The sequence below is a fragment of the Vibrio maerlii genome, from assembly GCF_003415655.1.
GTDB lineage: Bacteria > Pseudomonadota > Gammaproteobacteria > Enterobacterales > Vibrionaceae > Vibrio > Vibrio maerlii.
Genome location: NZ_QRHC01000009.1, coordinates 115344 through 173014, shown reverse-complemented (window position 1 = coordinate 173014; position 57671 = coordinate 115344). Strand labels below are relative to the sequence as shown.

Below are 57671 nucleotides of genomic sequence, written 5' to 3'. Positions count from 1 at the left end.
GCTGAGCTATTTGTGGTTAGTGTGCGTTATTGGGTTAATGTGAGTTGGAGAGCATAAGGCAGTGATTCATCACGGTGGAAAACTTTTAGAAGCGATCGGTGTTTATGGTGGGAGCAAGGAGGAGTGGGTCGATGTTTCCACGGGTGTGAGCCCTTATACCTATCCGGTCACCTCAATACCATTAGAAGCGTGGAATCGACTTCCAGAGGATAATGACGGTCTAGAGATAGCCGCGCAGTCCTATTACAACTCTCGAATCACTCCCGTAGCGATTGCGGGATCTCAGGCGGCGATAATGCTATTGCCACTTATCGTCACCGAACACCTTGGTCGTTGTGGGACTATTTGCCTTCCTTCCGTTGGCTACAAAGAACACCAACATGCTTGGCAGAAATTAAGACATAACAATCAAATGTGGGATCTTGATTTCTATGATGACATCCCTTCTGATGAGCAAGTTAAGCGCGCAGACGTCATTTTGATCATCAACCCAAATAATCCAACCGGATACTTCATCGATCAGCAAACGATGCACCGTCTTCAGCAACAACTTCACGCCAAGGGTGGAAGGTTGATCGTTGATGAAGCTTTCATGGATTGCACACCAGAAAAGTCGATTCTTCCAACATTTAATACTCAGTCGAAGCTCGATGAAAACCTGATCGTTCTTCGCTCAGTTGGAAAGTTCTTTGGCTTGGCGGGGGCTAGGGTCGGATTTGTTTTTGCAGTATCACCTATTTTGCAAAAGTTACGCGAAGAAATCGGTCCGTGGACAGTAACGGGGCCTGCTCGTTGGGTAGTCAATCAAGCTCTACAGGATGGCACTTGGCAACAGCAAACACGACAGCAGCTTAAAACAGATATCACAAGGTTAGAATCCCTGATCTCTAATGCTTGGCGTTGTCACTATACTTCGGGAAACTTGTTCGTGACAGCCTACCTAAATAACGCGGAAATTACTCATCAGACAATGTGTAAAAACCAAGTCTTAGCCCGGCTATGTGACGAAAACAATGCGATTCGTTTTGGGTTACCGAAGCAAGATTGGCAGTGGGATAGGTTAGAGCAAGTGTTGAAGTATGTGTTTGCTGATTTGCATTTTGACCCTAACTCGAGTTCTTATCAAAGTAATCGTTCATCAAGCCTTTCATGAGATTCATATTAGTCCGACATGGGCAAACATACTGGAATATCGAGCATCGATTACATGGTTGGTTGGATAGTGACATTACTCCAAGTAGTCGTGACCTTGCCTTAAACCTGTCGCTGGAAGAGTACTTTATTGACTCTCAAGGTGTGGTTTTGTTTTCTAGCGACTTAATTCGAGCTAAACGAACGGCTGAACTAATAGCAAAAACACACCAGCTCCCGATGGAATGTGACCAGAGACTACGCGAACGTAGGTTTGGCCTATTACAAGGTGAGGTCATCAATGAGAAAGTAAACCAGCACAGTGAATGGCTTGCTTACTCAAACAGGTATAACCTCCCATTGAGTGGAAAGTCTTTTGGTGAGGAACCAGAGATAGAGTTCGTTGATCGTATACTTTCGTTTCTAAGTGATAGTTTAAGCAATGGAAGTCAAACTATTGTTATAGTTTCTCATGGCGAGTGGATTAGAACTTTCGTGAATCTATGCGAGAAACGCGCGAGTTGGGAATTTGGGGCGGGTATTCCAAATAATATGGAGCCATTGATCGTGGATTGCAGTGAGGAAGACATCGCTACCTTGTTAAAAAAACACGAGCTTCAAAGACAGAGAGCTAGGGCTTGCACGTAATGTCGAACAATCCTAGCTCTCTAATGGTTAAGGGAGCGCATCTTAATGACTTAAATGTGCACCGTGATCAGAACCGTGTTCGACATAATGCTCATAACGAGTACGTAGCGATACCGTCATCCAGCCGTATCCTAGACCGATTGCACAGTAAACCAATTCAGTAATCGTCGCGTTAACGTAGTTTGCCCCTCCAACGTAAGACATAAATCCAAAGAAGGTACCTGCACCCACAAACAACGCAGGGACGAAATCAAATGGGGGTAAACGTTCTAGGCAAATGCAACCAATAACAACCACAAAGATGGCAAGCGGTGTTGCGACGAAGCCCATTGGGCTGAATAATCCAGCGAACTCCATGATTGCAATAGAAGCAACAATACCCGCAATATAACCGCAGAACGTTTTCTTGGCTCCTTCGGGGGTGCATCCAGCCATGAAATACATTGCCCATGCAATGAATGCGATCCAACCAAATCCAACATTGCCCTCTACTGGCATCGCGGGTGCCAAAATTTGGTCCAATATTTGGACCGTGAACGCTAAGAAAGCGACCATAATTGGGATTACGATAAACTGTGAAAATTTCATAATATCATCCTTAACTCATTGAGCTTTTCTCCGAGTGATAGAGATCGAGTGCTTGTGGTGGTGTATAGCCTTGATGGACTACGCTGTTAATCGCTTTTAGCATGGCAACCGGGCAATCGGATTGGAATACGTTCCTGCCCATATCCACACCGGCAGCGCCTGATTGAATGGCGTTATAGGCAAGTGTGAGAGCATCTAGTTCGGGCACTTTCTTCCCGCCAGCTACCACGATTGGAACAGGGCAAGCAGCCACAACCTTCTCAAAGTCTTCGCAGTAATAGGTCTTAACAATGTGTGCACCCAGTTCAGCAAGAACACGAGTCGCGAGCATGAAGTAACGGTTTGTTCGTTCCATTTCTTTACCAACCGCTGTGACGCCAAGAGTAGGGATGCCATATCTTTCCCCAGCATCTATTGCTTTCACTAAGTTATGTAAACTGGAACATTCACCATTTGCACCAACGAATACTTGAACCGCCAAGCATGAAGCATTGATGCGAATCGCATCGTCGATATCTACACCAACAAACTCATTACTTATGTCATCTTTTAAGATTGTGCTACCAGCACTGGATCTGAGAATGACAGGCTTATTGTGATTAGGTTGAATACAACTTCTGATCGCTCCGCGCGTGGCCATGAGAGCGTCGGCATGAGGAGCAAGTGGTTCGATGGCTAAGTCTAAGCGTTCTAAACCGGCTGTCGCCCCCATGATGTACCCGTGATCAAACGCAAGCATCACGGTTTTCCCAGACTCTGGACGAAATATTCGACTCAAGCGATCTTTCATACCCCAATCTACATTCTCCATACCTTTAACGTGAAAGGTTTGATTACGAGCAGGGCTATCTAAGCCATAGTCTTTGGCAATTTGATTGCCATCTTTGTCTGCCATGTTGCTCTCCTTAATGAATATGGTGAACGGCTTCGTTAAATGAAGAGAACAGAAGCGCCATGCTGGTTGCTCCTGGGTCCACGTGCCCAACGGCTCGTTCACCCATGTTCTTCGCTCTACCACGTGTTGGAATCATTTGCTTAGTTGACTCAGCACCGGATTGAGCCGCATCGGCGGCATGTTCGAACATATCTTCTAGCTCGACACCGTGTTCGGCGTCCCACTGCATGGTATTGGCAGCAGGAATCAGTGCATCAAGCATGGTTTTTTCCCCTTGGTGTGCACCGCTGAACTGAATGACGCGTTCAACACCTGCTCTTATCGCATCTGCCGCTTCATAAACGGAAAGCTCGTTACTTTGAATGGCAGATCCCATTCCCATGAACAAGTTGCCAATGAGCATTCCAGCAGAGCCGCCGTCTTGGCACATAATTGACCAACCAATATCTTGGATCTGTTTGCTTAGCTTTTCTGGTGACAAGGTTTCTTTAGGGGCATGAGATAGGGACTCTTCGATGCAGTGGCAAACACGAAGCATTGTTGTACCATGGTCTCCATCGCCAGTTTTGCTATCGAGTTCGTTTAAGTGGGGAACTTGGTTTTGAATATTATTCGCGGCAGTTTCTAACATGTCGAATAACATAGTTTGATTTAAGACTGTCATTTTCCTCTCCTTTAAGCATGTCAAAGCCTGCACGTACTTTCGATAAGTACATGAATGAGGATGGTCTGAGATAATCGGTTAAGTGCTACGCTAAAGAGCAGCACTTAACCGTTGAATGACGCTATTGTTGAGTCCAGTAAGGGGTATTACATGGTTTATCCCAGTATTGAAGCGTTTCTTGATCGAACTTACCAATACACATCTGGAATCCAGCCATCTCTTGAACCGTGAGGACTTCTTCAACTTTAGAACGTGCCACTTTAGCTTGCTTGTCCTGTAAATTGTGGTGACATGCGCGGGCAACGATGAACATTTCCATTAGCGTAGTTGCCCCAGAGCCGTTGATCATAAGCATGAGCTCATCACCCATTTTCACATCAACCGCTTTGCATAATTGCTCAAGCATGATATTTGCTGTGTCGTCCGCAGACTGAATCTTCATGCGACCACCACCGCCTTCGCCGTGTTGGCCCATACCGATTTCCATTTCATCTCCAGCTAGGTCGCCGATCTCCATACCCGATTGAGGATGAGTGGCATTACTCATTGCTACCGCTAGTGTTGCTAAGGTTTGATTAAACTTCTCACCAACGCGGTAGACTTCTTCTAGTGGTAAACCCGCTTCTGCTGCTGCACCTGCAATTTTGTAAACAGGTACACAACCTGCAAGACCACGTTTGTCTTTTATATCAGTGTTTAGACCGGCACTGATGTCCTCGTGAGTCAGCAACATTTTTACTTTAATGCCTTCTCGTTCAGCCATTTCCATTGCCATGTTGGCCGCCATTACATCACCTTCATGATTTAGCACAACAAGTAATACTCCTGCAGGGCAGTCCGCCATTTTTAAAGCTTCAAGCACTTTAGGCGCACCAGGGGCGGCAAAAATATCGCCCACAACAGAGTAATCCAGCATGCCTTCACCAACGTAGCCACTTAGCGCAGGTTCATGTCCAGCACCGCCAAGCGTCACAATCGCAACTTTGTTCGGGTCTTTAGGTATTGCTCGTGCTACGATTTTTTCTGAAACCACTTTGATCTTTTGTGGAAAGGTCATTGCATAACCTTGGAGAAGTTCAGTGGTGATGTTTTCCGCGTTATTGATAAATTTCTTCATGATATAACTCTCTATATATTGTTATTTTTCAGATATTTAATGAGCAGAATGGCAGCTAGTCTATGTATTCCATTAGCTCGACAGGGGCTTCATCTTCCAGTACAAAAGCAACCTTTAACGAATCATTTGGGTAGAAAGGTTCTAATAGGACCGTTTTTCCTTTCATTGCTTCATCAAGGTTGTCGACCTCATAAGCAACATGTGCCGTGTTCTTAAGCTCTTCCGGCATTGGACTGTCCTCTAAGAAACGCAACCATTCGATATGATTTTCGCTTTCCTTAAAGTCGGTGACATAAAGCCCGATTGCTTCGTTAAAAGTTTCACCTGGATGTTGATTGGGGGTAGGGATCCCGACGTGACTGAACTTCTTCATTTTGTGCTCCTTGCATTCAATGATGATCGTTTACGTCTCTATATTAGATAAGATTTTCAGTTGGAAAGTGATATGAGTCACAAAGTGAATTAGACCTAAAAGTGTATATATTTCAATTATTTATATAAAAATCATCACTAGTTGTGTGGCAAGTGCAACAAATACAGAATGTTGTCTTTTGCTAGCAAGTGCAACAGCTTTGTCTTTGTCACAGCCACTTTTCATTTAAAGAGTGAGCAAGTGCAACAAGCTATGCCTTTGAGAATCATGATGGAACTGAGCAAGTGCAACACGTGAGTCGGCTCACACTATTGGTCAAAAACCACGTCTTTCGACACTAATTCGAAGATTTTATCGACTTGTTCGACCATTAGTTCTGGATGATGGTGAAATATAAAGCGTTTGCAACCTTGAGGGTCTAGCCCTAACGTTCTTAGCTCTGCAATCAGATCTTTATACTCGATCTCATAGGCTTGCTGGTGGTGCTTTTTACGATAAGAGGCAAGGCGTTGAGCTAATTGAGGCTCATAACCGTAGGGGCCCGCATTTCTATTGAGTTCGCGAGATACCGTTGAGCGATGAATAGCTAATTCATTAGCAATTTGAGTTTGAGACTTACCGCTTTTTTTAAGCGCCCAGATTTTGACTCGTTGTTCAGGGGATAGCTGCTTATACATAACGCCTCCTGATCACCTCGATATTATTAGAGGTTCATATTAAAACAATCATCAAATAATGAACGTTAATTTAATCCCAATATCAGGAAATAGCATCACCAGGCTAGGTTAGATTTTGCGGAAAATAGAATTAAAAAAGCCTCAATATCAAATCGTGATATTGAGGCTTTTATCATCGGTTTGTCAGCGCAATTTACTTAGCTGAACGAACCTTAATAGCGTCCGCAAGCATATCTAGCATTTGAGCAGTGTGCTCCCAGCTTAGACATGGATCGGTAATCGATTGACCGTATTTCAGGTTATCTAGGTCATCCATTGGCTGGTTACCTTCTTCGATGAAGCTTTCTGCCATGATACCGGCTACATAGTGACTACCAGATTTAATCTGATCACAAATGTCTTGAGCAACGTCTAGTTGTTTACGGTGTTGCTTTTGGCAGTTTGCGTGGCTGAAATCAACCACTAGGCGTTGTGGAAGATCAAACTCAGCAAGTTGATCGCACGCGGCTTTTACTGACTCAGCATCAAAGTTCGGGCCCTTATCACCACCACGCAGAATCACGTGACCGTATGGGTTGCCGCTAGTGCGGTATACCGTCATGCGACCATTTTTATCTGGAGAGTAGAAGTAGTGAGAAGCTTTTGCCGCACGGATTGCGTCAATAGCAATCTTGATGTTGCCGTTGGTACCGTTCTTGAAACCAACAGGGCAAGAGAGCGCAGATGCCATTTCACGGTGAATCTGTGATTCTGTCGTACGAGCACCGATTGCGCCCCAAGTGATAAGGTCAGCGATGTATTGACCTGTGATCATATCTAGGAATTCAGTCGCTGTTGCTAGACCAAGCTTATTGATATCTAGTAGAAGCTTACGCGCTTTGTTCAGACCCGCTTCAAGTGCGTATGAACCGTCTAAGTTAGGGTCAGTAATCAGACCTTTCCAACCTACAACAGTACGTGGCTTTTCAAAGTAGGTGCGCATAACGATGAATAGTTCATCTTTGTATTGCTCTTGAATAGCAGCAAGGCGAGTTGCGTAATCGATAGCCGCTTCCGTGTCATGAACAGAACATGGACCAACGATCACCAATAGGCGTTGGTCTTCACCTGTCAGAATGTTTTCAATTTGACGGCGAGAGTTGGCAATCCTTTCTGCAACGTCTTCTGTAATGGGATGAGATTGTCCCAACTCAGCAGGTGTTGGCATTGGACCCAATGCTTGAGTTCTTAGTTCGTCTGTTTTTAATGGCATGATGTCGCCTGTTATTTCGTTGCGAAGCGGTAAAGATAGCGGAAATGACTAGAGGAATAAACCGTTACCTGCGTTTCAACCACATTTGTTTTCAATATTCTTTCGCTTTTGTTCGTTTTAAGGAGAGTCTTGAGAAATTGTAGAAACTAACGTCACCCTGTCACTCTCCGTTGGCATCTGATAAGAAGGGATTGTTTCTAATCGCGTTTTTTGTTGAAGACTTTGACAAACTAAAGACGATAATCTTAACTGGTCAGACATGTTATGGAGGATTAAATGGATTTATTTAAAGCAAATATCTACTTGTCATTATTTGGCTTTTTTAAGGTGCCCTTGATTTGGTTGTGTCGCCCTAGACTCGTTACGCTCAATGATGAAATGGTGGAAGTTAAAATCCCTCTTCGAAGGCGCACTAAGAACCACCTCAACAGTATGTACTTTGGTACGCTAGCGGTAGGGGCGGATGTAGCGGGTGGCTTCTTGGCAATGGACAAAGCCAAGCAGAGAGGGGAAAAAATTTCACTGGCTTTTAAAGGCGTGTCTGCCGAGTTTTTGAGAAGGCCAGAAGCGGATGTCATCTTTACGTGTCTGGACGGACCGTTAATCGACAATATGTTGGATGAAACGATCGCAACGGGAGAGCGAATTAATAAAGACGTCACCATTGTCGCTACCTGTCCATCGACCGATGGTGACACGCCAATGGCAACTTTCTCTTTAACACTTTCCGTGAAAGTTAAACGTTAGGCATCCTCAATCTGTTCAATATCCATCTGCTCGATGTCGACGATTTTTGAACGGTTAAGAACTATTTTCCAGCGGTAGTATATTGGACTGCCGTCTTGGTTATCTTCTTTGATAATTAGGTTGAGAAGGTGACGCTTCTCAACAGACTCTCTACTAACTTGCCCTTCTTTGAGGGTGTATACCTTGTTTGAACCTTTGTCCATTAGTCGTGTTAATGATCGTAAACTTATCTGCAGAGATTCACGCGTTTCGTCATAACCACTCATAAACAGTGATGTTGTCATACTGGTGTGTGCTTTGTAGTGCAACACCGCTTCTTCACGTTGCACGACACGCTTCTTACGAATCGACTTAATACGGTCAGGGAGTTTTGAGAGGCTGGTGTAATCGAGCCATTCGAGCTTATTACCCACTGCTTTCTTGGTGGTCGGGTCAATATAACGCTTACGCCATTTTGGTTTGCCCTTACGAATCCAACGCCAAAGGATGTCACGTAGATCATCCTTAAATACCTCACGTAATGCATAAATGAATGACATCGCAATGATGAAAGATGCGGTGATCTCCCCAAGGTAGTCACGTGCCCAGATAACACTGGTAGTGACAAAGACCATAACTAAACCGGTCGCAATACCTTTGACAGCACGCTGAATGTTACTACCCATCGACAAGGTTTTTTCTTTCAGAACGATAGGATGCTCGATCAAACGGCGTAATAAGCGCATCTTATTACTCATGCGAGTCACATCTTCGCGAACCTTACGCGAGTTATAGCGATGTAATTTTCGGTGAGCGCGTTCCTTTTCACACAAGGTGATAAGGCGTTCTTTGATGGTGGAGTATTCTTTGCCACGTGGTAGATGAGCCACCAGCGATAAGAATTTTTGTTCGGTATACCAAGATAGGTAGTTATCGATATTGACGTAATAGCGTTTGAGGCTTTCATCAAACGGTATAGTTCGTCTCAATCGCTTTAGGATGTCTAGAGCAAGCTCGATAACCTCATCGACCTCGTCAGAGGTAATGTCTTCAGCTTTTTCTTTATTTAGTGTACTTACCGCCTTATCGAGCGCGATAACGTATTGATAGGCAAACAAACTCAAACTAACACGATACTGAGTAGATGAGAGACGCCCACGTTGAGCTAGTCGGCTGTGCACCAAGGGTAGTAGGGTTTTATCACTAAAATATGAACGTTTTTGTGTGATGGAGTTGTAGTAAAAGTCCGTTTCAGAAACCGTGTCCGAGGTGAGGTTGAGTTCTCCTGGAATAAAAAGGTAAACGTCTAGGTCTAACTTTTTCGATTTTTTCATGGCATGGGTGATTTTCAGGGTAATAGCGTCTTGCTTATCAACGGTGATCACTCATGTCTCCTTGATGTTTTGCTGATTATTTTCATTATCTTGCGACTTTCACGCGAAAGGATAACAGAGATCACGTATAATCTCCGTAAATTTATATTAGAGAAATGAATGATGATTAAACTTGGTCAATTTAACCAGTTACCGATTGTAAAGAAGGCAGACTTTGGCCTTTTCTTAGATGCGGATGATTACGGCACGGTATTGCTGCCTTCTCGCTACGTACCGGAAAACAGTGAAATTGGACAATCTCTTAACGTCTTTTTGTACCTAGATTCAGATAACCAACTGGCGGCGACGACCACTAAGCCAATCGCATCTGTCGGTGAGTGGGGTTTGATGACCGTAGAGGGTGTGAACAGTACTGGTGTGTTTGTAAATTGGGGTATTAAAGAGAAAGACTTGCTTATTCCTTTTAGTGAGCAGCGTGCTCGTTTCAACGAAGGTCAAACGATCCTTGTGTACGTATACACAGATAAAGCGTCTGGTCGTATTGTTGGTACTACTAAGTTCAATAAATGGTTGGATAAAACTCCAGCAAACTATAAGCGCAATCAGTCGGTAGAGCTCATCATCGCAGAGCGCAGTGACTTAGGCTACAAAGCAATCATTAATGGCGAGCACTGGGGGATGATCTTCCCATCAGATGTATTCGGTAAACTGTTTGTCGGTAAGCGCCTAACAGGCTATATCAAAGAAATTCGAGAAGATGGCAAGATCAACCTGTCTCTTCAGAAGATTGGTGTAGCGAAAATGGATGACCTTAGCCAAAAGATACTTGATTTGTTAGAGAAGAAAGGTGGTTTTCTACCACTGAACGATAAGTCTTCACCAGAAGCTATTTTCTCGGCTTTCCGTACGAGTAAGGGAACGTTCAAGAAAACCATTGGTGGCTTATACAAAGCTGGCAAAATTACTATCGAGAAAGAAGGCATTCGCCTAAACGGCTAGTTTCTTAAATTGATAGAGTGTCCTCGACAAAAAGAGCCCAGAACCGTTCCTGTTCTGGGCCTAGGGGAAATGGCTCCGAAGAGCCCGCGCTAACTGGTTTCAGCAAGCTGAATAAGGTTGTCTAAACTACATTTAATACTAGCTTAAGATCGCAATTTCGCCAGTTTCAAACAATAAGAGCACCAACTAAGTGGTGCTCTTTTTATAACTGCATGTAATTTCAATAATAACTTTCAGTAAGGTCAACGCGTAAATCCTAGAACAAGTTCTTATCTCTCACTAGTTCTCGTGGTAGGCCATTTTTAATGCGATTGCCGACCCATTTACCAAGACCGATAGCAGATTGGTTATAGGTGACTATAATTTCACCTTTACCGCTTTGACCCTCTGGGCGCACATCTCTACCCATAAACCATTCTCGAGCATCTTCGATAGAGAGCTCTACACGCGCTGCGTCGTGCAGCGATGGTTCAAATAGTGACATCGCGACCTGATGTTGCCAGCGGTAGCCTTTTTTATGCATCTCTGCAATTTTGATCCCCATGCGCGAAAAGCGTAATTCGCCGATCATAGGCTCGAGCGCGTTAGGGAAAAGCCATACGTCGTTGTCACGAATCCAAATAGAACTACTTTGTGGTAGTGTGATATTCAAAGTATCTGAGAGGTGTTTCTCGACGTCTAGAGTCTGCTTTTTCGATGCTTTTACAAATGGGAACTTACCCAGTTTTTTCTTAACCTCAGGCGGAGCAACGCTTGCTGTCTTGCGAAGTCGAGCAACAAAGAAACCTTCACAATCGTAAGACTGTGGGAAAATATGCAAGAAACCATCTGGCGTTAATGACTTATCTGCGCCTTCGAATAAGTTTGCGAGTGACTCAAACTCAACCGCGTCTCCGAATATGTCTTTCAGGTGGTGACAAACTTGCTGGTTTTCTTCTTCGCTCAAAGTACAGGTTGAGTAAACCAGAGTACCGCCAGGCTTCAGTGCATGGAATGCACTCTCAATGAGTTCTTTTTGTGTTTGTGCTATCTCCAAGACCGAAGCTTTGCTCCAGTTCTTCATTGCGTCCGCATCCTTACGCACTGTGCCTTCGCCAGAGCAAGGTGCGTCCAGAAGAACCGCATCGAATTGCTCTGGTAGCCAAGGACCAAATACACGACCGTCAAAATTGCTCAGTGCGGCATTGCGAATGCCACAGCGCTCAATATTAGCGTGAAGTACTTTAACACGGCTCGCAGCGTACTCGTTGGCAACAAGAATACCTTGATTGTTCATCAGAGCCGCAATTTGTGTGGTCTTGGAACCTGGTGCCGCTGCGGTATCAAGTACAGCTTCATAATCAGAGTTATCTTCAAACAATGCAGAAACTGGCATCATCGAACTCGCCTCTTGGATGTAGAACAGACCAGACATATGCTCGGCAGTGTTTCCAAGAGGTACTTCAGATTCGTCTGCAATAATCCAGAACCCTTCAGCACACCAAGGCACTTGTTCTAACTCCCAGCCTTTTCCTTTCGCGATCTCACAGAATACCTCAACTGATACTTTAAGCGTATTGACGCGGATACTTTTGCGCAAAGGGCGCTGACAGGAAGCAATAAAGTCATCCATTAAAAGGTGACTTGGCAGTATCTTTTCAATCTCGCTAAGGAATTCTTCTGGGAGGTATACGTTACTGTGCAAAGGGATTACTCGGATTAGGAATTTGCTGGGAAGTGTAAAGCAAAAACAAGAGGGTAAAAAGAGAAAGAGCAGCGAAAATGCTGCTCTTTGTTGAGTTATTTGATTTTTCGTCAACAGACTCTAGGGTTTTGGAATTGCGGTGCGCCACTGACTCCAACTAGGGTCGGCTTCTTTGTGCAGAATAAAGGTCGTTCCCGCCGTAGCAATGTCTTGTAAGGTAGCATCTTCGGGTGTCGCAAAAGTTATACCTCCCTTAAGTATGCTATCGACAGTACCTGCTTTAATGTTTGCTCCGGTAAGGCCTATAGAGACATCAACCCCAGACACGTTCCAGAAAACGGTATTACTTCTAACTAAGTAGGCGTAATCGGGATGAACTCGAATACGAGTAATGACGCGATCAGCGAGTTTGCCCAGTTCCACTGACTCTACTTTACCGACTTCGATTTCTCGATAGAGTATCGGGGTACCGACACCAACGGATCCTTTCGAGACACTTTGCAAGACAAACTCTGTACCATTGCGCTCTGTCGGTTGGCTCGCGAGATTGAACTTATATGAAGGTGTAGTGCCTTTTGGCTCTACGCGAATGTACTGGCTTAGAATAGAATCGAGGTTTTTAAATCCTGATAAGCCAAGCTCTGGTTCAACCAACCAAAATACCGATTTATCCAGCAAAATATTGTTTACGTACTCTGGAAGAATACGGACGGTTAGCATGGCACGTTGGTTACGAAAATCTGGCACCACTACACTGACTTCACCTACTTTAACACCTTGGTAGCGAATCTCAGTGCCTGGTTTGATCGCATTGTTAGACATTGTGATGATGGTGGCTTCTTTGCCGTATTTACGAGCGGTTTGGTAGTTCTCGTAAAGCTTCCACTTATTGCCTAACATGTTTTCAACGCCCGGTAGGTTGTCAAAGGCGATACCACCTTGGATTAAGGTTTTTATTGGCGCGGCTTTCACCGACACGCCGGCTAGAGAGGCATCAACTTCCACACCAGAGCGATTCCAGAAAACCGTTTGGTTGGTCAGAAGGTAAGCGTACTTTTGATTGATTTTCGCTTTTATGATGACGCCACCATCAACCAAAGAAAAGTCCTCAATGCTACCCACTTCTAAATTTCGATAGAGTAGTGGACTACCAATAGAGATAGAAGGAAGCTCTGTAGAATAGATCTGAACACGTTTAAACCCAGCGCGGTTGGTTTTTGCAAGTTCAGCTAGGGACTTATTCGCAAACAAGGTGTATTCATCTTGTAACTTTTCAGAGCCCTCACTCATAAAGCTAATTGACCCGGACAGTAGTTGTTTCGCTGGAGGAACAGTGACACTCAGCCCCGACTCTGTAAGTGATGCAGTTGCACTGCCGGTGACGTAAAATCGTGTGTTAGATTTAACTAGATGCAGGTATTGGTTTTCTATAAGAACTTGGAGAATGACCTGTTCACCTTCTAGTTCAACTTCCGTAATGCTACCGACGTTAATGCCCCGATAGAGTACCGGTGTCTCAGGAACCATGCCAAAGGCGTTGTCAGAAACAAGTCTAATCACTGTTGCATGACCACCTTGTTGGCTATATTGATCTTTACGAATCGCGGTGAACTCACGTGCTGCTTCGCCTCCACCGGGCACCAAGGTTAAGAAGTTGCCGGTGAGGAGGTTAGATATGTTTTCAACACCCGCAAGAGAGACTTTCGCTTCTTCCAATACAAACTCGCTGCCCTGAGTAAGCATGTCGCTGAATACCGGCTGAATGGCTGCAGAGGCAATTATCTGCTCTCTATCTTCACTTAAAACAATATTTGTCACCTGACCGATTTCTAGGCCACGGAACATAATTGGGGCACCATTGTCACTGACTTTGTGGCCGTCTGGAAGCTCAATACGTACCGAAATACCACGACCAGCAGTCTTGAGATCGGGGTAAAGCTTGAATGTCTTTCCTTCTTCTAGCTGGATACCGTCTTCCGGTGAATCGACAGCAATAGCACCTCCAAGCACAGCAGATAAGCTCTCTAAGCGTATATCAACGCCTTCAAAACCAACATGCGCGCCAATACCGCTGACATTCCAAAAACGACTTTTATTATTGATGATGTGACGATATTCATCTTGAATCGAAGCTTTGATGATAACGGAATCTGAAGAGTCTGAGAGCTTATAGTTGTACACTTCTCCAATTGGAATCTTTTTATAAAAAATGGTTGAACCAATTGAGATTGAGCCTAGGTCTTTAGACACTAGTTCAATGTTCAAACCTTCTTTTGGTGTTAGATCAGCAGGGCTAGCATCCAACGCGTAGTATTTTAATTTCGGTTTTGCAGATTCAAAATCATCGTCAGGTAAAATTGCAATGTAGTTACCTGATACAAGCGCATCTAACCCCGAAATACCAGATAGGCTCGCTGTCGGTTTTACCAACCAAAAGCGGGTGTGTTCACCGAGTAGTTTAGCTGCTTCAGGGTAGATGTCCGCGCTTACGTAGATGTTAGACAGGTCTTCGGAGAGATTGATATCACGCACCATACCAACTTCCAAGCCTTGGTAGCGAATGGTCGTACGACCAGCAATCAGACCAGCCGCATCTGAAAAGTATATCTGAATCCGTTGTCCAGATTCATTCATTGTTTTTACAACCAGCCAACCAGCTAAAACGATGGTCAGTAACGGTAATATCCATAAAGGTGATATACCGATATCGCGCTTAACCTTGGGTGAGTGTGCCTGTTTATCCATGAAACGTTAACTCTTATCTAATCAGATGATGAATGCGATTGAACTGCTTGGGCAGAGTGCCTAGATTGCGCGGACGCTGCTGTGTTTGCCTTTTCTGGTTCTTTGTCATTAAGGTTGTCCCAAATGAGCCTGGGATCAAAACTGTCTGCTGCAAGCATAGTGAGTACAACTACAATGCCGAAGAAGACGGCACCATAACCCGGTGTAAAATCGAGTATTTGACCGCGGTCGAGCAGGGTCATCATTATCGAGATTACAAACAAATCCATTACAGACCATTTTCCTACCCACTTAACGACGTAGTAAATAATCATGCGTTGTTTGTGGTACACGCGTCGCTTAAATTGAATGGCTAGTAGTAAGTACATGAGTCCGAGAATCTTTGCTACGGGAACCACGATACTAGCAACGAAGATAATAATGGCGATACCCAGCATATCGCTGACCACCAAAGAAGCGACTCCAGAAAAAATCGTATCTTCCAACCTTTGACCATTGGTAATAAGCACTGAAATTGGGATAACGTTCGCGGGAATGATACACACGGATGAGGCGATCAAGTATGCCCACGTTTTCTGAATTGAATTTTTCTTACGGCGAGATAGCTTGGCCTCACAGCGCACACATTTTTCACCCTCAGGCTGTGACAAATGGCAATGACCACAGTGTACTTCGTAACTTTTAAACTTCGTGGTTTTTGCAGGCTGCCACAGATCCCAATAGCGACGCGCGCTGAAGCGAGCAATGAGAATAAGTGAGAAAATTTGTAGTGCGACAATACCAATTAGCCCGACGTTCATATAGATGTCGGCATAGTCTTGAAGCTTGAAGCAAGAAACCCCCAAACTCACCAAAAACACGTCTAGCATCATCCAGTGCTTTAAATACTGAATAGACTGAACGGTAAATCGGAATGTTTTGAGCCAACGAAATCGTTGACTGAGGTGGATTAAAATCACGCCTAAGCTGACAAGTAAAGGAGCAATAGAGCTACAAAATAAAATCAGTAGCCCCAACCAAACAAAACCTTCGCTTATTAGGGTAAAAGTACCAGAAGGTAGAGTGGCGGGTATCATCACACCAAACAAGCGAATAGTAATAAAAGGGAAAAAGTGAGACGGAACAAAAAGCAGTAGGCAAGTAATCGCCAATGCTAAATTGCCGCCAAGAGAGGGCGTTCCACCTTTATAGAGCTGTAGGTTACAGCGAGGGCAAAACGCGCTTTGACCCTTGGGAAGTTTATGGGGTTCGATGGCAAGGTCGCAACCCTGACAAAGACGCACCGCTTTGGGTGCGCTTTGCGGTATAGACAGGGCAGACTGACTTGAACACATAAGTTATGTCACCCTGTCACTTAAATTAGGCTGTCGATTGAATATTTCCATATAAAGTTTGGTATAAACCATCTTGTTCTACGAGTTCTACATGGGTGCCGCTTTGCGATACCTGACCATCTTCCAGTACATATATAAGGTCTGCTTGTTTTACCGCTGATAGTCTATGAGCGACGATAAGTGTGGTTCTGCCGTTCAAGAACTTATTCAGTGCTAAGTGGAGTGCAGCCTCGGTTGATGTATCCAGTGCCGATGTCGCTTCATCTAATATGACAAACTTAGGATCGCTTAACACCATACGAGCTATAGCCAGACGCTGGCGTTGACCCCCTGAAAGTCGAATGCCGTTACGGCCCACCTGAGTCTCTAATCCCTCGGTAAGCTGCTTGATGACATCTTGCAACTGTGCAACTTCGAGCGCATTCCATAATTGCTCATCGTTGTAATCTGTACCAAGTGTCAGATTATGCCTCAATGTGTCATTAAAGAGTATAGGTTGCTGTAATACAACAGCTATTTCATTGCGGATTATTTCAAAACCTATCTCTTCAGTGTCATAACCATTAAATTTTATCGTGCCCGAGTTGGGGCGATAAACACCAATCAACAATTGGATTAAGGTTGATTTACCACCACCGCTGGCTCCCACTAATGCGACCTTTTTACCAGCAGGTATGTGAACATTAAGTCGATTGAGCACTTGTACTTCCTCGTTGTAGGAAAAATCTACGTTCTCAATATTGATGTCGACTTCATGCTCTTGGCTGAATGGATTCACATTGCTTTGTGGTCGTTGTTCTTCCTCTAATGCTAGTAGGTCATTGATACGATTAAGGGCAGCTTTGGCGCTGTACCATGAGAATTGAATGCTAAGCAGTTCTTGAACTGGGGTTAACATAAACCACATGGTGTTCTTGAAGTACCGAGCTTCTACGTCGGCCTTTCAAAAGACACCGACAAACTGATCACAGAACTGAAAGCTGATGGTGTTGAAGGCATTATTGTCGATCTACGTAATAACGGTGGTGGTGCACTGACGGAAGCTACCTCGTTATCTGGATTGTTTATCGAGAGCGGACCAGTCGTTCAAGTTCGTGATAGTTACGGTCGAGTGAATGTCAACGCAGACACCGACGGTAAGATCAGCTACGAAGGCCCAGTGACAGTATTGATCAATCGATACAGTGCATCCGCATCTGAGATCTTTGCAGCAGCCTTGCAAGATTACGGCCGTGCTATTGTGTTGGGCGAGAACTCATTCGGTAAAGGTACTGTGCAACAACACCGTTCACTGAACCATATCTATGATTTATTCGATAAAGAGCTTGGCTATGTTCAGTACACCATTCAAAAATTCTATCGAATCGATGGTGGTAGTACTCAGCATAAAGGTGTTGTTCCAGATATTGCTTATCCAACGGCAGTGAACCCTGAAGAAACAGGTGAAAGTGTGGAAGATAACGCATTACCTTGGGATAGTATCGACAAAGCGAAGTACGAAGTGCTTGGTGATCCTTCGGATCTAGTGCAATTGCTGACCAAGCAACACCTAGAGCGTATTGCTAAAGACCAAGAGTTTGGTTTCATTCAAGAAGATATCGAAGAGTACAATGCCAACAAAGACAAGAATACTTTGTCCTTGAACGAGAAAATTCGTAAGAAAGAAGCTGATGAGGCTGATTCGAAGCGACTTGCTCGTGTGAACCAACGTCAAAAAACGTTAGGTGAAAAAGCATTTGAGACGCTAGACGACATTCCGAAAGATTATGAAGCTCCAGATGCTTATCTCGATGAATCGGTAGCAATTATGGTCGATATACTAAACAAATAGTATGTTCTACAACCTTAAACCAAAAAGTGAGCGTAATGCTCACTTTTTTTATGCGAAATAATTACGTGATTTAGATCAAATTTTTCGCATCTTCGTACAAGTGTGCCTACGCTTAAAGAAACAGAGGGGGCCGCTATGAGAAGAATTATACTAATAATTGGATTACTGTTTTCTTGCGTTGCTGTTGCGCAAGCTACTGCACAGCAAGAAAAGAACGAAGCTGATTTAACCCAGTTCGATAATCCATTTTTACTTGGGGATTGGTACCTGCTTAATCCAAACCCAGAGAGCTCAGAAGAAAACTTTAGAGCGATCAAACTAACGCTGAGTAGTAATTACGAATTTCAAATTGATATTCAAAAGCGAGATTACTCGATAGAGCACTGGGTTGGTTTTTATGCGGCAAGCGATGACCAAATTATACTCGGTCTCCATTCAAACTCACCTCAAGTCTACGAATACGACGGTAACCATAATCGATTAAGACTTAATGGTGTCGTGTTTACTAAGTCATTGCCCAACGCAATTGCTGGCATTTGGTCCAGTAAGCTCTTGAGTGGTTCAAACCTACTTGCGAGTAGCGTCAGCAAGCTCGACTTGATTCTCCAACCTGATTTTGTCTTCTTGTTCCGAGCTTCATCCGATAAAGGTTCTGAATCGGTTCATCGCGGTGTCTACTACCTTGAAGGAGATCAATTGGTGCTTCTGTATGAGGATGGAGAGCAAGACACACGTTATACTTTAGACCAAGATAAGTTAACGCTTAAAGGCGAAGATATGTACGCGGAACTTGCGAGAGTTCGTTGACCCTAATTCGCGTGTGGCGATAAATCTAGCAGTTAAACGAGGCATAGTCATATATGCCTCGTTTTTTTTGTAAATCACTTGTTTTATTTTGTTTGTAGACGTAAAACACTTCTATTAGTAATAAATGGCATTTGCCCGATAAGGATTCATAATGGCAACTCAACCTCTCGCGAAATACCGCAAAGATTACCAATCTCCAACTCATCTAATCTCGGACATCGACCTGACTTTTGATCTACATGATAACGCAACGATCGTAACTGCTGTGTCAAAAGTTAATCAGGCAGGTGACAGCGATGAGCTTTGGTTAGATGGAGAAGGGCTAAAGTTGGTATCAGTGTCTGTTAATGACACAGCTTGGTCTGAATACGCTGAAGAAGAAGGTGGTCTTAGACTTCAATCACTGCCTGAAAGCTTTGAACTGGTTATCGTTACAGAGATTGACCCAGAAGGAAATACCGCATTAGAAGGTCTGTATAAGTCAGGTGGAGCGTTCTGCACACAGTGTGAGGCTGAAGGTTTCCGCCGCATCACTTACTACATGGACCGTCCTGATGTTTTAGCCAAGTTTACGACGACCGTTATTGCAGATGAAAAAGTGTATCCGTTTCTACTAAGTAATGGTAATCGCATTGAAGAAGGCAAGGCTGATGATGGCCGTCACTGGGTGAAGTGGCAAGATCCGCATCCGAAACCGGCCTATCTATTTGCTCTTGTCGCAGGTGATTTCGATGTCCTTCGCGACAGCTATAAAACACAATCGGGTCGTGATGTTGCTCTGGAAATATTTGTAGATAAAGGCAATCTTGACCGTGCCCCTCATGCAATGACGTCACTCATCAACTCAATGAAGTGGGATGAAGAGCGTTTCGGTTTGGAGTATGACCTAGATATTTACATGATAGTCGCGGTTGATTTCTTCAACATGGGAGCCATGGAGAACAAAGGTCTCAACATCTTTAACTCTAAGTTTGTTCTAGCGAATGACCAAACAGCGACGGATACGGATTACCTGGGTATTGAAGCAGTAATTGGTCACGAGTATTTCCATAACTGGACTGGTAACAGAGTGACCTGTCGAGATTGGTTTCAATTGAGCTTGAAAGAAGGTTTAACGGTTTTCCGTGATCAAGAGTTCTCTTCTGATCTTGGTTCTCGAGCGGTTAATCGTATCAACAACGTTCGCATCATTCGTGGCCCTCAGTTTGCAGAAGATGCTAGCCCAATGTCTCATCCGATTCGCCCTGATAAAGTTATCGAGATGAATAACTTCTACACTCTGACTGTTTACGAAAAAGGCAGCGAAGTGATTCGTATGATGCATACATTGCTTGGTGAAGAAGGCTTCCAAGCAGGCATGAAACTTTACTTTGAACGTCATGATGGAACGGCGGCAACGTGTGAAAACTTCGTCTCAGCTATGGAAGACGCTTCTGGCGTTGACCTGACTCAGTTCCGCCTTTGGTACAGCCAATCAGGCACGCCTGAATTGACAGTGACAAGTGAATACCATGAAGCAACGAAACAATTCAGCTTAACGATTAAACAAGTGACACCTGCGACACAAGAGCAAAGCGAGAAACAACCGCTACACATTCCTTTTGATATTGAACTTTATGATTCAAAAGGAGGGGTTGTCGGTCTGACATCAAATGGTGAGCCTGTTGCAAATGTACTTAATGTTACTGACGCTGAGCAGACTTTTGTGTTTGATGATGTTGCTGAGAAACCAGTACCTTCACTGTTAAGAGAATTTTCAGCGCCCGTTAAACTGCATTACGATTACAGTGATGAAGAGCTGGTATTCTTGATGACGCATGCGCGCAACGACTTTGCGCGTTGGGATGCAGGTCAAATGCTTCTTGCTAAATACATTCGTGACAATGTCACTAAAGTCCAAAGTGGTGAGAATGTTTCGCTTAGTGAGCAAGTGATTGACGCATTCCGTGGTGCTTTGCTTGACTCTTCTTTAGAGCCAGCATTCATTGCGGAGATGCTCTCGCTTCCAAGCCACAACGAAGTGTCTGGTTGGTACGACATTGTTGATGTAGACGCTGTAGCTAAAGTACTTGGTGGTATTAAGTCAATCTTGGCATCAGAGCTAGAAGATGAATTGAGTGCAACCTACCATTCATTAAAACAAGTTGAATACAAAATTGATCATGATTCGATAGGTCGCCGCGCTCTGCGCAATACGTGTCTGGGATTCCTAGCGAAAACTGAGCAGGGCAATGAACTGGTCAAAGCTCAGTACCAACATGCAAACAACATGACTGATACTATTGCTGCAATGTCGGCAGCTAACCAATCTCAGCTAGCATGTCGTGAAGATCTAATGGCAGATTACAGTGATAAGTGGAAACATGATGGTTTGGTCATGGATAAGTGGTTTAACCTTCAAGGCTCTAACCCGGCTGATAATGCACTTGAAGTGATCAAAGAGAGTATGAATCACCCAGCATTTAGCCTTAAAAATCCAAACCGAACTCGTAATCTGATTGGCTCATTCCTCAACCAGAACCCTGTTAACTTTCATAATCGCTCGGGAGAGGGATATAAGTTTGCTGGCGAGATCCTCCAGACGCTGAATGACTCAAACCCACAAGTGGCATCTCGTCTGATTGATCCTTTATTGAAGTTGGCCAAGTACGACGATCAAAGAAAGTCGTTGATCAAAGCAGAGCTTGAAGCACTTCAAGGCTTGGATAACTTGGCAAAAGATCTATTTGAAAAGGTGTCAAAAGCTCTCGAAGCATAGTCGTTATAACAAGATAACTCGCAGCGCCTAAATATGGCGCTGCTCTTTTATTAGATTCATTCGATGACAACTTTTTTCACCGTTAAACATGAAATGCCATGAACCATTATCACTTTTCTCTAAACATAAGTTATCAAGCATATATTGCTCACTATTCGGGAGCAGCGAGTAACGTGCTAGTGACGACCGATCAAGGTCTCCGGTTGCAATTGCCTGCTTCAAGATTTCGACCTTTTTTAACACAAATGGGTGTAAAGGGGCGCTTTCGCCTAATAACTGACCAAAATAATAAGTTTATTAGGTTAGAAGCTCTATAAGTTTCACCAAATCTAGTGACTTAACCCAGTTATAACGAATGAAATAGGTACCTTAGTCACACTCTTAAACATTTCACCTCCAACCTTTCATATTATTGTTAACCATGTGGCAATAAAGCTTTTACAATAGATACATAGCCAAAGAGCTTCCGCCAAAGTGCGGGTCCCCCACAATAATTAGAAATTCTTGGAGTGTGCGTATGACCGTACGTGAACCTGTTGTCCCGGTTCTTCTTGAAAAAGTGTATCAACTGATTCAAGACAAACTCGACTCTGCTCAACAACCGCTAGTGACTCAACTCGCTCAACATCTTTTTAGCAATATCTCACAAGATGATTTGGTTCATCGAAACGAATCTGACCTTTATGGTGCTGTCATTAGCTTGTGGCAACACATTTCTGAAAAGCAAGCGGGCGAAGTTTCAGCGCGTGTTTTCAATCCGACGGTAAGCCGACAAGGTTGGCAATCAACGCATTCAATAGTTGAGATTGTCGTGCCTGATAGTCCCTTCCTTGTTGATTCGGTCAAGATGTCTCTTAACCGCTTAGGTTTAGCGTCTCACTTAATGATTCATGGCCCAACCCAGATACAACGTGATAAAAAAAATAACGTTGTTGGTGTAAACAATGGCGAGGGTGACTTCATTTCACTTTTCCATATTGAGGTTGACCGCCTAGCGAATAAAGAAGACATGCAAGAGCTTAAGGCTGAACTACTCGACATTATGAATGATGTTGGCATGGTAGTAGAAGGCTGGCAGCCAATGGCAAACAAGCTTCAACAAGTCATCGCTGATGTTGAAAAGAACAAGAAACATATTGCTGTTGAAGGTGACCGTTTCGATGAGAGCGTTGAGTTTTTAAAGTGGCTCGGTGAACACAATTTTACCTTCATGGGCTACAAGGAATTTGACCTAGAATCCAATAGCGGTGAGACAACACTAAAACCAACGAGTGAATCAGGTCTGGGTTTATTCGCGGACGACTCTCGTGTGCGTTCAGTCAAACTGTCTGACTTCTCTGATTCAGCGCGTCTTGAAGCGAAAAAACCGTTTTTGTTGATATTAACCAAGGGGAACAAAGCCTCACGGATCCACCGTCCTGCTTACATCGATTACATCGGTATTAAAAAGTTTGATAAGAATGGAAAAGTCGTTGGCGAGCATCGCTTCACTGGTTTGTACACTTCGGCGGTATATAACCAAAGCGTTTCAAGTATCCCTCTGATTCGTAACAAAGTGAATCGTATCTTGGAAGCGAGTGGTTATCGTCAAGGTTCGTACTCATACAAAGCGCTTCATAATATCTTAGAAAATTACCCTCGAGATGAATTACTTCAAGCTCGTGAAGAAGAGCTCCTAGAAGTCGGGCTTGGTGTTGTGCAGATGCAGGACCGAGATTTGCTTCGCCTATTTGTTCGAAGAGACCCATTCGGCCGTTTCTTTAGTTGCATGGTTTACGTCACTAAGGATCGTTATAACACAGAACTTCGTCGCCAAACTCAGCGCTTACTTATGCAGTACTTTGGTTGTAAACAGGAAGTCGAGTTCACGACTTTCTTCTCAGAAAGCCCGCTTGCAAGAACACACTATATTGTCCGTGTTGATAACAATAATATGGACGTCGATGTAAAAACAATTGAGCAGAACTTAATGGAAGCATCTTCATCTTGGGACGATCGTTTATCTGATGTGATCATTGCAAACTTCGGTGAGAGTAAAGGTTTACCTTTATCGAAAGAGTACATGAGTGCATTCCCACGTTCTTATAAAGAAGACACGATGCCAAGTTCTGCAGTTGCAGATATCGAAAGATTACAAAAGTTAGATGATGACAATAAACTCGGCATGTTGTTTTATCGTCCGCAAGAAGAACAAGCCGACTCAAAAGCTGTTCGACTTAAACTCTATCATGCGAATGAACCGATTCATTTATCCGATGTTATGCCAATGCTTGAAAACCTCGGGCTACGAGTGATTGGTGAGTCACCTTATGAAGTGCGTAAGGTGAACGGGCAGACAAACTGGATCCTTGATTTTTCAATGCTGCACAAGAGTGAGCAAACGGTAGATCTTCGCGAAGCTCGTGATCGATTCCAACAGGCGTTTGCAGCAATTTGGAATGGCGACCTAGAGAGCGATGGATTCAACCGATTGGTATTGGGTGCAGGGCTAACTGGACGAGAAATTTCAATTCTACGTGCTTACGCAAGATACATGCGCCAGGTCGGCTTCCCATTTAGTCAACAATACATCGAAGAAACACTTAACCATTATCCGGAGATCGCAAAGAATCTTGTTGATCTGTTTGTTAAGCGATTCGATCCTAAATACAAAGGCGGCAAGAAGGGTCAAGAAGAGTTGACACAAGCGATCATTGATAAGTTGGATAATGTTGAAAGCTTGGATGATGATCGTATTATTCGCCGATACGTTGAGATGATCTCTGCAACGCTTCGTACCAACTATTTCCAACTTGATGCCAACAAGCAAAATAAACCTTGGTTAGCACTGAAGCTGCGTCCAAGTGACATCCCAGAGATTCCTGCACCTGTACCAGCGTTTGAAATCTTTGTATATGCACCGGATATTGAAGGTGTCCATCTACGTGGTGGTAAAGTTGCTCGTGGTGGTTTGCGCTGGTCAGATCGACAAGAAGATTTCCGCACTGAAATCCTCGGTCTAGTGAAAGCGCAGCAAGTTAAAAACACCGTGATTGTACCCGTTGGTGCAAAAGGTGGTTTCGTTTGTAAGAAGCAGCACCTAATGACCACTCGTGATGAGATCTTTGCTGAAGGTCAGCGTTGTTACAAGCGTTTTATCCGTGCACTACTGGACGTATCAGATAACATAATCGAAGGAGATGTGGTTCCACCTAAGAGCGTGGTTCGACACGATGAAGATGACCCATACTTGGTTGTTGCTGCGGATAAGGGTACGGCGACCTTCTCAGATTTAGCGAATTCAGTATCTGAAGAATACAATTTCTGGCTAGGTGATGCCTTTGCATCGGGTGGTTCTAATGGTTATGACCACAAAGCAATGGGAATCACAGCGAAAGGTGGCTGGGAATCAGTAAAACGTCATTTCCGTGAGATGGGTATCAACTGTCAAACCACCGATTTCACCGCTATCGGTGTGGGTGATATGGCGGGTGATGTATTCGGTAACGGTATGTTGCTGTCTAAGCATATCCGCCTGCAAGCCGCATTTAACCACTTACATATCTTCATCGATCCAAATCCTGATTCTTCGACGAGTTGGGTTGAGCGTGATCGTTTATTCAAGCTGCCACGCTCGAGCTGGGAAGATTATGATTCGAAACTAATTTCAAAAGGCGGTGGCATTTTCTCTCGCCGCGCTAAGTCGATCTCTTTGACTCCAGAGATCCAAAAAATGATCGGCACGAAGAAAGCATCAATGGCACCTAATGAGTTGATCAAAGCGCTTCTACAAATGCAAGTGGATCTTCTTTGGAATGGCGGTATCGGTACTTACGTTAAATCGTCCCAAGAAACCCACGCTGAAGTAGGCGACCGAGCTAACGACGTACTGCGAATCGATGGTAAAGATCTAAACGCCAAGGTCGTTGGTGAGGGCGGTAACCTAGGTATGACTCAACTGGGTCGTATCGAATACGCTCTGAAAGGTGGTCGTGTTAATACGGACTTTGTTGACAACGTGGGTGGGGTTGACTGCTCGGATAATGAAGTCAATATCAAGATCTTCCTAAACACTTTGGTGGCAAATGGTGATCTCACCATCAAGCAGCGCAACCAAATTCTAGAGTCTATGGAAGATGAAGTGGGTGACATTGTGCTTGATGATGCTTACTGTCAATCGGAATCTATCTCGGTTACTGAGCAACAGGGTACTGCTGTCGTTAAAGAGCAAGTGCGCTTTATTCATACCATGGAAAAAGCAGGGCACTTGGATCGCGCATTAGAATATATTCCAGATGACGAAACCTTGTTCGAGCGCGAAAAACAAGGCTTTGCTCTCACTCGCCCTGAGCTGTCTGTTCTGGTTGCTTACGGAAAAATGGTACTCAAAGAAGAGTTGGTACAGCCTGAAATTGCGAATGACCCATATCATGCTCAACAACTATTCAATTACTTCCCAACCGAGTTACGCCGTAACTATAGCCAGTACTTCGATAACCATCCACTACGTGCAGAAATCATCTCTACTGCACTAGCAAATCAGATGGTGAATGAAATGGGCTGCAACTTTGTTACACGTTTACAAGAAGAGACGGGTGCTAGTGTGGTAGATATCGCCAATGCCTATGCGGCTTCACGTGAGATCTTCCGTTTAGCAGATATTTTCGACTCAATCCGCAAGCTCGATAATATTGCATCAACTCAAGCGCAATATGACATGCTGACCTTTGTACGTCGTGCATTGCGTCGTTTATCTCGTTGGTTGCTTCGTAATCGCAGTAGCAAGATGAGCGTACAGGAGCTGGTGGATCTTTACCAATCTGATGTAGACATCATCATTCAAGGTTTGGATTCAATGCTGGTGGCAGAAGAAGTCTCCGAGCATGACGATCAAGCAATGGCTTGGATTGAGCAGGGCATTGACAAAGATGTTGCGCACTACGTGTCACGTTTATCTAGTCTATATTCAGCACTGGATATATCTACAGTGGCGCGTGAGAAAGGGAAAACTGTCGAACAAGCCGCTACTTTGTACTTCAATCTTGGTGATCGTCTATCACTTCACTGGTTCCTATCGCAGATTAACAACCAGAGTGTTGATAACAATTGGCAAGCTTTGGCTCGAGCTGCGTTTAGAGAAGATCTCGATTGGCAACAACGTCAGCTGACCGGTCAGGTTCTTAGCTGTGGATGTTCGGGTGAATCCTTGGACGTAATGAGGGCACTTGAAGAGTGGATTGAGAATAATCAAACCTCACTTCACCGTTGGGAAAGTATTCTTAATGAGTTCAAAGTTGGTAATGTGCATGAATTTGCAAAATTTTCAGTAGCTTTGCGAGAATTGATGCTTTTAAATTTGAATTGTTCTGCAAATGAGTAAATAATACAGCCCCGTTTATACGGGGCTTTTTTCTATCGGAGGCACAATGCTTTACCGTCTTGCCAGAGCTGGCATTTTCCAACTTGATCCTGAAAAAGCGCATGATGTTGCAATGAGCAACTTCAAGCGATTCACAGGCACACCACTTGATCTGTTTTATCGTCAACAACTTCCTCACCGTCCAGTAGAGTGCATGGGTTTAACATTTAAAAACCCAGTCGGTCTTGCTGCGGGCCTAGACAAAAACGGCGAGTGCATTGAAGCATTTGGCGCGATGGGCTTCGGTTTTGTAGAGGTGGGTACCGTTACACCACGACCACAACCAGGTAATGACAAACCACGTTTATTCCGTCTCGTTGAAGCGGAAGGCATTATTAACCGTATGGGTTTCAATAACCTAGGTGTTGATAATCTGGTTGAAAACGTGAAGAAAGCGAAGTTCGATGGCATTCTGGGTATCAATATTGGTAAGAACAAAGATACTCCTATCGAGAAGGGCGCTGAAGATTACCTAATCTGTATGGAGAAGGTTTACGAGCATGCCGGGTACATCGCGGTAAACATCTCTTCTCCAAACACACCTGGGCTTCGTTCACTTCAGTATGGTGAAGCACTGGATGAACTACTATCCGAGCTTAAAGCTAAACAAGCAGAACTAGAAAAAGTTCACGGCAAGTACGTACCGCTAGCACTTAAGATTGCACCAGATCTAAGTGATGATGAAATTGCTCAGATTTGTGAGTCTCTCCTTAAAAACAAGATCGATGGCGTGATTGCAACTAACACGACGCTTGATCGTTTAATTGTTGAAGGAATGAAGCACGCTGACGAAGCGGGGGGACTAAGTGGTCGTCCAGTACAATCTCGTAGCACTGAAGTTGTTCGTCGTCTAAGTGAAGAACTGAAAGGTGAGATCCCGATCATTGGTGTTGGTGGTATCGACTCTTATGTTTCAGCAAAAGAGAAATTGATGGCAGGCGCATCTTTGGTTCAAGTTTACTCTGGTTTTATTTATAAAGGTCCAGCTCTGGTTAAAGATATCGTAAAGAATCTTTAATTTAGAAAAGTGACAGGCTAGTTTTATAAGAAGAGGGGGAATTGTTTTCCCCTTTTTTTTTGTCTCTCCGTTTGTAGAATTAAGCTATTACAACAACCCAGGTAATTAAGCGTTTTACCTAACATGCTGAATTTACAAAAATTAGAGAGATGGAACGATGCTTAAACCCAGTGATACATGGAAATGGTATTTTGATGAGACCACTGAGTCTCTGATGCTGGACCTAGGGAATGACATGGTTTTCAAAACCAATATTCCTCATAAAATGCTTGTAGATTGTGCTAAGCGTGACAGCGACTTCTGCGTAGATGATGCAAGCTCTTATCAAACGTTTAAAGAAACGATTAGCTTCCTGGGTTTATCTGAGCCTCGTCAAGCTGAACTAGCTCTATACTGCGTTGCGGCTAAGCGCTTCCACAAGCCAGTGCAACCAAAAAGCTGGTTCTTTGATGCTCAGGGGCAAGAGTACAAGCCAGAAGAGGGCGATATCGTTCGTTTAGTCAATCAACATAGCCTCGGTTATTTCATCGTTCTGGAGGCAGGGGAGTCAGCGAGCTTATGTACTTACGTTGATTTGGATGAATTCCATTTATCTGGCTCGAAAAGTTTAGCGTTTGGTGACTCCATCAAAGTTATGCATGACCGCCTCGCATGTGCAAATCATATTCTTCAATCACAACCGATAGCTCTTGTCGGTTAGATTTCTTTCATTTCGTTCCTTCTTTTACAGCGGCCTGATGGCCGCTTTTTTTTGTTCTTAACTCACCAGCTACGGAGCAATGAGAAAGCTGCTGGTGACAAAATGCTCAATTTAGTTCGTTCTTTATCTTGATAAGTCAACGAACAGCCCTCGACTAAAGTCACATATTTTACCTATCACTAAAATTTTTCTTCGCAATTTGTGACAAGAGAATTTCCTATATCTAACCCAAACAAGCCAACAATTACCCCTTAAAGTCTTATTTGTAGGTTAATTACAGCCACAATAGCAAATTGGTATATACCAATTTTGCTTTGAATATGTATTCACTAACGGATTTTGAGTTGGAAAGTGAAACGTTAAAAACCAAAGAAAGGAAGCTGAGTTGTTGTTTTTGTAGGCGAATAGATAAATAAAGGGGGATTGGGTGAGCTTAGCTATCAATATCTGTAACGAAGTGCGCTATAATCGACTTCATTTTTTGATAACGATTAAGAGCTTATGAACCAGTATTTAGCGGTAACCTCAAATGGATTGGAAAACCTTCTAGTAGAGGAACTGAAACAGCTAGGGATCGATAACCCAAAACCTGTACAGGCTGGGGTTAAATTTAAAGCGACTAACGAACAAATCTATCGAGCTTGTTTATGGAGCCGATTAGCTTCTCGTTTCGTGCGTGTTCTATCTGAATTTACTTGTAATGATGATATGGACCTTTACCTAGCGACGACCGCTGTAAACTGGGTTAATCACTTCCATAGCTCTAAAAAGTTTGTGGTGGATTTCAAAGGTACAAACCGTGAAATCCGCAATAGTCAGTACGGTGCAATGAAAGTAAAAGATGGCATCGTAGACAGCTTCACCAAAAAAGACCTACCACGACCGTCGATCAGTAAAGATCATGCAGATCTTCGCATCCACGTACGCCTTCATAGAGATAAAGCCATTCTCGGTATCGATATGGTTGGCGGTGGTCTCCATCAGCGTGGCTATCGCCCTGCATCCGGTAAAGCACCACTGCGCGAAACCTTAGCTGCAGCCATTATTTTACGTTGTGGCTGGGATGCCTCTAAACCTCTGCTAGACCCAATGTGTGGTTCAGGTACCTTATTGATTGAAGCCGCGATGATGGCAGCAAATATGGCACCTGGTGTAAACCGCCAATCTTGGGGTTTTGAATCGTTAGAGGATTTTGACGCTGAACTTTGGGCAGAAATTAAGTCAGAAGCAGCTGTTCAAGCACGCCGTGGTGTGAAGAAGGTAACGGCTAAGTTCTATGGCTTTGACAACGATAAATATGTCTTAAAGACCGCTCGTGAAAACGCTCGTCGTGCCGGGGTAGAGTCGCTAATTCAATTTGAAATGGGTGATGCTGCTCAGATTAAGAGGCCAAAAGAGTTTGAAGAGGGTGTGATCGTCTCGAACCCGCCTTATGGTGAGCGTCTAGGTACTCATCCTGGTCTTATTGCATTGTATACCGCGTTTGGCGCGCAATTAAAAGCCGAGTTCCCTGGTTGTAAAGCGTCTATCTTCTCTAGTTCAGATGAGCTATTGAGCTGTTTACGCATGCGAGCAGACAAGCAGTACAAGTTAAACAATGGTGCGTTACCTTGTCACCAAAAGAACTACTCGATTTCTGAAATGGCTCGTGACAATGTCACTCAATCTGGCGGTCATGATGAACAAAACCTTGTTGCACCAGATTTCTCGAACCGTTTAAAGAAAAACATCGGTAAGATTGGTAAGTGGGCGAAGAAAGAAAACCTCGATAGTTACCGCATCTACGACGCAGACCTACCAGAATACAATGTAGCGATTGATGTTTACCTGGATCATATTGTTATTCAGGAATACGCAGCACCGAAGAACATTCCTGAAGAAACAGCGCGTCGTCGTCTGACGGATATCATTCGTGCAACGATTCAAGTTACAGGTACTGAAGCAAACAAAGTCGTTCTTAAGGTACGTGAGAAGCAAAAAGGGCGTTCTCAATACCAAAAGCTAAGCCAGCAATCAGAAACTATGCGCGTGCATGAGTACGGTGTTGAACTTATTGTGAACCTGCACGATTACCTGGATACCGGATTATTCTTGGATCATAAACTGACACGACGTCGTTTAGGTGAACTCGCTGCTGGTAAAGATTTCCTAAACTTGTTCGCTTATACAGGTTCGGGCTCGGTGCATGCTGCATGTGGTGGCGCAAAATCGACAACGACTGTGGATATGTCCAATACATATTTAGAGTGGGCAAAAGAGAACATGAAGCTCAATGGGCAAGTTGGTCGTCAGCATCAGTTTGTTCAAGCAGATTGTCTTCAATGGCTAGAGAAAGAAACCAACCAATTTGATCTTATTTTCATTGATCCACCTACGTTCTCAAACTCCAAGCGTATGGAACAAAGCTTTGATGTTCAGCGTGACCACATTCAATTGATGACAAACCTTAAACGTCTATTACGTGAGGGTGGAACGATTGTTTTCTCAAACAATAAACGTCAGTTTAAGATGGACATGGATGCGCTTGCTGAGCTTGGACTAGATGCGAAAAACATCTCTAAGCAAACATTGCCGTTAGATTTCTCTCGTAATAAACACATTCATAACTGCTGGTTAGTGACTCACAAGAACTAACTTTGACATATTTGCTACAAGGATAAATAGGGTGATTACACTCTACAGTACGGAAGGATGCCATTTGTGCGAGCAAGCCTACGAGCTGCTCGTACAATCAGGTATCCAAGATAAAACGGCGGTAACAGACATTGCGTTTGATGACGAGCTATTTTCTCGTTACGGTGTCACAATACCAGTCGTATCTACTGGCAACTCAGAGCTGGGTTGGCCGTTTGATTTACAAGAATTACAACAATGGTTGAAGAAAAATGGCATTACTTACCATTCATAACGGTCAACTAGCCTTTGGTGACCATCCATTACTCGATAAGGCAGATTTTGCTCTACAAGAAAACGAACGTGTTTGTCTCGTAGGTCGCAATGGTGCCGGTAAGTCGACGCTAATGAAAGTTTTAGCCTGTGACATCATTATGGATGATGGCAAGATACAGATTACACAAGATGTGGTCGTGTCACGCCTAGAACAAGATCCACCACGTAATCAAGAAGGGACAGTGTTTGATTATGTCTCAGGTGGTCTTGCCGAAACCGGTGAACAACTGAAGATCTATCATGATCTCCTAGATCTGATTGCGGTAGACCCATCAGAGTCAAACATTAACAAGTTAGCTCGTGTTCAAGAAAGCTTAGAGCACTCAGGTGCTTGGCGCTTTGAGGACCGTATTAAAAACGTACTGGCTGCACTGAAGTTAGACGGTAACACCAAGCTTACCGAACTCTCTGGTGGTTGGCAGCGTAAAGCAGCCCTTGCTCGTGCGCTAGTGTGTGATCCTGACGTTCTGCTCCTTGATGAGCCGACCAACCACTTGGATGTAACCACGATTGTTTGGCTTGAGAACTTCTTAAAAGACTTCAAAGGCTCCATCATTTTCATTTCGCACGACCGTGCATTCATTAAATCGATGGCAACACGTATTGTCGACCTCGATCGTGGTCAGCTGGTTTCTTTCCCTGGTGATTATGAAAACTATCTGGTTGAGAAAGAAGAACTGCTTCGCGTTGAGGAGATGCAAAATACAGAGTTTGATAAAAAACTCGCACAAGAAGAAGTTTGGATTCGCCAAGGTATCAAGGCGCGCCGTACACGCAATGAAGGCCGTGTACGTGCTTTGAAGAAACTGCGTGAAGAGCGTAAAGAACGTCGTGAAGTACAGGGCAAAGTTAACCTACAAATCGATGATGCAAACCGAAGTGGCAAAATCGTCTTTGAGGCCGAAAATCTTCATTACGCATACGAAGACAAGACCATTGTTAAAGATTTCAGCTTTAACATTATGCGTGGCGACCGGATCGCATTAATTGGCCCAAATGGCTGCGGTAAGAGTACTGTTCTAAAATTACTATTAGATGAGCTTAAACCTCAAGCCGGGCGCCTACATTGTGGTACCAAACTCGAAGTTGCTTATTTTGACCAATACCGTGAAGCACTCGATCCAGAAAAGACAGTAATTGATAATCTGGCGGATGGTAAGCAAGAGGTCATGGTAGGCGGACGTGAACGTCATGCATTAAGTTATCTGCAAGATTTCTTGTTTGCGCCAAAACGTGCACGTACCCCAGTCAAAGCTCTCTCTGGTGGTGAGAAAAACCGGCTTCTTTTGGCTCGTATCTTCCTAAAGTCGAACAATTTGTTGATTCTCGACGAACCAACGAACGATTTAGATATCGAAACATTGGAACTTTTAGAGGATTTGCTTGCCAACTATCAGGGTACATTACTTTTGGTGAGCCACGACCGTCAGTTTGTTGACAATACGGTGACTTCAAGTTGGATCTTTGAGGGCAATGGACACATAGAAGAGTTTGTGGGTGGCTATCACGATGCACAACAGCAACGAACTCAGGTTATGAAGTCTCGCGCACCTGAAAAGCCAGCAAAAAAAGAGAAAGTCATTGAGGAAGCTCCCAAAACGACAAACTCAAACGTTGCATCAAAGCCTAAAAAGTTATCGTATAAGCTTCAACGAGAGTTAGAAGCACTACCCGCTAAACTAGAAGCGCTTGAAGAAGAAATCGGTCAGTTACAAGAGACGGTTAATGGTCCAGATTTCTTCTCAAAGCCGATAGATGAAACGCAAACCACATTAGACAGATTGTCTGCTGCAGAGCAGGAATTAGAAGTCGCTTTTGAGCGCTGGGAAGAACTGGAATCCATGCAGTAATGCGAAGGATGTTCTTAGTTTAAGAGCGATGCAAGGAATATAGATTTACATGAGTCATTCAAGTTTTAAATTGACCCTACTGGCAGCTGGTATTGTTGCTGCTACAAGTGCAAACGCTGCGATTTATGATGTACATGAAGTTGATGCAGCCGATTATGTCGCATCGACTGAAAATTACGGTGTTGCAATACAGAAACCAGTTCCTTTGGTTGGTACTGGAGGATGTTTCGAAACAGATTGTGGTACCGGCAGCGCATATGCAATTGCAGTTGAGACTCGAAATACTGAGGAAGCGATCAGCTACAGAGAAGAAGTTCCATTTGCAATGGACCTATCCTTTTCTTATGTAGATGACGTCAACAATAGTGATGATTTAGAAGCATACTGCTTCAATGAGCGCGGTTACGATACTTGTGAGGATTGGGCAAAACGCAAGTATGTTACGTGGTCAAAAGAATACTCGGATTTTACTGCGTACGAAAATGCTATCGCTTATGTTAATGGTAAGGTTGGTACTAGTGCTACTAACACTGTAGTCAATGGATTTGTAGGGATTTCTTCTACACCATTTGGCAACTACTCAAATACTGGTGCCTGGGCAGTTGGATTTGGTGGTGGTGATTTTGACTTAGAGCCGCAATCACGGGTGTGGTTTAATGATGGAACAAATATTGGGGGTTCGATTTCATCTAAAGTGAGTGATGGGGACAAACCATATTTGTATAATTCGTCTAAAGCAGCATTGCAATATTCAGGAGATTTAATTTCTTTAAATTGGGGACGTTATGATGGTGATGTTAGCGAAGAAGAAGATGATCGTTTAGCACAAGGTAGTATTCGTGCCATTCAAGATGTTGGTGGCATAATTTATGCCGTTGGTTTTAACACGTATCGAGACCAGCGTTCTACTAATGATATCGCTGCAACTGTCTTTTCGATAGATCCAAGCGCAAAAGACTATACAGTAGCAAGTAACTGGACATACACCCGAGTCTCGGGAACTGAAAACGAAATTAGTAGTGATTATACTCATAGCAATTCTGTCGTTACTGATCTAAACGCTAATTTAGTTGCTATTGGTGAAGCCAAACGCCAGGGAAATGCTCCAGAAAATGGTGCAGCAAATAATCGTCTCTTCTATATTGCTGATGTAAGCGGTTCTAAAACAGCCAGCTTCTTCTCGGGGGGAATATTCTTTAACGGAGCTGGTGGTACTGCCGCCGCGATCAATAACTACAATGAAGTTGTTGGCCAGATTGATGCTGAGACTTCACGAGAGGTAGACGGTAAACAGCGTCGTACTCGTGGCTATATCAATCCGTTGAACGCAAACAATACTGAGCCAACACGTAGGGCCATATTTAATAATCAAGCTTGGTTGCTTGATGATCTTACCAACGATGGAAGTACTACAAGTAATAACAATCAATATCGTATTGTGTCAGCTAGTGATATAAACGATGACGGAGTGATTGCTGCTACAGCGATAAAATGTACTGGTGGATATGATACTACATCGCATAACGCCTATTGTGGTGGTGGCAACCAGGATGAGACGGTCGTTGCCGTCAAACTGGTACCCAAAATAGATGATGGTTCAAGTGACTTTACGATTACGGCTCGCTCAACTGAAACACCTCCAGTAGAACGAAGCGGTGGCAGCTTAGGCTTCGCGCTTTTGACTGTACTTGGCTTTTTAAGTTTCCGTCGAAAATAACTTAATTGATTAAAATTAGCACAGATTCACAATTTTGAATCTGTGCTTTTTTTTGTCTTGAGCATTTCTCATATCTAGCCCATCTTTATATATGGAGTCACAAAACCTCCATCTATCTGTAATACTGTGTGAGGAATACACTATGAAGAGACAAAAGCGTGATCGCCTTGAACGAGCTCAATCACAAGGCTATAAAGCCGGGGTTAACGGGCGTTCGATGGAGGCATGTCCATATCAGCAAACAGATGCGAAATCTTATTGGCTAGGTGGCTGGCGTGAAGCGCGAGATGACAAACAATCAGGTCTAATCAAATAACTGGCATAGAAGCGACGGAATGAATACAAGAAAGCCCTTAATAGCTCTCGAATAGAGTATTAAGGGCTTTCTTCATTATATAGTCTGTACAGCTTCAAGAATAAAGAATCTAGAGTTTAGAATGCTGAAGTATCTTGGAACAGACCCACTTTAAGATCTTTTGCTACGTAGATTTCTTTGCCATCAACTAGAACGCGGCCGTCTGCTAGACCCATTACTAGCTTGCGGTTGACCACACGCTTCATATGAATCTCGTACGTTACTTTCTTAGCTGTTGGTAGGATTTGACCAGTAAACTTCACTTCACCTACGCCCAGCGCACGACCTTTACCTTCGCCGCCAATCCAGCCTAAGTAAAACCCAACAAGTTGCCACATTGCATCAAGGCCTAGACAGCCAGGCATTACAGGGTCACCAGGGAAGTGACAATCAAAGAACCACAGATCAGGAGTAATATCGAGTTCAGCTAGGATAAGGCCTTTGCCAAAATCACCTTCCGTTTCAGACATTTTAGTGATGCGATCCATCATAAGCATGTTTGGTGCTGGAAGTTGTGGGCCTTGTGGCCAAAGCTCACCTTGGCTAGAAGCTAGAAGTTCTTCACGAGTGTAAGAATCACGTTTGTTTTGCATTATTTATTACTCCAATTTTCGATACGAGCATGTTAGTGAACACGTGTACGCTAGACAAGTCCGATCAGTCTCTTATCAACCAGGTTTTGATTCGTTGCACAAAACTCAGAGGTTGTTCAATTCTTTCAAAATTCTCAATACGTTCAGCAATTTTGTTTATGACAGTTTCTTCGTCATCGCCACGGAACGGTTTACCCATAATAATAGGAACCACCTCATCAACGTGTTCAACAGACCAGATATGGAACTCGCCTTTTTTAACACTTGCGATAACATCCTTATGTAGCGAAAGGTGTTGAAGGTTCGTCTTAGGTAAAATCACACCTTGTTGACCAGTGAACCCTTGGTGACGGCAAACTTGATAGAAACCTTCAATCTTCTCATTTAGGCCGCCAACGGCTTGTACACGACCAAATTGATCAACAGCACCAGTTACCGCAATTTGTTGATTAATAGGGTAACCCGAGAGCGCACTCACTAAAGAGCACAACTCAGCAAGTGAAGCGCTGTCACCATCGACTTCACTGTATGATTGTTCAAATACAACGGATGCGGAGTAGGGTAATGGCTCATCGAGATCAAGGGCGCTACTTACGAACGCTTGCATGATCATCATACCTTTAGCGTGCAAGTTTCCGCCAAGCTCCGCTTTACGTTCAACGTCCGAAATGTCGCCGTCTCCAAAGTGGATAACACAGGAGATACGAGCTGGCTCGCCGTAAGAGACAGGATGGCCGGGCACGTCAACAACGGTTAATCCGTTTACTTGGCCAACTTGTTCGCCTTTGGTTTCGATGATGACTTGGCCTTCAAGAATATCTTCAAGAGCACGCTTGGGCAGGTAGGATTCACGTTCGTATTTTGCTTCGATTGCGGCATCAATATGAGCCTCTGTAAGCGTCTCTCCATTTGACTCGATAGCTGCCTCAGTTAGGAGTAAGTTAAACCAAACTAACCCAAGAGGTTGAAAACTTTGATCTTCAGTTTGACGTGCTCCTGCAATCAGAAGGCGTTCAATGGCACTAGCTGAGAGGTTTGGAAGACTATAACGACGGCATAGCCACTTAATGTAGCCGAGATACAGATTGATTGAATCAGTCGATAACTTTATTTCAAGTTCTAACTCAGTGAACAAACATAGACCGCTGTTGGTATCACCATCAAAGTAATCAAGATCAGCAAGTTGATTGCTGTCTCCGACGATGATGATTTTGCATTGCGTTGTATATGAGGGGATATGCATCGCAATATTTCTTGGGTCACTGGCAACGGGGGAAACAGATTGTCCGAGTATTGCGGACTTTACTGCAACCCAATTAATAGGGTTAGCGAGAATAGAATTTGCAGAGACAATGAACAATCCGCCTTGTTGTGACTCGAGTAAACCCCTACGCACATGTGTCACTTTTCCGTTTTGAGCTTGATACTCACCAAGAAGGTCGTTCAAGTTTAGACTTTCTAATTGAACGGGTGCTTCAGTACCACACTTAAGACACGCTTCTTGGACTAGCTGGCGATAGATAGAATTATCTGGTGCATTTATCGTCATCATGCGAGTCAAGCCATTGAACTTAATAAACTTAGACAACGCATTAATTAACCTTGGCTGCATATCAAAAAATGTAACAGGTTCGAATTGGTCAAACTGCTTGATAGAATTTTGATATAGGTGAATTGGAGGGTAGGTTGCTTGCCAGTTATCTTGCTGCATTAGATCGATTTCTTGGTAAAAAGTGACAAGGCAGTATATAGAAAATTCACTTTTTAATATAGCATTAGAGTTATTGACCCTAATCTACTTTTAATCGCAAATGGATTGTGAAAAGTAACGACCTGGGTTACGCTGTCACTATGAATTCAATAAGGACTAAATAATGAAATATCAACAGCTTGAAAACCTCGAGTGTGGTTGGAAATGGCAGTACTTGATCAAAAAGTGGAAAGACGGAGAAGCGATTACTCGCCATATAGACCGTAGTGAAGCCGATCATGCTGTACAACTGCTAGTTGATATTGAACATGAACCGACCTTAGTGCTTGATTGGATTGATCGACATATGTCGATGGAGCTAGACAACAAGTTAAAACAGGCGATTCGCGCGAAGCGCAAGCGTCATTATAATGCAGAGCAAGTTCATACTAAGAAAAAGTCGATTGATCTCGACTACCGCGTCTGGGAAAAGCTATCTCAACGCGCTAATGAACTAGACTGCACACTCTCTGATGCGATCGAGTATTTGTTGAGCGAAGCATCAAGAAGTGAGAAAGCAAGTAAGACAGTAAGCAGCCTTAAAGAGGATTTAAGTAAACTGCTATCTGACTAACCAGTAGGAGGTAAGGATGCTCTATGTCATTTTACTAGCAGCAGTGATTCTAGTCTGGTTATTTGCAGCAGATAGGCCAGTGCTGAAGTTCACTATAAAGGAAGGTGTGATTACCCAGTCAAAAGGGCACTTCCCACCATCTTTTAGGCACAACTGTGACGAGATTTTTCACAAAACGCCGTGTGATGGCCATATTAAGATTTATAAAGGACGAACTGGCGCAACGTTAAAGTTTTCAAAGTCCATCCCAAAGAAAGTGCAGCAACGCATCCGAAATGTTTTCCCTCATCAAGGTTTTCAAAAATCGGGTAAAAGAGCCTAACTTTTCTCTTTGATAATTACCTCAGTTACATATAGATAGGAAGTACATAGTGTGTTTCCTATTTAATCATTTCAAATCAGTTGCTAACTCCTACAATGCTCCAAAATATCGATTGGGAGTGATGTATGTATGTGATGATTTCAATTCTAATTCTATTGTTTCCAATGGGATCTTATGCCCATCAGGATGATGCTGACTGGAACAAAGTCGCAAAGAAGATAAAGAAACAAGTCATTAAGAAAACAAAGACATACAAGGGGCGAGGGCATTGTGATTTGATGATACATATGGAGCATCAAGAGGAATATGCAATCATCAAACGTGCGCGTTATACCGGTGAAAGAAACCTGTGTAAGTTAAGCCTTTCTGCTGTAAAGGTAGGGAAGCGGTATCGTTATGATGTGCCAGAAAAAATGATCCGGATTCACATCACTTCCCCATAACAAAGTGTGACACTTATTCCATATTGCGTGTTATCATTTTTAGCTCAGGGACCACTCAATCTTATCTCACAGTGTTAATTACCAATAAAAACTATACAAAAGAAGCCAAAGATTCAGCATTAAAAGTTTATAACTTTACGCTGCAACGTCATTCAAAATGGATCATCAATCAGAAATATCACTTAGACCAGAATGATGTAGATACGATATTCAGTCGTCAAAGCGAGTTTTGTGACAGTGTCATTATTAAGGAAGAAGAACGCATCTCCGACAATCAGCGTCTACTTTTAGAATGTGAGGCTGAACGTGTCTACGATAAACGCAAGGAATACAAGGCAAAGGTTGAACTTCAGAAAACGGTATTAAAGGACGTCGCTAAACACTTGAGTGACGCAATGAGCTCAAGTTTCAAACGTGAATCTGTTGATACATTCTTTCATCGATTCCCTGATTTTAACCACTTTCTAGCTACCGCGTATTCACCATCTTTAGTTTTCTCTCAGTTAGAAAACCTGATCACTAATGATTCACAACTCCGAGCTAACGTCCTAGACCTTGTCAATAACCCATTATTTAGTTTAAGGCTAGGGAAGGCAGAGCGCACATTGGATGACGCCAAAGTAGCAATAGGCCGCCTAGGAATTGATAACAGCCGTTTGTTATTCCCTATACTCATGGCTAAGCCCTTGCTTAGGTGGAGTGACGACGTCACAAAATCTATAGCACCTAAACTATGGCAAGATATGATAATTACTGCCAATGTTAGTCGATTAAGACTGCAGCAGATAGATGCAAAGAACCCTGAGCAAGGCATCCTTATGGGGGTCTTACGTTCGTTAAGTAAGTTTGTCATCGTGAATCGTTTTCCTCAGATGTTTGAAGATAGCTTAGTAAGCCAGATGCAGCGCTATAGAGATCAAGGAAAACATGAAGAATATTACACCTGTGCTGACATTAAACCAGACGTAAAAATGTTGCCTGGTTTAATCGAGAAACTCGAGGGATTTTTGACTCGAAAAATCGTTGATCACATTGAGTGGAATCATCATAACAATCAAATTAAAGAGGCTTTGATAGAGCACCTAGATGAAAAACCGATCATAGAACGTTGCGAGTTTGGCAAGGCGCTGGGTCAAGCAACTGCATATTCCATGTTTGATACTCTGGATCGAAGCAAAGCATTTATTGATAAACACAAACCATATTTATTTGCACACGTGCAAATGCCAATGGATGTTTTAAGAAATTTGTCTTCACAGAACCGTGGACGAGTAGAACTCATCACTTAACCTTTAAAGAAACAGTGGCGATTGATGTATTTAGAGTCGCCATTTTTCGTGTGCGCAGAGTAAAGAAATTCATTGGGATGAATTAAGGTGGGGTTTCGTTGGTTTTCGGCAAGATTTACACCTAATCAGAAAGCACCATTAACTGCGCATTATGTATATTATGTTAAATTAACTGTGGATGTACGTGTATTTCATTGCTTCTCATCCACTATTCCCATATAAACTCGTCTCTTTTTAACATAAGCGCTATTTACCATAAAATAGCTAATCTACATATTCTTGTTTCACAGAATATGATCGACTAGCTGTCTTTTCTATCTAATTCAACTCTTCTTCTTTTAGTTATTGTGCAGAAAACACCACGTTAATATCGAAATTAAGTGATTGGTCGTTTAATACAATGTTACGGCTTGTTGTCTCTAACGATAGCTTGCCGTCTGTTAACGTATGCTTTTGCTCATTAACATAAACTGAAAAAGTTGCACTTTTATCACTTGTAACCTGTAAATCGATTGAGTTTAACGAAAGCTCAATATTATTCCCACCATAAATGAGTTTACATGTTTGATTATGGTTACAACTTACCTGTTGAACATCTCGGTACTCTATTGTTCTCAAGACAAAAGCAGCAATTAACACTGCCATTGTGATGCATATTTGAACGATTCGCCCGCGAGTAAGTTTTTGTGCTGCCATTCTGCCTATTTTCCTATGTAACAAACTTCAAAATTTTGAAATAAAAGTCTATTTCCAGAGCATGTGTAAGGTTACTAGCCTGTCATTGATTTGTTAATTCACGTATAGTGTCGCATGAAAATGCCACTTTTTCTTTTAAAACCTTCTTAGGATTTAACAGTTTGAAAAATCTGGGATCTTATCAGGGTTGGGTGGCATTAACGACGTGAGTCGTTATTAGGAAGTAAAGTGTAGTTAATTAGAAATTGGAAGCATGCAAATGAGCCAAGAAAAGCAGCTTGAACAAAACTACAACTATACAGTCGTTCGTCAGTTCACCTTAGTTACCATACTTTGGGGTATTGTCGGTATGGCTGTTGGTGTTTTGATCGCCGCTCAATTAGTTTGGCCACAGCTAAACTTTGATACGCCGTGGCTGACGTATAGTCGATTACGTCCCCTGCATACTAATGCGGTAATTTTTGCGTTTGGTACAAGTGCACTATTTGCAACATCTTATTATGTTGTGCAGCGCACCTGTCAAACACGTCTATTTGGTGGCCCTCTCGTTGCCTTCACCTTTTGGGGTTGGCAAGCAATTATTTTAGCCGCAGCGATAACTCTGCCTTTGGGTATGACCTCAGGTAAAGAGTACGCTGAACTAGAATGGCCTATTGATATTGCGATTGCCCTAGTTTGGGTATCTTACGCAGTGGTGTTCTTCGGGACGCTAATTAAGCGTAAAACGTCGCACATCTATGTGGCTAACTGGTTCTTCGGTGCCTTCATCATCACAGTTGCGGTTCTACATATCGTGAACAGCATGGCTGTGCCAGTATCTCTTGGTAAGTCTTATTCGATCTACTCTGGTGCTGTCGATGCAATGGTTCAATGGTGGTACGGTCACAACGCAGTAGGTTTCCTACTGACAGCGGGTTTCCTAGGTATGATGTACTACTTCGTACCAAAGCAAGCTGAACGCCCGGTTTACTCTTACCGTTTATCTATTGTCCACTTCTGGGCTCTAGTATCTCTTTACATCTGGGCGGGTCCTCACCACTTGCACTACACTGCTCTACCTGACTGGACTCAGTCTCTAGGTATGGTGATGTCTCTGGTACTGTTTGCTCCATCTTGGGGTGGTATGATTAACGGTATTATGACGCTTTCAGGTGCATGGCATAAACTACGTTACGACCCTATCCTTCGCTTCTTGATCGTATCTCTATCGTTCTACGGTATGTCTACGTTCGAAGGCCCTATGATGTCAATTAAGACGGTAAACGCCCTATCTCACTACACTGACTGGACTGTTGGTCACGTTCACTCTGGTGCCTTAGGTTGGGTTGCTATGGTTTCTATCGGTTCTGTTTACCACCTAGTCCCTCGTTTATTTGGTCAAGAGCGCATGTACTCAGTTAGCCTAATCAATGTTCACTTCTGGTTAGCAACTATCGGTACGGTTCTTTACATCGTGGCGATGTGGATTTCTGGTGTAATGCAAGGCCTGATGTGGCGCGCAGTTAACTCTGACGGTACATTGACTTATAGCTTCGTAGAGTCTGTACAAGCGTCTTACCCATTCTACTTTGTTCGTTTCCTAGGTGGTTTCATCTTCCTAGCGGGTATGTTCTTCATGGCATACAACACGTACAAGACTGTAACAGCACCAAAAGATAGCCTTAAAGCTATCCCACAGCCGGCATAAGGAGGTTTAAGAATGAGCTCTAATTCGAATAATCGCCATGAAATCGTCGAACGTAATGTTGGTTTGTTGGCAATCCTGATTGTTTTTGCAATCAGTCTTGGTGCACTTGTAGAAATCACACCACTTATCTTCCAAAAGCAGACGACAGAACCGGTAGAGAATCTACGTGTTTACTCTCCGCTTGAAATGGAAGGTCGTGATATCTACATCCGTGAAGGTTGTAACGTTTGTCACAGTCAGATGATTCGCCCGTTCCGTTCTGAAACTGAGCGCTACGGTCACTATTCTGTTGCTGGTGAAAGCGTTTGGGAGCACCCATTCCTATGGGGCTCTAAGCGTACCGGTCCGGATCTAGCTCGTGTTGGTGGTCGTTACTCTGATGAGTGGCACCGCGTTCACCTTATCGACCCACGTGAATTGGTTCCTGAATCAAACATGCCTGGTTTCCCTTGGTTAGAAAAAAATCAGCTTGATGGCAAACTAACACAGAAGAAACTTGAAATTTTCCGCAATCAGTTCGGTGTGCCATACACAGATGAACAAATTGCGGGTGCAACTAAAGAAGTTGAAGGTAAAACAGAGATGGATGCCATCATTGCTTATCTACAATCTCTTGGTCATGCAATGAAGTAAGGAGTGGATTATGGATATCGGTACAATTCATAGTATTTGGACTATCGTGCTATTCGTAAGCTTTATTGGCATTGTATGGTGGGCTTACGGTAAAAAACGTAAGGCACGCTTCGATGAGGCAGCAAACCTTGTCTTCGCTGATGAGCCACAGCCTGACTCTAAAGAACAAGGAGTGACTAAGTAATGACTACATTCTGGAGTCTCTGGATAATCGTGATTACTGTCGGTACGCTTGTGGGCTGTGCTGTAATTCTAACTTGGTGTGCCAAAGATAAAATGGGCGTCGAGGAAGGTGCAGACATGGGTCATGAGTACGATGGTATTCGTGAATTAAACAACCCTCTACCTAAATGGTGGACTTACCTTTTCGTTGGTACGTTCATCTTCGCTGCTATCTATTTGGCGCTTTACCCTGGTCTAGGTAACTATAAAGGTTTACTAGGCTGGCAAAGCTCTGACCAAACAGTGCGCACTGTAGCTGAGTCGAAAGCATCTATTGAAGCTTCACAGCAAAAGAAACAACTTGACCAATATGCGAAAGAACTGGATGACGCTGATGCGTACTTTGGAGAAGCGTTTCAGCGCTTAGCATACAAAGATGGTAGCCTACGTCCAATTCCTGAAATTGCGGAAGACGAGGAAGCAATCAAAGTTGGTCAACGTCTGTTCCTTCAGAACTGTTCACAATGTCACGGCTCCGATGCTCGTGGTCAGAAGGGTTTCCCTAACCTAACTGATGATGCATGGCTATACGGCGGAGAGCCTGAAGCAATCGTGAGAACCATTATGGAAGGTCGAATTGGCCAAATGCCAGGTTGGAAAGATGCGCTGGGTGAAGACGGTGTTCGTGAAGTTGTAAGCTACACACTAAGCCTATCTGGCCGAAGTGTGAATGCACGTGAAGCCGAAGCCGGTAAAGCTCGCTTTGTTGTGTGTGCAGCATGTCACGGTACGGATGGTAAAGGTAACCCTGCAGTTGGTGCTCCTGACCTAACAGACCGAGTATGGCTGTTTGGCGATTCTCGCGCAGATGTTACTGAAACAGTAATGAACGGTCGTTCTGGTGTAATGCCGGCTTGGAAAGACATTCTAGGCGAAGACAAAGTTCAACTCGTTTCTGCTTATGTTTGGAGTCTAAGCAACTCTGATAATAAGTAACATTTCAATAACAGCCCCTACCCAAGGGGCTGTCTTTTCCTTAATATTTAATCCCTTATCTTTTTTCTTAGAGAACTTTTTTATGGTAAAGCCTTGGTATAAGCAGTTTTGGCCGTGGTTTCTGATCGCACTTCCTATGACTGTGGTTATTGGTACGCTCTATACAGTGTTCCTATTTTCACAAAACTCAGTATCGCTTGTAGCTGAGGATTACTATAAAAAAGGTAAAGGCATTAATGTTGATATATCTAAGGTAAATATCGCCAAAGAGAACAACCTTAATGCAGAGGTGTTTGCGGACAGTAACGTTATTACTATTGCGTTCGACAAGGGCGAGCTAGCACATTTCCCGGCCTTAAGTGCGACCTTCACCCATCGCACATTAGCTAACAGAGACTTCTCTCAACTGATTACAGCAGATGCTAAAGGTAATTACCGTCTAACGTTAGAATCAGCAATCGAAGGCCCTTGGTTCGTTGAACTGGAGCCACATAACAAGGAATGGTTGGTACAAGGTCGTGTTACCTTCCCAACAGAATTTGCTACTCCACTTATGAACTATTAATTATGAGCTTAGAGTGTTATCACTGCGGTGAAGATGTACCAGTAAACACTGATTTTAAAGTTGATATTCTTGGTGAAACTCGTGAAATGTGCTGCCCTGGTTGCGAAATGGTGGCACAAACGATCATGGACAGTGGCCTAGAGTCCTATTATCAATATCGCACCGCGTCAGCTGAACGCGTTGATCTCGTCCCAGAGCAACTTCAGTCGTTGATTCATTATGATAACGAAGAGATTCAATCGGATTTCGTCAGGCAGACTGACCAGTTATCAGAAGTGACACTGTCGCTGGAGAACATTTCTTGTGCTGCTTGTGCCTGGCTTATCGAGAAACAGCTAAGTACTAAGCCTGGTGTTCACTCTATTCGCGTTAACACGACAACCAATCGCGCCCAGTTGCGATGGGATAAAGAACAAACTCGTTTGAGTGAGTTGTTAGCAAAGATCCATCAGCTTGGGTATAAAGCCGCACCCTTTGAAGCAGATACTCAAGAAGCGATTTATCATAAGTCGATGAAACAGTATCTCTACCGGTTAGGTATTGCAGGATTGGCAACCATGCAAGTTATGATGCTGGCGGTTGCACTCTATCTTGAGGTATTTGGAGATCTTGAACCAGAATTTAAAAACTACTTCCGCTGGGTTAGCCTGATCTTCGCAACGCCAGTGCTGCTCTACTCTGCTCTCCCATTTTATTTTAACGCGTGGAGGAGTTTGAAGAGCTTCTCTTTGGGTATGGATGTTCCAGTCTCAATTGCGTTGATATTTGCCTACGTGGCAAGTCTTTATGCAACGGTTACCGAGCAAGGTGAAGTATTCTTTGAATCGATCTCAATGTTTACCTTCTTCTTGCTGCTTGGGCGATTCCTCGAGATGCGTGCTCGCCGTAAAGCTGCAGCGGCAAGTGGTAACTTATTGAAGCTCATTCCCGCAATTGCTACGACGATTGACGGCAAGCAAAAGCCAGTCAAATCCTTAAAAATCGGCGAGCGCATTCGTGTTTTACCTGGAGAGCATATCCCAGCAGATGGCGTTGTACTGCAAAAGCGCATCCATGTTGATGAATCCATGCTGACAGGTGAGTCTGTGCATGTTGTTAAAGCTATTGGGGATAAAGTTTATGCTGGAACCACTAATGGTGACGAATCCTTCGATCTTGAAGTAACATCGACCAAAGCCGATTCCATGCTATCAAGCATCGTTCGCCTACAAGATGAAGCACAGCTTTCCAAACCAAAGATTGCTGAATTAGCCGATGTAGTCGCCCGCTACTTTGTTGCGGTATTACTCGTAATTGCCGCGGGAACTTGGTTTTATTGGAATCAACACGAGCCTGACGATGCGTTCTGGATCATGCTTGCAGTTTTGGTTGCAACATGCCCTTGCGCACTTTCTTTAGCCACTCCTACAGCGTTAACGTGCGCCACTTCTAGAATGGGCACGATGGGTATTTTGTTGCGTAAAGGTCATGTATTCGAGACTTTATGCAAGGTGAATCACCTAGTCATCGATAAAACGGGTACATTGACAGAAGGTGATATTCAGATTCAATCTGTCGAAACATTCCAAGGTTATTCAGATCAACAAGTACTTGCGCTTGCAGCCAGTATTGAATCTCATGCTAATCACCCTATCGCCCGTGCATTTCGCCCTCATGTTTCAGAAGAGATTACTGTTGAGCAAGTAACCAACAATATCGGTAGCGGTCTTGAAGGTTCTTGGAATAGTAAAGCTGTACGTATCGGCAGCGCTAACTTCGTCTTAGGCCAACAAGAACAAGGCTCACATCAAATCTATCTTTCTCTTGATAATGAACTTGTTGCCGTATTTAAATACCATGACCCATTGCGTGAACACAGTAAGCAGTTTATCCAATCAATCAAAGAGCAAGGCATTGAAGTCACCCTTCTCACTGGTGACTCAGAAAACAATGCGCGTCCGGTCGCTCAAGAAGTGGGAATCACAAATGTTGTTGCCTCAGCACAGCCAGCAGATAAGCTTGAGTTCCTAAACACATTGGATGATTCGCAAATAACTCTAATGATTGGTGACGGTATCAACGATGCTCCAACGTTAGCTGGTGCACATTTGAGCGTGGCGATGGGCAGTGGCACCGATGTAGCAAAATCATCTGCCGATATGGTGTTGCTTGCAGACCGTTTAGATAGAATTCTTAATGCCCGTAAATTAGCAGTAAGAACTCGTAAGATAATTCGCGAAAACTTGTCTTGGTCTTTGGGATATAATCTTCTCATCCTGCCATTGGCTTGTATGGGTTTAGTTGCACCTTACATCGCTGTTGTTGGCATGTCTGCAAGCTCGATTATTGTTGTCTCCAACTCTCTTCGTTTACTTAAAGAGAATAAATAGCTATGGAAAGTTTATACATCCTCATCCCTATCGCGATTATGCTGGTGTGTGTCGCGGTTGCCATTTTCCTTTGGGCAGTAAAGAGTGAACAATTTGAAGACCTTGAACGTCAAGGTCAGAACATCTTGTTCGATGAAGATGACAAACCAAACAGCAGCGATAAGTAATGAACATCGATTGGCTCGGAGCCTTAGTGATCGGTGTACTTGGTGCTGGTCATTGCTTAGGAATGTGCGGCGGTATCTCTTCACTTATTGCGATGAACAACCGAACGCAACATCAACTCCCTATTACTATTGCCTATAACTTTGGCCGCCTGACTAGCTACATGGTCGTTGGTGCATTAGTAGGTGGTGCGTTTGCAACCTTAGTTTCACTTAGTGGAGCGACACAAGTCCTCAATGCATTACGAGTTATTGCTGCTTTGTTTCTGATTGCGATTGCACTTTATATTGGTCGTTGGTGGAACGGCTTATTGAAGGTAGAAGCGGTTGGTAAACATCTTTGGAGATTCATCTCTCCATTAACTCATAAGTTGTTACCTATTTATTCGTTTCAACGTGGTTATGTAGTTGGGCTTATCTGGGGATGGTTACCCTGTGGTCTGGTTTACTCAATGTTGTCGTGGTCTGCTGTATCTGGTAGCGCATTAAACGGCGCATTGATCATGCTCTGTTTCGGTCTTGGTACCCTACCGTCAATGATTTTAATCGGCCAAGGTGCACATCGATTGAAAACTTTTCAGAATAACTTGATTTTCCGTCAAGTCGCCGCAATATCGATTTTGCTCTATGGATTGTACTCACTCAAGCATGCTGTTCTCTAAAGAGCGAAGTACGCCATTTGATTTAGAACAAGCTTAAATAGGCTACCCATTTGGGTAAACCGGTGTTAAAATATTGATGTATGTCAATTTGCGAAACGAAGTTATGATTTCTGAAAAACCTGCAACAAAGAGAATTCAATCTGGCGGCTGTGCAATTCATTGTCAGGATTGTAGTATCAGTCAGCTATGTATTCCGTTCACTCTAAATGAATCTGAACTTGATCAGCTTGATGAGATCATCGAGCGTAAAAAGCCGATCCAAAAAGGCCAAGAGCTATTCAAAGCAGGTGATGAACTGAAGTCTTTGTACGCGATTCGTTCAGGCACTATTAAAAGCTACACAATTACAGAGCAAGGTGATGAGCAGATCACTGCATTCCACCTAGCAGGCGATCTTGTAGGTTTTGATGCGATTACGGGCGATGCACACCCAAGCTTTGCACAAGCACTTGAAACATCGATGGTTTGTGAGATCCCTTATGACATTCTAGATGACCTTTCGGGAAAAATGCCTAAGCTTAGACAACAAATCATGCGTCTAATGAGTAACGAAATCAAAGGCGATCAAGAAATGATTCTTCTATTGTCAAAGAAGAACGCAGAAGAGCGTCTAGCAGCATTCTTGTACAACCTTTCAACTCGTTTCTCACAGCGTGGCTTCAGCCCTCGTGAATTCCGTTTAACGATGACTCGTGGTGATATTGGTAACTACCTCGGCCTAACGGTTGAAACCATCAGTCGCCTACTTGGCCGTTTCCAAAAGTCAGATATCCTGAGTGTTAAAGGTAAGTACATTACGATCATTGACCATGACGCGCTTATGGAACTCGCTGGTGTTTCTAAAGAGCCAGCACAAAGCTAGTAGCTAGCACGATTTCAAGAAGACCTCCCTGTGAGGTCTTTTTTTATGCCCGTCAAATAATTGATATTCAGTTTCCCTAGTTCAATCGAATTAAGCTACATTTAATATAAGCCATTGGTATTGCGAGGAAATCGAAAGGAAGCTTATGAGTATCTATAACAATATCCTGGTCGTCGCTGACCTCAATCAAGACGAGCAACCCGCCCTTGCCCGTGCTGCGCAGTTTGGCAGTAAAAGCAAATCACCATGTACTATCACCTTCTTTGTCGCAATTTATGACTTCTCCTACGACATGACTTCTATGTTGTCTGTCACCGAGCGCGATGCAATGCGTAAAGGTGTGATCCATCAACGCGAACTGTGGATGAAGAAAGTCGCTGAACCCTATCAGCTTGATAATGTGACAATCGAAGTGAAAGTGGTGTGGCATAATCGCCCATATGAAGCGATCATTGCTGAAGTATTTGCAGGTAGTCATGACATCGTAGTGAAAGGAACTCGCAAACACGATGTACTTGAATCTGTTATCTTCACACCTACTGATTGGCATCTACTGCGTAAGTGCCCTTGCCCGGTCCTATTGCTCAAAAACTCTGATTGGCCGAAGGACCCAAGTATCATGGCTTCTGTTCATGTCGGCTCAGAGAATCCAACGCATCTTGAGTTAAACGACAAGATGATCGAGCAATTGAAAAACCTATGTGGACGTTTAGACGCCAAGCCTTACCTTGTTAACGCCTACCCAGTAACACCGGCAAATATCACTATTGAGTTACCTGAGTTTGACCCCGCTACGTATACCGATGCTGTACGTGGCCACCATCTCACTGCAATGAAGTCTCTGCGCCAGAAACATGGATTTAGCGAAGACCAAACTATCGTGGAACAAGGTTTACCAGAGGACATTATTCCTGAATCTGTCGATAAGTTGAATGCTGCAATGGTCATTCTGGGTACTACTGGACGCACTGGCTTATCGGCAGTGTTTATTGGTAATACTGCAGAACATGTAATCGATAAAATTGATTGCGATGTTCTTGCCCTAAAGCCTGCTGGTTATATCAGTCCACTCGACCCTACTCATGCTACCTAGGCATAGAGACAGTAAATCCCCAATCCTACCGATTGGGGATTTTTCTATATAGCGCTAGCATCTTGTGCATTTATCAGTATTATACCCGTTCTTTTCAGGTGACAGCAGATAACCCGAGTTAATTGATAATGACTGAGCAAGTTCAAGAGCGTACTAAAGCGCAACAATACAACCTTAACAAACTACAAAAGCGTATTCGTCGTAATACCGGTCAAGCCATTGCAGACTTCAACATGATTGAAGACGGCGATCGCATTATGGTTTGTTTAAGCGGTGGTAAAGATAGCTTTACCATGTTGGATATTCTTATGAGCTTGCAGAAAAGCGCGCCAATATCATTCTCGCTGGTTGCTGTTAACCTAGACCAGAAACAACCAGGTTTCCCTGGCCATATTCTTCCAGAGTACCTAGAAAGCTTAGGTGTAGAATATAAGATTGTTGAAGAAGATACTTACTCAATCGTTCAAGACAAGATCCCTGAAGGGAAGACAACATGTTCGTTATGTTCTCGTCTACGTCGCGGTATTCTGTACAAGACGGCAAAAGAGCTAGGTGCGACTAAGATTGCTCTAGGCCACCATCGTGATGACATCATCGAAACACTGTTCTTGAACATGTTCCACGGCGGTAAGATGAAAGCAATGCCACCTAAGTTAGTATCGGACAACGGTGAACACGTTGTTATTCGACCTCTCGCATACTGCCGTGAGAAAGACATCATCAAGTACGCAGAAGCTCGTGAATACCCTATCATCCCGTGTAACCTATGTGGTTCTCAGCCTAACCTACAGCGTCAGAACATTAAGCAAATGCTGAATGATTGGGACAAACGCTTCCCAGGTCGCATCGAGACTATGTTCCGTGCGATGCAAAACGTGGTGCCTAGTCACCTAGCGGATTACGATCTCTTTGATTTCAAATCAATCGATAGTAACTCTGGCGTAATCAATGGTGGTGATACTGGTTTCGATAAAGAAGAGTTTGCACCAGTGCAGCTTGAAGATGAAGATATCGTGACCGAGTTTGATCCAAAACTGCAGTTGGATGTAACTAACATCTAGTACAAGATTTCGATATAAAAAAGGACCGTTGAACGGTCCTTTTTTAATTCCGCCTTGAATCAGTTTTTCTGCGGTATAAAAGGCATTACGCGCTGTGTCTCTGCTGGAAGTCGGATGTATCCATCTTGTGGAATTTGCGATAATAACAATGCGGCTTTACCTTGTTCCACTTCAATAACAGAACCGTCCGATATTACAATTCTTCCATTCAATTGATTGGGGAACTCTAGCGTCAGGCCTTCTATATCAGGAGTGAACCAACTAGCAAACATGCCACCCAGGTCGTTTAACATTGTCTGCATTTGGGGAATTAAGGCTTCAACTTGTTGGTAAGACACCTTCTCAGATAGCGGCTCTTTAGTCATCACAACCATTGAATAATCACACTGTTGGTCTGCTGGCGTATGAACAAACACTAAAGGGTTCGCCGACTTTAAGTTGTTATCGAGAGGAAATGGCAGTTCATTATTACTTGGAATCACAAACTCTTCATAATGCTCTTCTTTCTCCATCCACGCTTTCTCAATATTACATGGTTGCTTGAGCTCTGAATCTACAAAGAAGAAGCCGATTTTGACATCATCGTGTCCTTCTTTGGCGTTGTTCTTAAGCTGTGAGTAGAACTTTGAATAGGTGAACATGTATTCCTGTGCTGATACAGGTAATGCAGCCGCACCAAAAATAAGGCTAGCGGCAAGTACAGATTTTATTGTTTTCATTGGGTTAGACTGTCCCAGTATTTATTGTTATGGCGAATCATGGCTTGAATGTCGTTAACGTAAGCCTGCCCACGTTCAGAATAAGCAAGCAGCCCCTGAGCTAACTCGATGGCAGCTTCGGGGTTTAGCAAATCGTTATCGTTGCTTGAAAGTGCAGTACGTATTGTTCGAAGATCTCTATACGCGGCATTGCGATTGACGTTCATAAAGTAACGGTGAATCGACTCTTGTACCGAATCGAACTTAGCTACTTCGTGAGAAGCTCCTTCGTTACGTTGTAGCGGAACCAGCCCACAGCCTTGTTGGTAGCACCATTGACCAAAGTAATTGTTGGCCTGCGTCGCAAACCGTGAAGTGCCCCACGCCGATTCATTCGCAGCCTGAGTTAACACTAATGCCTGTGGCAGTACGTTTACTCGTGACAACATAATATTCAACCACTCTTGATCGACACCATCGGCAGGAACGGAGTGGCTATAGAGCTTTCCAAGGCGACGAGCATAGCTCTGAAGACCACTATTGATACTCTCATCAGTATTTAAAGCATCTTGCATTGCCAATAGCTTTGCTCGTTCACCCTCGATTCGGTGATTCTCAATTGCTACACCTTGGCCAAGGTACTCAAAGAAGGTTTGCTTCTTTTCGTTTACATCAGTGAACGCGGAAAAGTCAGGCTTGCTACCTAACGGTTCAGGTTCTGTAGGTGCTTGCGCTGTACTCAATTGACCTTTTTGCTCTGAGGCAAACAGCTTTCTATCTTCAGACTCAAATTTTAGGAAACCAAACACTGCAATTGCCGAAATGGAAAAAGTGCCGATAACGCGCCCAAGCATTGAACGCGTTTTTATTTTTGATGGTGAAGAACTAAGCATCGAAGTACTGTGAACCTGAGTTTGAGTTGCCATCGTCGCCTTGATCGTTATTGTCGTCATCAGAATCAGGCTGTTGTTTAGCGATCACTTTCAGTTTGATGCCAAACATTTCGCGGTAAAGGATCCCTTTCATATGGAAGAAGAAAGGTAGAACGAAAATAAGGCCAATACCGTAGAACATCACGGCTACGATGAACATAAGTGAAACCATTCCGTACGCGCCTAAAAAGATAAATAACTTTTTGTTTACCGCGCGAATAGACAGTATCAACGAGTTAATTGGTGAAACTCGTTTCTCACAGATAAGTAAAATAGATTGGCTGAAAGCCACCGCTAAGTACATAGAAAGGAAAGGCAGAATCATTCCTGCTAAACCTTGAAGTACTAAGCTAGCAAGCGTAGCGATGATCACAGGTACTGTATGTTGCAGGCCTTTACCAATATGCCTTGGTTTCGTTGAAAGCCCGGCAATATGGCTCATTGCCATCAAGCAGACGCCCGCATAAATTGGAGCACTGATCACTTCATAACTAAAGTTAGCGATGAAGATAGCTTGCACAATACCTTGAGAGAACGTTTCTGGGTTTTGAATCGCATCCAGAATGATACCTGGATTACCCAATTGCAGCTTAAGCGCGAGATAGAAAATCCCTAGCTGTACCATCATCAAGATAACGATCGCAGGAGAAAAAGAAAGGAAGGTTTTCAGAGTACAACTCCATGCTTCTCGAAAAACCGCACCCAGAGATAGTTTGTAATCTCCAGATAGAGCGCGATCCACGGTTCCACCCAAGTTGAAGTCTTTTTCAAAGTCTTTATTCATAAAATATCCGTGCGCCAATAGAGGCGCTAAGCTTAACTGATCCGTAATAAAGTTTAAGCATTATACGTAATTGGATTTGTTACCAAAATTGAATCCTACATATCCACTTGCAATAGTAGTTATTTGATTGATACTTAACCAATTGTCGATAAAAATTTTTTGTTAATAGTGCATGTTAAACAAAGTTTATTAATCAGCGAAATTTATTTCATGTTTACGATAAAAAAACGCTTTGATTTCACACTTTTGATGATTATGATGCGCCCGACAAAAATCCCTAGATAAAACAGGCTAACTACCTAGCCGAGGTGGAGATAAGCAGACATTGAACGCTAACACACATGCTGAAAATCCAGTTATTCGTTTAACTGGTATCAATAAGAGTTTCGACGGAAAAGAAATCATTGGTGGACTGGACTTAAACGTCAATCATGGAGAATTCCTAACCATATTAGGCCCGTCGGGTTGTGGTAAAACGACAGTTCTTAGAATGATTGCCGGATTTGAAAGTGCAGATGCCGGAAGTATTGTGTTAGACGGTCAAGACGTGACTTCAGTTCCTGCTGAGCAGCGTCACGTTAATACTGTTTTTCAAAGCTATGCCCTATTCCCACACATGACGGTTTTTGAAAACGTTGCGTTTGGGCTTCGTATGCAAAAAGTGGCCAATCAAGAAATCGAGCCTCGTGTAAATGAAGCACTACGAATGGTTCGTCTCGAGCAAATGGCACAGCGTAAACCGCATCAATTGTCTGGCGGCCAGCAACAACGTATCGCTATAGCGCGTGCTGTGGTTAATAAGCCAAAGGTTCTATTGCTAGACGAATCACTTTCCGCTTTGGATTACAAACTGCGTAAGCAAATGCAGATCGAACTCAAGCAACTGCAGCGCAAGCTGGGCATTACCTTCATTTTCGTTACACACGATCAAGAAGAAGCCCTTTCGATGTCAGACCGTATCATCGTGATGAAGGACGGCAACATTGAACAAGATGGTACACCAAAAGAAATTTACGAAGAGCCGAAGAACCTGTTTGTCGCGCGCTTCATTGGCGAGATTAACGTGTTCCATGCGACGGCACTTTCTCGCATTGACGAAAAACGGATCTATGCAGAAATAGAAGGCGTTCGCTCTGTTGTTTACTACGATAAACCAGTTGCTGAAGGTGAAAAGTTGCAAGTGCTTCTACGCCCTGAAGATTTGCGAATTGAAGAGATTCGTGAGTCCGAAGAAAAAGGCATTGTTGGCCACGTAACAGAACGGACATATAAAGGCATGACGCTGGATTCAGTCATTGAGACTGACAATGGCATGCGAGTGATGGTAAGTGAGTTCTTTAATGAAGATGATCCTGACGTTGATCACTCACTAGGTCAGAAAGTCGCTATTACCTGGGTTGAAAGCTGGGAAGTGGTACTAAAAGATGAGCAGTAAATTTAGTTTACAGAATGCAATCATCTCGTTAATTGTTGGCTGGTTGGTACTTTTCGTACTGATTCCCAATGTCATGATCATTGGAACCAGCTTCCTGACTCGAGATGAAGCAAACCTTATCGAGATGACATTCACACTCGATAACTATGCACGATTGATGGACCCATTATACATAAAGGTATTGTGGCATTCGTTCTATATGGCGATTGTTGCGACCTTACTGTGTTTAGTGATTGGCTACCCGTTTGCTTACATTGTAGCGAAAATGCCCGATAAATGGCGTCCATTCATGCTGTTTTTGGTCATAGTACCGTTCTGGACTAACTCTTTGATTCGAACTTACGGTCTAAAGATCGTATTGGGTACACAAGGTGTCTTAAATAAAGGTTTGATGGCTCTAGAGATCATCGATAAGCCTATTCGATTAATGTATACCGAAACAGCGGTAATGATCGGTTTAGTGTATATCTTGCTGCCATTTATGATTCTGCCACTCTACTCAGCTATCGAGAAATTGGATGATACTTATCTAGAAGCGGCAAAAGACTTGGGTGCAAACAAACTGCAAACACTGACTAAAGTTATTCTGCCACTTACCATGCCTGGCATTATTGGTGGTTGTTTGCTCGTTTTACTGCCAGCACTAGGAATGTTCTACATTGCAGACCTACTTGGTGGAGCGAAGAACCTATTGATCGGTAACGTGATTAAGAGCCAAGTGCTCAATGCCCGTGATTGGCCGTTCGGTGCAGCAACCAGTATTGCCCTTACTTTTGCTATGGCAGTCATGCTCTATGCATACTACCGAGCTGGTAAGTTATTGAATAAGAAAGTGGAGTTAGACTAATGGGACGTACTGCTAAGTTTAGCTTTATGGCGTTGGTTTATGCGTTCTTGTATCTGCCAATCATTGTACTCATTGTGAACTCATTTAATGCTAACAAGTTTGGTATGAAATGGGGTGGATTCACGACTAAATGGTATTCAGCGTTAACGAGCAATGACAGCTTAATGCAAGCTGCGTGGCACTCTTTGAACGTTGCTGTGTTCTCAGCAACAGCTGCAACCATTATCGGTAGCTTAACGGCAGTTGCATTGTTCCGTTACCAGTTTAAAGGCAAGAACGTGGTAAATGGAATGCTTTTTGTGGTGATGATGTCTCCAGATATCGTGATGGCTATTTCACTGCTAGCGCTATTTTTAGTGATGGGCTTCCAGTTAGGCTTCCTAACTCTGCTTATCGCGCACATCACTTTCTGCTTACCATTTGTTGTGGTGACGGTGTACAGCCGCTTGAACGGCTTTGACGTGAAGATGCTAGAGGCTGCGAAAGATCTCGGTGCAAGTGAGTGGACTACCCTTAAAAAGATTATTCTGCCACTTGCAAAACCAGCGGTTGCGGCTGGTTGGTTGTTAAGCTTTACCTTATCACTGGATGACGTGATTATTAGTTCATTCGTGACAGGACCGACATACGAAATCTTACCGTTGAAGATTTACTCAATGGTTAAAGTTGGCATATCACCAGAGGTGAATGCACTAGCAACGGTGATGCTTATTGTATCGCTCGTGCTTGTGGTTATTTCGCAACTTTTAGCGAAAGAAAAAATCAAATAACCTCAAGTCAACGTATCCTTGGGATCAAGTAGTTTGAACCACATTTTACTTGGTCTAGTTTAACTCTATCTAACTCTTTAGTATCAAGTTAGATAACGCTTAGTTTGGAGCTAACTCAATGAAAAAATGGGCTACTTTACTCGCTGGTAGTGCATGTGCGCTGTCACTCTTCGCAGGAGCGGCAAACGCAGAAGAAAATAACGAACTTGTTTTTATGAACTGGGGTCCTTACATCAACAGTTCTCTATTAGAGCAGTTCACCAAGGAAACGGGTATTAAAGTCATTTACTCTACCTACGAATCAAACGAGACACTTTACGCAAAACTAAAGACTCATAACCAAGGTTATGACCTAGTCGTGCCATCTACCTACTTCGTATCTAAGATGCGTGACGAAGGCATGCTGCAAAAGATTGATAAGACCAAGCTAAATAACTTTGATAATCTAGATACAAACTACCTGGATAAGCCATACGATCCAAACAACGAGTACTCTATTCCACACGTTGTCGCGATTACCGGTCTTGCAGTAAATACAGATATGTATGATCCAGAAGAGTTTCAAAGCTGGGCTGACCTTTGGAAGCCAGAGCTAGAAGGTCAGTTAATGCTGATGGATGACACTCGTGAAGTGTTCCACATCGCGCTTCGTAAGCTAGGTTACTCAGGTAATACTACTGACGAAAAACAAATTGATGAAGCATACGCCGAGCTGCAGAAACTAATGCCAAACG

At 43.4% G+C, this 57671-nt stretch carries 52 protein-coding genes and 2 pseudogenes (2 of these 54 cut by a window edge); 36 read left to right on the top strand and 18 right to left on the bottom strand.

Going from position 1 to position 57671, the window contains the following annotated elements; all coding sequences use genetic code 11:
* The 3 genes in view from cbiB to DPF91_RS16260 are tightly spaced (at most 18 nt apart) and all read left to right on the top strand, a layout consistent with a single transcriptional unit that may run on beyond the window.
* On the top strand, positions 1-43 hold the final stretch of the coding sequence (gene cbiB, locus DPF91_RS16270) for an adenosylcobinamide-phosphate synthase CbiB (protein ID WP_117235499.1). The gene continues 956 nt to the left of window position 1, outside the view; 43 of the gene's 999 nt are visible here — the last part of the coding sequence; its start codon lies off the left edge, out of view; its stop codon occupies positions 41-43.
* Positions 44-61: 18 nt separating this feature from the next.
* Positions 62-1153: a threonine-phosphate decarboxylase gene (locus DPF91_RS16265; RefSeq protein WP_117235498.1), complete on the top strand. Its 1092-nt coding sequence runs from the start codon at positions 62-64 to the stop codon at positions 1151-1153.
* Complete coding sequence (locus DPF91_RS16260; protein WP_117235497.1) at positions 1150-1779, top strand: histidine phosphatase family protein; 630 nt, start codon at positions 1150-1152, stop codon at positions 1777-1779. Before DPF91_RS16265 ends, DPF91_RS16260 begins: the two co-directional genes overlap by 4 nt.
* 42 nt (positions 1780-1821) lie before the next feature.
* Here DPF91_RS16260 and DPF91_RS16255 read toward each other — a convergent pair whose 3' ends face one another.
* From DPF91_RS16255 to DPF91_RS16225, 7 genes are all read right to left on the bottom strand, one after another.
* On the bottom strand, positions 1822-2367 hold the full coding sequence (locus tag DPF91_RS16255; RefSeq protein ID WP_117235496.1) for a DUF1097 domain-containing protein: 546 nt from the start codon (positions 2365-2367) through the stop codon (positions 1822-1824).
* 10 nt (positions 2368-2377) lie between these two features.
* Positions 2378-3262 carry a 3-hydroxy-5-phosphonooxypentane-2,4-dione thiolase gene (lsrF, locus tag DPF91_RS16250; protein ID WP_117235495.1) on the bottom strand — a complete coding sequence of 295 codons (885 nt, stop codon included), beginning with the start codon at positions 3260-3262 and terminating at the stop codon, positions 2378-2380.
* A gap of 10 nt (positions 3263-3272) precedes the next feature.
* Positions 3273-3926: a dihydroxyacetone kinase subunit DhaL gene (gene dhaL / locus DPF91_RS16245; RefSeq protein WP_117235494.1), complete on the bottom strand. Its 654-nt coding sequence runs from the start codon at positions 3924-3926 to the stop codon at positions 3273-3275.
* Between the two features lie 121 nt (positions 3927-4047).
* Positions 4048-5043 carry a dihydroxyacetone kinase subunit DhaK gene (locus DPF91_RS16240; RefSeq protein ID WP_117235493.1) on the bottom strand — a complete coding sequence of 332 codons (996 nt, stop codon included), beginning with the start codon at positions 5041-5043 and terminating at the stop codon, positions 4048-4050.
* Positions 5044-5098: 55 nt separating this feature from the next.
* Positions 5099-5416, bottom strand: a complete 318-nt coding sequence (locus tag DPF91_RS16235) for a hypothetical protein (RefSeq protein ID WP_117235492.1) — start codon at positions 5414-5416, stop codon at positions 5099-5101.
* 308 nt (positions 5417-5724) lie between these two features.
* Positions 5725-6093: a helix-turn-helix domain-containing protein gene (locus DPF91_RS16230; protein WP_117235491.1), complete on the bottom strand. Its 369-nt coding sequence runs from the start codon at positions 6091-6093 to the stop codon at positions 5725-5727.
* A 193-nt stretch (positions 6094-6286) separates the two neighbouring features.
* On the bottom strand, positions 6287-7345 hold the full coding sequence (locus tag DPF91_RS16225; RefSeq protein WP_117235490.1) for a 3-deoxy-7-phosphoheptulonate synthase: 1059 nt from the start codon (positions 7343-7345) through the stop codon (positions 6287-6289).
* A gap of 276 nt (positions 7346-7621) precedes the next feature.
* Here DPF91_RS16225 and DPF91_RS16220 point away from each other — a divergent pair, with 276 nt between their 5' ends.
* Positions 7622-8092 carry a PaaI family thioesterase gene (locus DPF91_RS16220; RefSeq protein ID WP_117235489.1) on the top strand — a complete coding sequence of 157 codons (471 nt, stop codon included), beginning with the start codon at positions 7622-7624 and terminating at the stop codon, positions 8090-8092.
* Here the strand turns inward: DPF91_RS16220 and DPF91_RS16215 are convergent.
* On the bottom strand, positions 8089-9456 hold the full coding sequence (locus DPF91_RS16215) for a hypothetical protein (RefSeq protein WP_117235488.1): 1368 nt from the start codon (positions 9454-9456) through the stop codon (positions 8089-8091). The genes DPF91_RS16220 and DPF91_RS16215 overlap by 4 nt on opposite strands.
* A gap of 111 nt (positions 9457-9567) precedes the next feature.
* Between DPF91_RS16215 and DPF91_RS16210 the strand changes: the two genes are divergently transcribed.
* The gene (locus DPF91_RS16210) at positions 9568-10404 is read left to right on the top strand and encodes a CvfB family protein (RefSeq protein WP_117235536.1); all 837 of its coding nucleotides are present in this window, start codon (positions 9568-9570) and stop codon (positions 10402-10404) included.
* A gap of 256 nt (positions 10405-10660) precedes the next feature.
* Here the strand turns inward: DPF91_RS16210 and rsmF are convergent, their stop codons facing one another.
* From rsmF to DPF91_RS16190, 4 genes and pseudogenes are all read right to left on the bottom strand, one after another.
* Entirely contained in the window at positions 10661-12088 is a 1428-nt protein-coding gene (rsmF, locus tag DPF91_RS16205) for a 16S rRNA (cytosine(1407)-C(5))-methyltransferase RsmF (protein ID WP_117235487.1), read from the bottom strand.
* A 120-nt stretch (positions 12089-12208) separates the two neighbouring features.
* Positions 12209-14833 (bottom strand): PqiB family protein, encoded by a 2625-nt coding sequence (locus tag DPF91_RS16200; protein ID WP_117235486.1) that lies wholly within the window; start codon positions 14831-14833, stop codon positions 12209-12211.
* A gap of 17 nt (positions 14834-14850) precedes the next feature.
* A complete protein-coding gene (locus DPF91_RS16195; protein WP_117235485.1) occupies positions 14851-16167 on the bottom strand; it encodes a paraquat-inducible protein A in 1317 nt (438 codons plus the stop codon).
* Positions 16168-16192: 25 nt separating this feature from the next.
* A pseudogene (locus DPF91_RS16190) lies at positions 16193-17074 on the bottom strand (ABC transporter ATP-binding protein); the annotation flags it as partial.
* Here DPF91_RS16190 and DPF91_RS16185 point away from each other — a divergent pair.
* The 12 genes and pseudogenes from DPF91_RS16185 to rmf form a co-directional block, all read left to right on the top strand.
* A pseudogene (locus tag DPF91_RS16185) lies at positions 17066-17998 on the top strand (carboxy terminal-processing peptidase); the annotation flags it as partial. The pseudogenes DPF91_RS16190 and DPF91_RS16185 sit on opposite strands and share 9 nt — an antisense overlap.
* A gap of 135 nt (positions 17999-18133) precedes the next feature.
* A complete protein-coding gene (locus DPF91_RS16180) occupies positions 18134-18805 on the top strand; it encodes a hypothetical protein (RefSeq protein WP_117235484.1) in 672 nt (223 codons plus the stop codon).
* Between the two features lie 151 nt (positions 18806-18956).
* Positions 18957-21563, top strand: coding sequence for an aminopeptidase N (pepN, locus tag DPF91_RS16175; protein ID WP_117235483.1), 2607 nt, complete (start codon positions 18957-18959; stop codon positions 21561-21563).
* Between the two features lie 98 nt (positions 21564-21661).
* Positions 21662-21880, top strand: coding sequence for a DUF2835 domain-containing protein (locus DPF91_RS16170; protein ID WP_117235482.1), 219 nt, complete (start codon positions 21662-21664; stop codon positions 21878-21880).
* A gap of 200 nt (positions 21881-22080) precedes the next feature.
* Positions 22081-26922: an NAD-glutamate dehydrogenase gene (locus tag DPF91_RS16165; protein WP_117235481.1), complete on the top strand. Its 4842-nt coding sequence runs from the start codon at positions 22081-22083 to the stop codon at positions 26920-26922.
* A 46-nt stretch (positions 26923-26968) separates the two neighbouring features.
* Positions 26969-27979, top strand: a complete 1011-nt coding sequence (gene pyrD, locus DPF91_RS16160) for a quinone-dependent dihydroorotate dehydrogenase (protein WP_117235480.1) — start codon at positions 26969-26971, stop codon at positions 27977-27979.
* Between the two features lie 157 nt (positions 27980-28136).
* Positions 28137-28679: a cell division protein ZapC gene (locus tag DPF91_RS16155; RefSeq protein ID WP_117235479.1), complete on the top strand. Its 543-nt coding sequence runs from the start codon at positions 28137-28139 to the stop codon at positions 28677-28679.
* Positions 28680-29180: 501 nt separating this feature from the next.
* Positions 29181-31313: a bifunctional 23S rRNA (guanine(2069)-N(7))-methyltransferase RlmK/23S rRNA (guanine(2445)-N(2))-methyltransferase RlmL gene (gene rlmKL / locus DPF91_RS16150; RefSeq protein WP_117235478.1), complete on the top strand. Its 2133-nt coding sequence runs from the start codon at positions 29181-29183 to the stop codon at positions 31311-31313.
* Positions 31314-31344: 31 nt separating this feature from the next.
* Positions 31345-31587 (top strand): glutaredoxin family protein, encoded by a 243-nt coding sequence (locus tag DPF91_RS16145; RefSeq protein WP_117235477.1) that lies wholly within the window; start codon positions 31345-31347, stop codon positions 31585-31587.
* A complete protein-coding gene (locus tag DPF91_RS16140) occupies positions 31565-33478 on the top strand; it encodes an ABC transporter ATP-binding protein (protein ID WP_117235476.1) in 1914 nt (637 codons plus the stop codon). Before DPF91_RS16145 ends, DPF91_RS16140 begins: the two co-directional genes overlap by 23 nt.
* 49 nt (positions 33479-33527) lie before the next feature.
* Positions 33528-35195 carry a DUF3466 family protein gene (locus DPF91_RS16135; protein WP_117235475.1) on the top strand — a complete coding sequence of 556 codons (1668 nt, stop codon included), beginning with the start codon at positions 33528-33530 and terminating at the stop codon, positions 35193-35195.
* Positions 35196-35337: 142 nt separating this feature from the next.
* Entirely contained in the window at positions 35338-35511 is a 174-nt protein-coding gene (gene rmf, locus DPF91_RS16130; protein ID WP_117235474.1) for a ribosome modulation factor, read from the top strand.
* A gap of 116 nt (positions 35512-35627) precedes the next feature.
* On the opposite strand, the gene fabA is transcribed toward rmf, so the two are convergent.
* A complete protein-coding gene (fabA, locus tag DPF91_RS16125) occupies positions 35628-36143 on the bottom strand; it encodes a bifunctional 3-hydroxydecanoyl-ACP dehydratase/trans-2-decenoyl-ACP isomerase (RefSeq protein ID WP_117235473.1) in 516 nt (171 codons plus the stop codon).
* Positions 36144-36207: 64 nt separating this feature from the next.
* Positions 36208-37854, bottom strand: a complete 1647-nt coding sequence (locus tag DPF91_RS16120) for a S16 family serine protease (RefSeq protein WP_117235472.1) — start codon at positions 37852-37854, stop codon at positions 36208-36210.
* 163 nt (positions 37855-38017) lie between these two features.
* Between DPF91_RS16120 and matP the strand changes: the two genes are divergently transcribed.
* The 4 genes from matP (at position 38018) to DPF91_RS16100 (ending at position 40521) form a co-directional block, all read left to right on the top strand.
* Complete coding sequence (gene matP / locus DPF91_RS16115; RefSeq protein WP_117235471.1) at positions 38018-38467, top strand: macrodomain Ter protein MatP; 450 nt, start codon at positions 38018-38020, stop codon at positions 38465-38467.
* 16 nt (positions 38468-38483) lie between these two features.
* Positions 38484-38789, top strand: coding sequence for a DUF3634 family protein (locus DPF91_RS16110; protein WP_117235470.1), 306 nt, complete (start codon positions 38484-38486; stop codon positions 38787-38789).
* A gap of 125 nt (positions 38790-38914) precedes the next feature.
* Entirely contained in the window at positions 38915-39232 is a 318-nt protein-coding gene (locus DPF91_RS16105; RefSeq protein WP_117235469.1) for a hypothetical protein, read from the top strand.
* A 71-nt stretch (positions 39233-39303) separates the two neighbouring features.
* Complete coding sequence (locus DPF91_RS16100; protein ID WP_117235468.1) at positions 39304-40521, top strand: HDOD domain-containing protein; 1218 nt, start codon at positions 39304-39306, stop codon at positions 40519-40521.
* Positions 40522-40863: 342 nt separating this feature from the next.
* Here the strand turns inward: DPF91_RS16100 and DPF91_RS16095 are convergent, their stop codons facing one another.
* The gene (locus DPF91_RS16095) at positions 40864-41217 is read right to left on the bottom strand and encodes a hypothetical protein (protein ID WP_117235467.1); all 354 of its coding nucleotides are present in this window, start codon (positions 41215-41217) and stop codon (positions 40864-40866) included.
* A gap of 259 nt (positions 41218-41476) precedes the next feature.
* Here DPF91_RS16095 and ccoN point away from each other — a divergent pair, with 259 nt between their 5' ends.
* The 11 genes from ccoN to ttcA all read left to right on the top strand — a co-directional run bounded on the left by ccoN (position 41477) and on the right by ttcA (position 51471).
* Positions 41477-42904 carry a cytochrome-c oxidase, cbb3-type subunit I gene (gene ccoN, locus DPF91_RS16090; protein ID WP_164684212.1) on the top strand — a complete coding sequence of 476 codons (1428 nt, stop codon included), beginning with the start codon at positions 41477-41479 and terminating at the stop codon, positions 42902-42904.
* Positions 42905-42916: 12 nt separating this feature from the next.
* Positions 42917-43537, top strand: coding sequence for a cytochrome-c oxidase, cbb3-type subunit II (ccoO, locus tag DPF91_RS16085; RefSeq protein WP_117235465.1), 621 nt, complete (start codon positions 42917-42919; stop codon positions 43535-43537).
* A gap of 10 nt (positions 43538-43547) precedes the next feature.
* Entirely contained in the window at positions 43548-43721 is a 174-nt protein-coding gene (locus tag DPF91_RS16080; RefSeq protein WP_117235464.1) for a cbb3-type cytochrome oxidase subunit 3, read from the top strand.
* On the top strand, positions 43721-44695 hold the full coding sequence (ccoP, locus tag DPF91_RS16075) for a cytochrome-c oxidase, cbb3-type subunit III (protein ID WP_117235463.1): 975 nt from the start codon (positions 43721-43723) through the stop codon (positions 44693-44695). Before DPF91_RS16080 ends, ccoP begins: the two co-directional genes overlap by 1 nt.
* An 82-nt stretch (positions 44696-44777) precedes the next feature.
* A complete protein-coding gene (locus DPF91_RS16070) occupies positions 44778-45260 on the top strand; it encodes a FixH family protein (protein ID WP_117235462.1) in 483 nt (160 codons plus the stop codon).
* 2 nt (positions 45261-45262) lie between these two features.
* Positions 45263-47629 carry a heavy metal translocating P-type ATPase gene (locus DPF91_RS16065; RefSeq protein WP_117235461.1) on the top strand — a complete coding sequence of 789 codons (2367 nt, stop codon included), beginning with the start codon at positions 45263-45265 and terminating at the stop codon, positions 47627-47629.
* A 2-nt stretch (positions 47630-47631) separates the two neighbouring features.
* The gene (ccoS, locus tag DPF91_RS16060) at positions 47632-47796 is read left to right on the top strand and encodes a cbb3-type cytochrome oxidase assembly protein CcoS (RefSeq protein ID WP_117235460.1); all 165 of its coding nucleotides are present in this window, start codon (positions 47632-47634) and stop codon (positions 47794-47796) included.
* Positions 47796-48455: a sulfite exporter TauE/SafE family protein gene (locus DPF91_RS16055; RefSeq protein WP_117235459.1), complete on the top strand. Its 660-nt coding sequence runs from the start codon at positions 47796-47798 to the stop codon at positions 48453-48455. The genes ccoS and DPF91_RS16055 overlap by 1 nt, the downstream gene beginning before the upstream one ends.
* A 103-nt stretch (positions 48456-48558) precedes the next feature.
* Positions 48559-49317, top strand: a complete 759-nt coding sequence (locus DPF91_RS16050) for an FNR family transcription factor (RefSeq protein ID WP_117235458.1) — start codon at positions 48559-48561, stop codon at positions 49315-49317.
* Positions 49318-49462: 145 nt separating this feature from the next.
* Complete coding sequence (uspE, locus tag DPF91_RS16045) at positions 49463-50410, top strand: universal stress protein UspE (RefSeq protein ID WP_117235457.1); 948 nt, start codon at positions 49463-49465, stop codon at positions 50408-50410.
* A gap of 128 nt (positions 50411-50538) precedes the next feature.
* A complete protein-coding gene (gene ttcA, locus DPF91_RS16040; protein WP_117235456.1) occupies positions 50539-51471 on the top strand; it encodes a tRNA 2-thiocytidine(32) synthetase TtcA in 933 nt (310 codons plus the stop codon).
* A gap of 59 nt (positions 51472-51530) precedes the next feature.
* On the opposite strand, the gene DPF91_RS16035 is transcribed toward ttcA, so the two are convergent.
* From DPF91_RS16035 to DPF91_RS16025, 3 genes are read right to left on the bottom strand one after another with little or no spacing between them, the layout of a single operon-like run.
* Complete coding sequence (locus DPF91_RS16035) at positions 51531-52190, bottom strand: DUF2987 domain-containing protein (protein WP_117235455.1); 660 nt, start codon at positions 52188-52190, stop codon at positions 51531-51533.
* On the bottom strand, positions 52187-53095 hold the full coding sequence (locus tag DPF91_RS16030) for a glucosaminidase domain-containing protein (protein ID WP_241033844.1): 909 nt from the start codon (positions 53093-53095) through the stop codon (positions 52187-52189). Before DPF91_RS16030 ends, DPF91_RS16035 begins: the two co-directional genes overlap by 4 nt.
* On the bottom strand, positions 53055-53885 hold the full coding sequence (locus DPF91_RS16025; protein ID WP_117235454.1) for a DUF2189 domain-containing protein: 831 nt from the start codon (positions 53883-53885) through the stop codon (positions 53055-53057). Before DPF91_RS16025 ends, DPF91_RS16030 begins: the two co-directional genes overlap by 41 nt.
* Before the next feature lie 325 nt (positions 53886-54210).
* On the opposite strand from DPF91_RS16025, the gene potA reads away from it, so the two are divergent.
* The 4 genes from potA to DPF91_RS16005 all read left to right on the top strand — a co-directional run.
* Positions 54211-55320 (top strand): spermidine/putrescine ABC transporter ATP-binding protein PotA, encoded by a 1110-nt coding sequence (potA, locus tag DPF91_RS16020; protein WP_117235453.1) that lies wholly within the window; start codon positions 54211-54213, stop codon positions 55318-55320.
* A complete protein-coding gene (potB, locus tag DPF91_RS16015; protein WP_117235452.1) occupies positions 55310-56167 on the top strand; it encodes a spermidine/putrescine ABC transporter permease PotB in 858 nt (285 codons plus the stop codon). The genes potA and potB overlap by 11 nt, the downstream gene beginning before the upstream one ends.
* Positions 56167-56937, top strand: coding sequence for a spermidine/putrescine ABC transporter permease PotC (gene potC / locus DPF91_RS16010; RefSeq protein WP_117235451.1), 771 nt, complete (start codon positions 56167-56169; stop codon positions 56935-56937). Before potB ends, potC begins: the two co-directional genes overlap by 1 nt.
* 118 nt (positions 56938-57055) lie before the next feature.
* A protein-coding gene (locus DPF91_RS16005) for an extracellular solute-binding protein (RefSeq protein ID WP_117235450.1) crosses the window boundary here: on the top strand, positions 57056-57671 show its 5' portion. The gene runs 419 nt beyond the window's last position; 616 of the gene's 1035 nt are visible here — the first part of the coding sequence; its start codon is at positions 57056-57058; its stop codon lies beyond the right edge, outside the window.

What these genes read in the sequence shown, in the direction of transcription:
- DPF91_RS16170 (WP_117235482.1), top strand. Translation starts at nt 21,662, where the DNA reads ATGAACCATTATCACTTTTCTCTAAACATAAGTTATCAAGCATATATT.
- DPF91_RS16140 (WP_117235476.1), top strand. Translation starts at nt 31,565, where the DNA reads ATGGCATTACTTACCATTCATAACGGTCAACTAGCCTTTGGTGACCAT.
- DPF91_RS16180 (WP_117235484.1), top strand. Translation starts at nt 18,134, where the DNA reads ATGAGAAGAATTATACTAATAATTGGATTACTGTTTTCTTGCGTTGCT.
- DPF91_RS16255 (WP_117235496.1), bottom strand. Translation starts at nt 2,367, where the DNA reads ATGAAATTTTCACAGTTTATCGTAATCCCAATTATGGTCGCTTTCTTA.
- DPF91_RS16200 (WP_117235486.1), bottom strand. Translation starts at nt 14,833, where the DNA reads ATGGATAAACAGGCACACTCACCCAAGGTTAAGCGCGATATCGGTATA.
- DPF91_RS16065 (WP_117235461.1), top strand. Translation starts at nt 45,263, where the DNA reads ATGAGCTTAGAGTGTTATCACTGCGGTGAAGATGTACCAGTAAACACT.
- DPF91_RS16195 (WP_117235485.1), bottom strand. Translation starts at nt 16,167, where the DNA reads ATGTGTTCAAGTCAGTCTGCCCTGTCTATACCGCAAAGCGCACCCAAA.
- potC (WP_117235451.1), top strand. Translation starts at nt 56,167, where the DNA reads ATGGGACGTACTGCTAAGTTTAGCTTTATGGCGTTGGTTTATGCGTTC.
- DPF91_RS16055 (WP_117235459.1), top strand. Translation starts at nt 47,796, where the DNA reads ATGAACATCGATTGGCTCGGAGCCTTAGTGATCGGTGTACTTGGTGCT.
- uspE (WP_117235457.1), top strand. Translation starts at nt 49,463, where the DNA reads ATGAGTATCTATAACAATATCCTGGTCGTCGCTGACCTCAATCAAGAC.
- DPF91_RS16035 (WP_117235455.1), bottom strand. Translation starts at nt 52,190, where the DNA reads ATGAAAACAATAAAATCTGTACTTGCCGCTAGCCTTATTTTTGGTGCG.
- DPF91_RS16225 (WP_117235490.1), bottom strand. Translation starts at nt 7,345, where the DNA reads ATGCCATTAAAAACAGACGAACTAAGAACTCAAGCATTGGGTCCAATG.
- DPF91_RS16235 (WP_117235492.1), bottom strand. Translation starts at nt 5,416, where the DNA reads ATGAAGAAGTTCAGTCACGTCGGGATCCCTACCCCCAATCAACATCCA.
- rlmKL (WP_117235478.1), top strand. Translation starts at nt 29,181, where the DNA reads ATGAACCAGTATTTAGCGGTAACCTCAAATGGATTGGAAAACCTTCTA.
- lsrF (WP_117235495.1), bottom strand. Translation starts at nt 3,262, where the DNA reads ATGGCAGACAAAGATGGCAATCAAATTGCCAAAGACTATGGCTTAGAT.
- DPF91_RS16120 (WP_117235472.1), bottom strand. Translation starts at nt 37,854, where the DNA reads ATGCAGCAAGATAACTGGCAAGCAACCTACCCTCCAATTCACCTATAT.
- ccoN (WP_164684212.1), top strand. Translation starts at nt 41,477, where the DNA reads ATGAGCCAAGAAAAGCAGCTTGAACAAAACTACAACTATACAGTCGTT.
- DPF91_RS16240 (WP_117235493.1), bottom strand. Translation starts at nt 5,043, where the DNA reads ATGAAGAAATTTATCAATAACGCGGAAAACATCACCACTGAACTTCTC.
- DPF91_RS16080 (WP_117235464.1), top strand. Translation starts at nt 43,548, where the DNA reads ATGGATATCGGTACAATTCATAGTATTTGGACTATCGTGCTATTCGTA.
- DPF91_RS16165 (WP_117235481.1), top strand. Translation starts at nt 22,081, where the DNA reads ATGACCGTACGTGAACCTGTTGTCCCGGTTCTTCTTGAAAAAGTGTAT.
- DPF91_RS16105 (WP_117235469.1), top strand. Translation starts at nt 38,915, where the DNA reads ATGTATGTGATGATTTCAATTCTAATTCTATTGTTTCCAATGGGATCT.
- DPF91_RS16030 (WP_241033844.1), bottom strand. Translation starts at nt 53,095, where the DNA reads ATGGCAACTCAAACTCAGGTTCACAGTACTTCGATGCTTAGTTCTTCA.
- DPF91_RS16260 (WP_117235497.1), top strand. Translation starts at nt 1,150, where the DNA reads ATGAGATTCATATTAGTCCGACATGGGCAAACATACTGGAATATCGAG.
- DPF91_RS16070 (WP_117235462.1), top strand. Translation starts at nt 44,778, where the DNA reads ATGGTAAAGCCTTGGTATAAGCAGTTTTGGCCGTGGTTTCTGATCGCA.
- DPF91_RS16095 (WP_117235467.1), bottom strand. Translation starts at nt 41,217, where the DNA reads ATGGCAGCACAAAAACTTACTCGCGGGCGAATCGTTCAAATATGCATC.
- potB (WP_117235452.1), top strand. Translation starts at nt 55,310, where the DNA reads ATGAGCAGTAAATTTAGTTTACAGAATGCAATCATCTCGTTAATTGTT.
- rmf (WP_117235474.1), top strand. Translation starts at nt 35,338, where the DNA reads ATGAAGAGACAAAAGCGTGATCGCCTTGAACGAGCTCAATCACAAGGC.
- DPF91_RS16025 (WP_117235454.1), bottom strand. Translation starts at nt 53,885, where the DNA reads ATGAATAAAGACTTTGAAAAAGACTTCAACTTGGGTGGAACCGTGGAT.
- DPF91_RS16230 (WP_117235491.1), bottom strand. Translation starts at nt 6,093, where the DNA reads ATGTATAAGCAGCTATCCCCTGAACAACGAGTCAAAATCTGGGCGCTT.
- DPF91_RS16110 (WP_117235470.1), top strand. Translation starts at nt 38,484, where the DNA reads ATGCTCTATGTCATTTTACTAGCAGCAGTGATTCTAGTCTGGTTATTT.
- dhaL (WP_117235494.1), bottom strand. Translation starts at nt 3,926, where the DNA reads ATGACAGTCTTAAATCAAACTATGTTATTCGACATGTTAGAAACTGCC.
- DPF91_RS16135 (WP_117235475.1), top strand. Translation starts at nt 33,528, where the DNA reads ATGAGTCATTCAAGTTTTAAATTGACCCTACTGGCAGCTGGTATTGTT.
- ttcA (WP_117235456.1), top strand. Translation starts at nt 50,539, where the DNA reads ATGACTGAGCAAGTTCAAGAGCGTACTAAAGCGCAACAATACAACCTT.
- fabA (WP_117235473.1), bottom strand. Translation starts at nt 36,143, where the DNA reads ATGCAAAACAAACGTGATTCTTACACTCGTGAAGAACTTCTAGCTTCT.
- ccoS (WP_117235460.1), top strand. Translation starts at nt 47,632, where the DNA reads ATGGAAAGTTTATACATCCTCATCCCTATCGCGATTATGCTGGTGTGT.
- pyrD (WP_117235480.1), top strand. Translation starts at nt 26,969, where the DNA reads ATGCTTTACCGTCTTGCCAGAGCTGGCATTTTCCAACTTGATCCTGAA.
- DPF91_RS16210 (WP_117235536.1), top strand. Translation starts at nt 9,568, where the DNA reads ATGATTAAACTTGGTCAATTTAACCAGTTACCGATTGTAAAGAAGGCA.
- pepN (WP_117235483.1), top strand. Translation starts at nt 18,957, where the DNA reads ATGGCAACTCAACCTCTCGCGAAATACCGCAAAGATTACCAATCTCCA.
- DPF91_RS16050 (WP_117235458.1), top strand. Translation starts at nt 48,559, where the DNA reads ATGATTTCTGAAAAACCTGCAACAAAGAGAATTCAATCTGGCGGCTGT.
- matP (WP_117235471.1), top strand. Translation starts at nt 38,018, where the DNA reads ATGAAATATCAACAGCTTGAAAACCTCGAGTGTGGTTGGAAATGGCAG.
- ccoP (WP_117235463.1), top strand. Translation starts at nt 43,721, where the DNA reads ATGACTACATTCTGGAGTCTCTGGATAATCGTGATTACTGTCGGTACG.
- DPF91_RS16155 (WP_117235479.1), top strand. Translation starts at nt 28,137, where the DNA reads ATGCTTAAACCCAGTGATACATGGAAATGGTATTTTGATGAGACCACT.
- DPF91_RS16220 (WP_117235489.1), top strand. Translation starts at nt 7,622, where the DNA reads ATGGATTTATTTAAAGCAAATATCTACTTGTCATTATTTGGCTTTTTT.
- ccoO (WP_117235465.1), top strand. Translation starts at nt 42,917, where the DNA reads ATGAGCTCTAATTCGAATAATCGCCATGAAATCGTCGAACGTAATGTT.